The sequence below is a fragment of the Streptomyces sp. NBC_01445 genome (genome assembly GCF_035918235.1).
Lineage (GTDB): Bacteria > Actinomycetota > Actinomycetes > Streptomycetales > Streptomycetaceae > Streptomyces.
Map to the genome: position 1 here is coordinate 6250343 of NZ_CP109485.1, position 56452 is coordinate 6306794.

Genomic DNA, 56452 nt, shown 5'->3' on the forward strand with positions numbered 1-56452 from the left:
CGCCACCCCACCCTCCTGCGCTACCGCCACCACGCGGACGCCGAGGGCAAGCTCGTCAAGGTCGAGGCGCAGATCCTCCTCGACGCGGGCGCGTACGCGGACACGTCTTCGGAGGCGCTCGCCGCCGCCGTCTCCTTCGCCTGCGGCCCCTACGTCGTCCCGCACGCCTTCATCGAGGGCTGGGCGGTCCGCACGAACAACCCGCCCTCCGGCCACGTACGCGGAGAAGGCGCCCTCCAGGTTTGTGCCGCGTACGAGGCGCAGATGGACAAGCTGGCGAAGAAGCTCGGCATCGACCCGGCGGAGCTGCGCCTGCGCAACGCCATGGCCACGGGTGACGTACTCCCGACCGGGCAGACGGTGACGTGCCCGGCGCCGGTCGCCGAACTGCTGGGCGCGGTACGGGACTTCCCGCTCCCGGAGCTTCCCAGGGACACCCCCGAGGACGAGTGGCTGCTGCCCGGCGGCCCCGAGGGCGCGGGCGAACCGGGCGCGGTGCGCCGTGGCGTCGGCTACGGCCTCGGCATGGTGCACATGCTCGGCGCGGAAGGCACCGACGAGGTGTCGACGGCGACGGTGAAGGTCCACGACGGCGTGGCGACGGTCATCTGCGCTGCCGTGGAAACCGGCCAGGGTTTTACTACTTTGGCGAGGCAGATCGTCCAGGACACCCTCGGTATCGACGAGGTCCAGGTCGCCCCGGTCGACACGGACCAGCCGCCGGCCGGCCCCGGCTGCCGCGGCCGCCACACGTGGGTCTCCGGCGGTGCGGTCGAACGCGCCGCGAAAATGGTCCGCACCCAGCTTCTCCAGCCCCTGGCGCACAAGTTCGGCATGTCCACGGAGCTGCTCCAGATCGCCGACGGCAAGATCACGTCGTACGACGGAGTCCTCTCGACGACGGTCACCGAGGCGATGGACGGCAAGGAACTGTGGGCCACGGCCCAGTGCCGCCCGCACCCCACCGAACCCCTCGACGCGGAGGGTCAGGGCGATGCCTTCGTGGGCCTCGCGTTCTGCGCGATCCGCGCGGTGGTGGACGTGGACATCGAACTCGGCTCCGTACGAGTCGTGGAACTGGCGGTCGCCCAGGACGTGGGCCGGGTGTTGAACCCGGCCCAGCTGACGGCCCGTATCGAAGCGGGCGTCACGCAGGGCGTGGGCGCGGCCCTCACGGAGAACCTCCGCACCCCGCGCGGCCTGGTCCGCCACCCCGACTTCACGGGCTACGCGCTCCCGACAGCCCTGGACGCCCCCGACATCCGCATCGTCAAACTGGTCGAGGAACGGGACGTGGTGGCCCCCTTCGGAGCGAAGGCGGCAAGCGCGGTCCCGGTGGTCGCATCCCCGGCGGCAGTGGCCTCAGCGGTCCGGGCGGCCACGGGCCGTCCCGTCAACCGGCTGCCGATCCGGCCGCAGGCGGCGGTGGTGACGAACGCGTCCGCTCCGGCTATGGCGTCGACGGACTGATCCTCCTGATCCTCTCCGACCGGCCGGGAGGCGGCGGTGGCGACGACGTCAACGGCGCCTCCGACGATGGCGACATCAACGGAGTGAAGATCCAACTTCCGTCTGCCCGTTGCGAGTTGTGACACGTCGTGTCGTTGTGTGACGTGATGTCGATGGACTCTGCAACGGGCCGCGTGTGAACTGACAGTGCGCATGGCTAGAGTTGTTGTCGAGACTTCGCAGACGACGGCGGCCGATGACCTTCGGCGGGCACGGGGGAACGGGGAGGACGCGATGGCAGAGGACACGGGTGACGGCGGCGGGGGATCGCCATGGGCATCCTTCGGCATTCTCGGCGCGGTGGCGGCTGCGCAGGCGGCGGTGGGGGACATCGTCACCGAGCTGGAGTCGTTCACTAAGTTCCAGCAGCGGGTTGATCAGTTGATCAAGGACTTGAAGGGCTCCGACGCCGGCCCCCAGAAGATCGGCCAAGAGCCGCTCAGCCGCCACCAGTTCGGCGGAGGCGCAGCCGGCTGGGGCGCGGCGGACGGCCTGTTCACGTCGTACCAGACGGTGCTCACGGAGCTGGAGAAGCTGTCGAAGGTGCTCTCTGACTCCATAGAGGGAATGGGCATCGCGGTGCTCGCCTCGCACAAGGGGTACGCGAACATCGACGTCGACATCCGTGACCGGATGGCGGCGATCAGCGCGGAGACGAAGGACCACTACGGGGGCGACTACGACCCGGAGAAGTCCCGGCTGTGGCATCACGGTGAGGGGCCGAAGATGGATGAGATCGGCACGGAGGACACGAAGGGCAAGTCCGGTGATGCGGGCACCTCGTCGCCCAAGCCCGAGTCGACGCCCAGTGCTGGTAACAAGCATGGAGCTGCCTGATGCCACGAGACTTCACCGACCCGTTCGAGGGCATGAGCCACGAGGCGATGCTGGAGTGGCTCGATAAAGCGAACTCAGGATCGGTGCAGGCCGCTGCCGAAAAACTAAAGGCAGCCGCCAAGGAGATCCATTCGATTGCTGAAGACCTGAAGGTCCGCCCCCAGTGGGTGAAGTGGAAGGGCGAGGGCGCCGAGGCGTTCCGCACCTGGTCGGGAGACCTGGCCAATTCGACTTTGGCGCTGGGTGATTTCAGCCATGATTCGTCGACGTGGCTGACCCGTGCGTCGGAGGCGATCGGCACCGCCCAGGCATCCATCCCGCGTGACAAGGCTGGCGCCAAGGCGAACCTGGACGCGGCGACCGCAGCCCACAACGACCCGGACGCCGCGGCCGTCGCGAGCAAGTCGTCGAGCGAACTACAGGCGATCGCGGCGAACAAGGAGAAGGTCCGGCAGGAAGCCGCCGGTGAGATGCGGAAGCTGGGGCAGGCATATTCGCTGTCCTCTACGCAGATGGACAGCTTGCCCAGGCCGAAGTTTCCGCCGCCGCCTCAGGCGTTTGTGCCGGAGCACTTCGAGCGAGACTCGTCCACCGGGCATGGGTATGGAGGAGGGTCTGCTCAGGCGTCCTCCGGAACCGGTGACGTCGGCTCTGTGGCCGGAGCAACCGGACACGCGACTGGTTCCAGTACGGCCTCGGTACACCGGGGTTCGGTCACGCCGGAGCGCGCGGTCCCGAGCATTGACGATCCCCCCACGCAAATGGGCATCGACACCGTGGGGACACTGCCCGAGGTTTCACCGACCCACCCGACCACGACGGGCCCCGTACAGGCTGGACCGAATGTACCGGGCCCTTCCGGCACGCCTCCTGTCGTGGGGATGCCTCCGGCCTACGGCGGGGGACGAGGCCTCACCAACGGACGCGGCACCGGACCGAACTTCACCGCACGTGGCTCCGCGCCTCAGAGCTCCACTGGAGGAACGTCCCGGACCGGAACCCCGCCCGGGACGAGCGGCACGGGTCGCCCGACGCTCCCGGGTGCACGTGGGCCGATGATGCCGGGCCAGAGTGCTACAGCCACGGGGCGGGCAGGAACCCCCGGCACTCCGGGTCGCCTGCCGACCAGCAACGGAGTGGCGGGTGGTCGCCCCCAGCCCACAACGGGCAAGCCCACAACGGGAATTCCTCGTGGCAGAGTGATGGGCGGCACGGAAGGCACGACGGGTGGTCGGGGCACCCCGGGGCAGGGACCGATGGGTGCCAAGCCTACGGTCGCGGGCACCAATGGGGGTTCCCGCGGTGGGTCCCACGGCCGCCGAGTGTCGGGAGCGACGGGCGAAAACGGTGGCATCGTCGGTGGCCGCCCGCAACAGCAGGGCCGTGCCAACACCCGTTCCTTCAGTTCAGGCGGCTCAGGGCTGGTACGAGGCCAGGGCGCCGCCGCGGCCGGGACCCCGTCGGAGGAGAGTCGCGGCGCGAGCCAGGCCGGCCGCAACGGCATGACACCTCATGGAGCCCATCCCAATGGGCGCCACGATGAAGACAGGGGCGAGCGCCCCGACTACCTCGTGGAGGACGAAGAGACCTGGCAGCCGGACGACCGCGGCACTGTGCCTCCGGTCATCGACAACGCTCCGAAGAACAGCGAGAGGTAGGCACATGCCCACCAGCAGAAGTCGGTACGGCCGCCGAGCCGTCTCCTCGGCAGCCCTCGGTTTGCTGTTGGTGGGTGGCGCAACGGCGCCTGCCTTCGCGGACTCGACTCGCGACGAGCAGTGGTACCTCACCGTCATGAAGGCGGAGAGTATGTGGCGTACCAGTAAGGGCGAAGGCGTCACTGTTGCGGTAATCGACACAGGTGTGGACCCGAACAACGCCGATCTGCAGGGGCGAGTGTTGGACGGCCTAAACCTGGCTCCCAAAGAGGCGGGTGACGAGCACACAGACTTTGGAGGCCATGGCACCGGCATGGCGGGGTTGATTGCCGCGACTGGAGCGCACGGCGGTGGCCAGGGCTCCTTCGGACTTGCACCGGGAGCCAAGATCCTTCCGATTCGTATGCCGGATGGCGCCAAGCTGGGAAACCAGTACCAATCCGCTGAAGTATTCAACCGGCTTGCTCCCAAGGCAATCCGGTACGCGGTGGACCATGGCGCCAAGGTCATCAACATCTCCCAGGGCGTCTTGTCGGGGTCGGACAAGCTCACGGGTGCAGTGGATTATGCGTTGAAGAAGGGTTCACTGATCTTCGCGTCCTCCGGTAATGACGGTAAGGGCGGAAACACGGTGGAATACCCGGCTGCCACTCCAGGGGTGGTGGGCGTGGGTGCCGTCGGTAAGGACCTTGGCGTGACGGCCGAATCCACTCACGGCGCGCAGGTGGACATGGCGGCTCCAGGGGATGAAATGGTCCACGCCTGCGGGAGTAAGTCGAGCGCGACAGGCCTCTGTAAAAGCCACGGCACAAGTGATGCCACCGCCCTTGCTTCCGCCAGCGCCGCCCTGATCTGGGCCAAGCACCCGAACTGGACCAACAACCAGGTCCTCCGGGTCATGCTCAACACCATCGGTGGCCCCACCAGCGGAGCGAAGCGCAGCGACTTCATCGGCTACGGAATCGTCCGCCCCCGCATCGCCCTGAAGACCCCGGGCGACCCGGGCCCGGCCGACAAGTACCCGCTCCCGGACTACCCCGTCGCAGCGTCCAAGTCGCCGTCGGCCAAGCCTTCCAAAGGTGCTCAGGCCCCGGGCGGCACCAACTCCGCCGCGCCGGCCGCCGTATCGAAGGGCGACGACAGCAACACCACGCTCTGGATTGGCATTGGCGTAGGCGCGCTTGTAGTCGCTGGTGCCGCGACCGCTGTTGCGGTCACCCGTAGTAGGCGCCGGGCGGCGGCCCAGCAGGCCTCGCCGCCGTACCCTCCGGCCCAGCCGCCGTACCAGGGACAGCCCTACGGGGCGCCGCAGTTCACCAACCAACAGCCGTATGCGACGCCTCCGTCGAACGGCAACCAGCACAGCCCTCATCAGGGGCCCTGACAGGGCCACCCGGGACGTCCTGCACTTCAGGTACCCGAGCGCGTCCCCGAGCATCAGCGGCGCATGGCCGGACTTGCGGGCATCGCGCTCGGCGTTGGCGTTGGCGTGGGTGTGGGTGTGGGTGTAGTTGCCACCCTGGAGGCAGGCGGTACTCGACGTCGGCTTTCGCCCCTCCGCCGGTCAGCAGGCACTGCCCAAGTGCCCAGCCCTGCATGGCGTCCTGACTATGGCCGGCGGAGGCGAACTTGTAGGCGTTCCTCTCCTGGAACTCCTCGCGGCGCTCAGGCATCAGTCCTTTCACGGCCGCGCCGGACAGCGACTTCTCACACACCTTCCCGGGTACCGCTACGGCGGGTTCCTCGTCGGGTCACAGCAGCCAAGCGCCGACCCCGGCCAGAACCAGGAGGACGCCCCCCCGAGACGGCCGAGACCTTCCAGGGGCGGCCGCGCGCCGGGCAGGAAGTCGTCGTCGCGGGGGCTGCGTCACCTCATGTTGATGCGTGGTGAAGGGCCATGACGGCCTTCACCATGTCGGTGCGCGCACGTCTCCCTGCGTGGGGTCGACGTGCACGCTGTCGCCGCAGACAGCCTGGTGCATAAGCGTGAGGTCGGGAGGGAGCCGACAATCTTATGCATAGTGTGCGCTCTCCTCCCTGGCTCAGCCTGGCGTCTACGCCAGTTGCTAACGTGCATGGTGCGAAGGCGTCTGTATGAACGACCAACGTACGGGGGAAGGTTCACGTCATGGCGTGGGACGAGTGGGAACAGCTCAAGACCAAAGCCGCGGAGAAGCAATCCGCGAAGTTGCAGCTCAACTCTGGAGGCCCGGGAGGCGGCCGGAGCGAGGACGGTGACCTGGTCGTCCACGATGACGAACTGGGCAAGCTTGGCAATATGGCACACGACCTGCGCGAACGGCTGAGGGTCGACGGCGACTACGCCCGCCCCAGCATCTTCGACGCCTCGATCGACCTCTTCAATGATGGCCTCGACATGGGTTCGGGCCTGCTCGAGTTGCACGACGCGTGGAACACTCAGCTGGCCACGCTCAAGGAAGCTTGCGCCCACATCTCGAACCATCTCGACTTCACGCGTGCCCAGCACGCGAAGGACGATGTTCACATCCAGATGGGCATGCGCGACGCCACGGGGCACCTTATGACTCCCTCGCGCATTCAGGACTATCTCAAGTGACGGGGGCGGGCATGCTGACAGCTGGGCAACTCACCAATTTGCGGCTTGGAACGCTCAAGACGGCGGTCACGGACTGGGAACATATGGTCCGCAAGCTACGGGATCTCGCAACGGGCGATGGCGGCAACGCAGGCGGCTCGGGTGTCACCGCGGCGCAGCTCAAGTCCCGCACTGAAGCCGCGAATTGGAACGGGGTCAACGCCACTGTCGGTAAAAGCTTCGTGACCAAGACGGCCTCGGAGTTCGACGACGTGGTCACAGAGGCCGAGAGTGTCCTCGCAATTTTGCGTGACGCGCACGCAGCGTTCACGAAGCATAAGGCGGACTTGAAAACCGCGATCGATGATGTGGCGAAGAGCAGCATTTATATCGACGAAAAGGGTGAAGCTCACTCCGCGGTCCCGTCAGGCGCCGCCGCCGGCAACGATGACAAGATCCACAAGCCTACGGATGCCGAACTGGACGCGGCCCAGGCCAGGGTCAAGCGCATCCTCTGGGAGGCGCACGAGGACGACCGCATTGCCGCGCGTGCGCTGCGGGGCTTCGCCAAGCACGGATACGACTTCTCCGATCAGGGCGTGAGCGGTCTGAAGGACGCCGACCGCAAGCAGGGCGAGGTGGATGCGAAGTACTGGGCCAAGAAGATCCGCGAGGGGGACGTAAAGGACTGGAGTGACGCGGAGCTGAGGCGTTACAACGACTCCCTCAGGGACCAGCGTGACAACCCTGGCTTCACCGAAACGCTGGCCACCGATCTGGGGGCAAAGGGCACGCTCCAGTTCTGGCGCGACCTTGCTGCCCCGCCTGGTGGTGCAGTAGATGGAGATCGGGCCAAGCTGCTGGCGCATGTCCAGGACAATCTCAGCATGACCCTCGCCAACGCTTCCCACGGCAACAGCCAGGCGATGCAGGACTGGAAGCATGATGTGATCGCTGCAGGAAGCAAGCCCTTCCCCATCCAGGGTCTCCCTATGGGGCCGTATGGCTTCCAGGTCGCGAGCAGCTTGATGCGCAAAGGCAAGTTCGATTCCGACTTTATGCATGACTACGGGCAGGGGCTCCTTAAGTTCGAACGCGGATTCCATGGCGATCCTGACGTCATGTGGCGCGACACCACGAACCTGAATTACCCGCCTACGGGGGCCGCGAACGATCCTGTTGCTGGCTATATGGAGGGAATGAGCCACAACCCAGAGGCCGCGCTCGACTTCTTTGGTGAATCCACCTCTGAGGACGGAAAAAAGGTCAGCAACTGGGATTATCTTGTGGGCCACGGCGACGACGCTCGTAAGTGGCCGATGGGTGATGATGGGAAGCCGACCGGCTTCAAATACCTCGGTCACGCACTCGAATCGGCAACCTTGGGTTATGACTACGACGACAAGGATCCTCACATCCCGCCCATGAAGACCGAGGAGCAGATCGCGGCGCGCGAAGCGCGTACCGAACTCGTCTCAAGAGTCGTGAGTAACTATAATTCGGCAGAGACCATAGACAAGCAGCCGGGGATACGTGACAGCCTTGCGAACATCGCGGCTGGGAATATCGACAGTATCAACTATTCGGAAGCTGATTTCGGGGGTAGTTCCGGAGATAATGGTCGCAACAGTCGCTTCGGCAATGCCGAGCATCATCTCCAGGACTTCGGTTCGCAGAACGCAACGAACTTCCTTCGGGCTCTAGGAAGCGATGAAGGGTCCTACAACACTGTCTCTGCGGCGCAGCAGGCATACGGGACCAGCCTGATGGTCGCCCAGGGAGACGATGAAGGGGACGTGAAGCGTGTAGCCATGCACAGCATCATGATGCATGGCCTGCTTGACCAAGCGCGTTTCGAGAGCATTGGCAACGAATATGGCGAAGCGAAGGATGCGGCCAATAGAGAGCTGGAGAAACAGGGGGCATGGCGTGATTTCTTCACCGGTGCTGTAGTGGGCACGACTGTGGGTGTCGCCTCAGAAGTGATCATTCCTACTCATGCCGCAGCAGCGATCGCCGTCCCGTTGGCCTTCGAGGTTGTCGGAGGGGCTGCGGAAACTCAGGCGGGGAACGAGACGCTCGATTGGCTCAAGGCGAACGAGTTCGACAACAAGCAGGACGCGATTGAGAGCATTGATAAGGCCAAGAACACCGGTCAACATAATGCTATGACGCCACTTCTGAATTATGCGCAAGCGCACGGAAAGAAAGACGATGACGTCTGGGATCTATCGGTGGAAGCCGAAAACGCTTACAACAGGGGTGCGGCGCGCAGCGATACCGATGATGCTCGAGGATTCTAAGCATGAAAAAACCCGTTCACATGCTTTTCCCGATAATGATGGCTCTCGTGATGACCGCTTGTACTGATGGAGGCAAAGAGGCAGGGTCTCCGAAGAGCGCTTGCGGAGAGGCGCTCGGAACGTCCGGCGTGGCGTGGTTCGAACGGAAAGCAGGTAAGCTCGAAGTTGATGCAGATAATTCCGGTACGGACCTGAAGGAGGCGCGCTCGGAATATTACAAGCAAATGAAGCCATATGATCCTGATGCCCAGAATTGGGCAGCGGAGATCTGTGATGTCAGACGCTATGTTTCGGGCAGGGAGAAGGTGTTCACCCTCGTGTACGGACCTTCGTCTGTGCCGTTCAACTCCGATTCCGGCGAAGAGGACGGGACCATGACGTCTTTGAACTCCGATGTGAAACTTCATCAACGGCAGGGCGTCCACGGTAAGGCCGAGTACGGGGTGTATGTCAGGTGCAAGATTTCGGGTACACCGCCTCAGCAGCTGGACGAGACGCCGCTGGCCGGGGTGATGACAGATACCCTCACTGGTGATACGTCAGCCCGAGAGCACATGAAGCACCTCTTGCATTCAACGCAAGTGATGGCGCGGGCCCTGGGGTGTCAGAACAAGCCGGCCATTCCTTCGGAACCGCCCTCCTCGGTCGGGTGACGGTGGAGTTCAGGTCCTCGATGAAGCTCAGTGGCGGGCCCCGGGGTCAGACAGGTGAGTGAACTGAACCGGATTCCTTGTCGGCCCCGGCGAGGGCGAGGAGAATTCCCATCACGACGGCGGTGACCTTCCAGGGGCAGCCTCTCGCCGGGCGAGGAGTCGTCGTAGCAGGGGCTGCGTCCGTCACGTCCTCATTCTTTGGAGGCCGTCAGCCCTGAGGGCAGAAAGTCCCCGTTCCCGGCCTACCCCGTCGCAGCCGCCAAGTCATCGTCCACCGCCCCTTCCGGGGCCCCGGACTCGGCAAGCCCGCCTCGCCGGCGCGGCGTCCAGGGATGGCGACAGCAACACCCCTTGTGGATGGGCATGGGCGGCGCCGCACTTATTGATGCGGCATCGCAGTCCCGGCAGCGCACGCCGCGAACGCCGGAGCATGCAGCCCCCTGCGCCGCCCTATGCAGCGGTTCAGCACAATCCGAACGCGCCCTACGGTGGTAAGCGGGCCGTGATCTCACAACGGCGCGTGAGCACCCGGCGTGAGGAGTGAGCGGATGGTCAGGGGTAGCGGGGGAGTGTGTCCGTGGGGATTGTCCAGTCGGCGACGGTGACAGTCTCGCCGTACACGAAGTCCTTGCGGGTGCCCTCAGGCGTGGGGTGGATGTCTGTCATGACGGCGCCGGTGCCCGTTCGAGGATCGAAGATCACGTAGGCGGAGATGCCCAGGAGCGGGTAGTCCCTCATCTTGCCTACCCAGTCGTTGTCCGGGTTGGAGTGTGAGACGACCTCGATGGCAGCCAGCAGGGTGCGTGGATCGAATGCGCCCTCGCCCTCCATGTCGGCCTCGGCGATCACCATGATGTCCGGGCGGCGCAGGATCTGGTTGGGCTCGTCCTCCACGTCGGGCATTCCGGTGTAGGCCACCAGGCCATTTGGAATTGCCTGCTCCAGGAGTCTCCTGATGCGGAGCACTGTCAGCTCGTGGGGGGGGCATTGGGCGTCGTTGCGTCGCAGGTGATTCCCTCCCAGGTGATCTCCAGCCTGCCGGGAAGCGTGCCGTCCAGCCTGTGGAGCAGCTCCCGCATTGCCAAGTAGCGGTGGATATTGCGGTGTTCGGGAGCCATTTCGGTCACGCGGCCTCTGGCAAGCAGGCGCGGCATGTGGCGCATTTGCCTGGTTCTGGGGAGCGGAATGCGCGGTCGCAGCCGCCGCAGTTCTGGAGTGGGGCCGGGCGGGGTGGGGTCGGGGCCGTTGGTGGGCGTGCGGGCAGGGGTGGTGGGAGGAGTTCCGTCAGGCGGTGGGACAGGAGGGCTGCTGGGCTGCGGAGGGGTTCCGATGGGAGGCCGGCTGTGAGGGTTCGGCGGATTGCCTCCGGCGTGATGCCGCGGTCCATCCATGTGGTCACCGCGGGCGCCAGGCGGTGTACGTCGCGGGTTGCGAGCAGGAGGCGGGGGTCGTCGCGGCGTAGGTCTGCGAGGAGTGACACTGCCGGGTCGGAGGAGGTGGAGCGCGTTGAGTGCTTGAGGGTCGCGACCGGTGGTGTTGACGGGGTGAGTGGCAGATTTGGGCGCGGGGCAGTCGCCGGAGTGTGGGGTTTCCGCGAGGACTTTGGCCCTGAACTGCCGATCATCGCCGGTGGGTTGTTGTACGACGTCGTGCGTGTGATCACTTGGCCTGATGCCAGGCGTTCGCGGGTTCGCGTCAGGTAGCCGTGTGCTTCCAGTTCGCGTAACGCCGCCGCGATGCGGACCTCGCCCTCCGGGAAGCGGGCCGCCAGAGTCTTGATCGTGGCGCTGGCTCCGCGTGGGAGCGACTGGATGTGCGCCGCCAATCCGATGGCCGTCAGGGAGAGTTGGCGGTGTTGGACCAGGTGGTTGCCGACGATCGTGTAGCGGTCGGGGTGGCGGCGGTTGATGTGGTGGATTCCGCCGGCGGGGGTTGTCCCTGAGGGAACATCCGGCTCGGCGCACGGGGGCGCGTTAAGCTGCTGAACAGCCATCGGGAAGGTTCTGCTTCCTGGGTGGTTAGGCCCTCGCCTCGGGATGCCAGTCCCGGCGGGGGCCGAAGTGTTTGGTTGCGTCCAGGGAAGTGGTGTACGGGTTCGACCTGATCCGGGGGTTTGCTCCGGCATCGGAATGAGATCCGCATAGACGAACGGCCACCGGCTGATCTTCGAAGTGACGAAGCCTCGAAGGAGATCAGCACGATGACCGCACCAGACAGTCTGCCCCTGCACGCCCTCGCGGAAGACAACCTCGCCGCGGCGAGTCCCGATCTGCTGCGCGCGATGGTCAAAACGTTCGCCGACGCACTCATGTCCGCCGAGGCTGACACCCTCTGCAACGCCGAATACGGGCAGGTCAGCGACGAACGCGTCAACCACCGCAACGGCTACCGCCCACGCGAGTGGGACACCCGCGCCGGGACTGTCGAACTAGCCGTCCCCAAGCTGCGTCAGGGCAGTTACTTTCCGCACTGGCTTCTCGAACGGCGCCGACGGGCCGAACAGGCCCTCATCTCGGTCGTCGCCACCGCCTACCTGCTGGGCGTCTCCACCCGCAGGGTCGAGAAGCTCGCCGAGTCGCTGGGCGTCACCCAGCTGTCGAAGTCCCAGGTCAGTTCGATGGCCAAGCACCTGGACGAACAGGTCGCCGCGTTCCGCAACCGACCACTCGACGCCGGGCCGTATGCGTTCATCTGGGTCGACGCGCTGACCCAGAAGGTCCGCGAGGGCGGCCGCATCATCAACGTCCACGCGCTGATCGCGGTCGGCGTCAACGCGGACGGACACCGCGAGATCCTCGGTATCGACGTCGCCACGGCCGAGGACGGCGCCGGCTGGCTCGCCTTCCTGCGCTCCCTGACCGCTCGCGGCCTGTCCGGCGTCCAGCTGGTCGTCTCCGACGCCCACACCGGCCTCGTCGCCGCGATCGGCGCGGTCCTGCCCGGAGCTTCGTGGCAACGATGCCGCACGCATTACGCCCGCAACCTGCTCAGCCAGGTTCCGAAATCGGCCCAGCCCTGGGTGGCCACCTTGCTGCGGACGGTGTTCGAGCAGCCCGACAGCGACGCCGTCCAGGCCCAGATGCGGCACGTTCTGGACGCGCTGGAGGCCAAGTTCCCCAAGGCAGCAACCCACTTGGACACCGCCCAGCACGATCTCCTGGCGTTCACCGCGTTCCCGCGTGAGATCTGGCGGCAGATCTGGTCGAACAATCCCCAGGAGCGGCTGAACAAGGAAATCCGGCGCCGCACCGACGTGGTCGGCATCTTCCCCGACCGCGCCGCCGTGATCCGCCTGGTCGGCGCGGTCCTGGCCGAGCAGAACGACGAATGGACCGAGGCCCGCCGCTACATGGGACTCGACCTCCTCGCCAAGACCCGCCTCCACCCGATCGAGTCAGAAACCGACGAGACCGTCTTGCCCACCGAACTCACCGCCTAGCCTCAAAACGAGATCACCGAGTGGCCGTCGATACACCACTCCCGCGGACGTGACCAAGTGTTTGTGGGGTTGTTTCGCTGAGACTGGTGCGTGAAGCAGCTTGTGCGCAAGCCGAGTTGAGCGTGATCACTCTTGTGGGTGAGGGCGAGGCGGGGAGGCCTCGAGGCGGGGGTTTGGGGGAGGTTGGGGAAGGTCCTCTCCCGGGATTCTTGGCTTTTGATCGCGGGGCGGTCCGGGGATCGGGCCACCGCGTCGTGAGTTCCTCGATGCGGACAGAGTCACTTCGATACGTCTAATTCTGCCCAGACCGATTTGGTGGGCATCGGGCCGAGGGTTGTGCCCCAGTGGTCTGCCAGGGCCTCGATGAGGACCAGCCCTCGGCCTGACTCGGCGTCCAGGGGCGGGTGGTGGGGGAGTGGCAGTGGCGTGGAGTCACCCCGTGTGTCTGTCACCTCGATACGTAGCGTGTTCCTCGGTGTGAGTTTGAGCGTCAGGCGGAAGTCCCGGCCTGGTACGCGGCCGTGGGTGATCGCGTTGTTGGCCAGTTCGGCCACCAGTCGCTCCGCCGTCTCGAACGGGCAGGTCCAGTCAATGAGTTGCTGGACTGTCAGTCGGCGGGCGAGGCGTGCGCCTCTGGGCGTAGCCGACAGGCGGATCGTGAAGGTGGGTTCGTCGTCGTTCATGTCACCCAGCGCGGCCAGACGTGCATAGGCTGAACAGTGATGACGCCGGTACGTTCAGTGACTGTCCAGGCTTTGTACAGGGCTGTACCGGGTGTACCCGTGACCGGTGGGGGAGGGGGCGCGTATGAGCGCGGAGCGGGCGGGACACGCGGAACGTAGGGAACACACGGGCGAGTCGGGGTGGGACGTTGATCCCGATGACGACGCGGGGGTGGCCGTCGTAGAGGCTGTGGGGAGGCAGCTCAAGTTGTGGCGCGAGACTGCGGGGATGCGGCCCGCAGAGTTCGCGGCGGCGGTGGGGTACGGCGAGAATCTCGTCTACAAGATCGAGCGTGGGGCGAGGATCCCGCGGCCCGAGTTCCTTGACCGGGCCGACCAAGTCCTGGGCGCGGGCGGGAAGATCTCGGCGATGAAGCGAGATGTTGCCAGGTCCCGGTATCCGAAGCGGGTGCGGGAGCTCGCCAAGCTGGAGGCGCAAGCCGTCGAGATCGCGGCGTATGGCTGCCACAACCTGCATGGCTTGTTGCAGACCGAGGAATACGCGCGGGCACTGTTCGAGCGGCGGAGGCCCTCGTACTCGCAGGAAGAGGTCGAGCGGCTGGTGAGCGCGCGGGTGGACCGGCATTCGATCTTTGATAGAGTGCCTGCCCCTTCGCTCAGTTTCGTCCAGGAAGAGGTGACTCTGCGGCGGCCGATCGGGGGCAAGATGGTTCTGCGCCGTCAGCTCGAACACCTGTTGAGGCTGGGACAGTTGCGCAACGTCGAGATCCAGGTGATGCCGACGGACCGCGACGATCACGCTGGGATGGGTGGCGAGATGGAGGTGATGAAGTTCGGGGACGGTTCGGCTGTCGGGCGCTGCGAAGGAGAGTTCGGCAATCGTCCGCTCGCGGAGCCGAAGCATCTCCGGGTCATCGAACTCCGGTGTGGCATCATCCGGGCCCAGGCGTTCACCCCGCGGGAGACTCTGGCCTTCATCGAGCAAGTTCTGGGAGAGACATGATCTGCAAGTCCTCTGTCGGGGACAGCTCCGAACTGGTCTGGTTCAAGAGCAGCTACAGCGACAGCGGCAACAGCAACGAGTGTGTCGAGGTCGCCACCACTCCCTTGAGCATCCTCGTTCGCGATTCCAAGGCCCCCCAGAAGTGCCGCCTTGCCGTTTCCGCTGCGGCCTGGTCCGCCTTCGTCGCTGCGTGGTGACTTCGAAGCCACGGGTCGAAGACTCAGGTCGAGTGCGTATCGCTGTGAGGTCCGGGCCACCCGGTTGAGGCGGGCAGCCCGGGGTGCGGACGCGTGGAGTAGCGCGGTCGGTCAGGAGTGGACGTAGTACTCGGTCGAGCAGGCGCGTACGTAGTGGTTTTCCAGGCAGGCCTTCAGGCCGTAGCCGTGGTTCTCGGGGAGGTTTCCTCCCTGGCAGTCCGAGCCCGGTGACGGCTTGCCGTTCGTGCTGGCCGTGCGGCCGGTGGTGAGGGTGCCCTTGACGTAATAGCCGTCCGACCGGTCGTCGACGGCGCACAGGTAGTCGCCCTTAGGGCTGCCCTCGTAGGGGTCGGCCACCCAGTTGACTCGGCCGGCCTGTTTGCCGTCGGCGTAGATGATGATGGTGCTGATCTTGCCCGGGTACATCTTGAACGTGATGTCGGTGTAGTCAGCGTGGGCGTTCACGGCGCTGGTGGTCAACAGGGCCGCGGCGCCCAAGAGGCCGGTCGCGGTCATGGCGATCTTCCTGCGGATGGTGCGCATGGCTGGCTTGTGCCCTCTCTGCGGTGTGGGGCGGCCTGGGACCGGAGCTCCGGGCCACGCTGTCGCGGGTGCAGGTGCCGTAGAGATCACCACCGGTGCGAGGTGGCTCCGGTGAGAGGGAGAGGTGCCGCTGTCGTGGCTGCACGGCGCGGTGAGGTCTTTGGCGCGGCCGTGGCGCCACCACTGCCGCGCGACGTTGGCCGGCGCAGCAGTGGTGACGATATCCCCCGATATCCCCCGTTGTGTGAGCCGGTTCGGCCTCGACTCACGTCCCCCGTACACCCATGCGCCACGCGCTAATGCTCCTTGCCGCGCATTAAGGTGTGGCCACGCTATCCGGAGCCGGTCGGCCGCGCAAAGCGAATTCGGTGAGAATCGCCCTGACCGCACGTGAAGATCTGGTGACCGTCGGATCGCTGTCCGGTGGGGGTCCGGCTTGGGGTCTGCCCGGCGGCTCGGCGTTTGCCTTGGTGCCGCGGCGTCTAGATTGGCGTCGATGACTGAGCGACCACAGCACGGCTCCGCCCGTCCCGGCGGACGTACGGCCCGCACCCGCGCGGCCGTCCTCGCGGCCGCGCTGCACGAACTCGACGAGACCGGGTTCGGCGCGCTCACCCTCGACAAGCTCGCGGCGCGTTCGGGTGTGCACGTCTCGACGATCAGGCGCCGCTGGCGCAGCGTCGAGGGGGTCGTCGTCGATCTGATGGCCCAGCACAGCAAGACGATCGCCACACCGGACTCCGGTGAGTTCCGTCAGGACCTGTACGAACTGGCCGAGGCCATCGCCGGGTTCCACGCCCTGCCGCGCAGTCGCAACCTCGTCGAGGCGATGGTGGCGGCCGCCGCGTACGACCCTCACATCGCGGATCTTGTCCGCGGCGCTTTCGTCGCGCGCACCGAGGTCGTGACGCAGTTGGTGCGTCGCGCCATCGATCGGGGCGAGGTCCCTCCGGATACCGATGCCTACGAAGTCATCGCGGCGCTGAGCGCGCCCTTCTACTACCGGTTGCTCATCATGCGCGGGGACATCGATGAGCGGCTCGTTGCTGCGAGCGCCGAGGCGGCATATCGGTCCGCTTGTGGTGGGGTGTTCGGTGGGGTGGATGGCGGGGAGGGGCCTGAGTAGGCCGGAGGTGTCGTTGCTGACGACCGAACGACTCCGGCCGAACCGGTGCGGCTTCGCGGTGCCGCCCGCACGGCTCATTCATGGCGATGACCAGCGCAGACGTGGTGTGACGGTCGCGCGCCGGGCGTGCAGATCGAGCAAACTTCGGCCATCTGACGGCCCGCTCCCTCTCCTGCGTACTTACTCTTGAGTACGAGGGCCGCCCGGCTTCCCCCGTGGCTGGGCGGCCCTCATTCCGTTTGCGGAAGCCCGGTGGTCATTCAGTGGCCGCACGATGGAATTGCAGTGGTCCAGGCCTATGGTGAGGCGGCACTGCCGCGTCACGGGGGTGGCAGGAGTGGTCGGTGGGGCCCCGTATCTGACACGGGGCCCTGTGCGGCCGACGTGATGTTCGCTCTTTGGACTCGATGACGGTGGGTGCTGCCCAGCCCCACAATTGCAACCGGCGTCATGGCTCCTGACTCGTGCGACCGGCGTCATGACCGCGTTCGCCTGCGAGTCGACCGTCGTCCAGGCCCTCGCCGAACGCCTTCCGCATGCCACGCACCTTCGCTTCGGCCTCTGTGCCCGTACCGGCTTGGGCGGGGTGGTCATTGCGGGCTCGTGTGGGGTCGTACTTTGGGGGAGCGAACTTTGCGGAGAGAGGACGGCAGCGGTGACGACGAGTGAGCCTTCGGGCCCGCATGAGCCTTCGGGTCCGCAGGATCCGGCGGATGGGCCCGAGCCGCGGACGTACGAGCCGGGTCCCTCCGCCGGGAAGCTGATGCTCTTCGTGGCGGTGTTTGTTGCGTTTGCGGTGATTGTTGTGGGCGGGGGCGTGATTCTTACCGCTGGGGGGTGACCCTCAGGGGTGGGTGCAGCCCACGGCTTTCATGGTGGCTGGCATGTAGGCGCGCATGAACTGCTCGATGTCGTTTCTCTGGTGAACGATCTTGTGATCGCGAGTGACTTTAAGGGCGAGGGTGAAATGCCATTTTCCTCGGCCCTTGCATCGAGTCGTGGCAATCGCTCCGTTGTCTCCGAGCGTGGCGGATTCGGCCAGGTGGCGCACGCGTCTCGGCTCCCACAGTCCGGTGACAGAATTGTCGAGTGACGAGTACTTCATAGGGTCGATGGTGTCGGTATGCCAGGCAAACCTGAGTCGCAGCGCTTCGGACTTGTCGACAGAAATGATGCACACCGACGTCTCCTTCCCGCCCCAGCCGGCGGTGTGCCACTCGCTCACTCCCCCTGTGGGTTTGAGTAGGGGCGCGGTGAGTTTTTGCTCGGCGGGTGTGTCGCAAATCGACCTTGGAATGCTGATGTCCTGCGCGCTACAGGCGGGCACACAGAGCAGAGTGAAGGTCGCCAGCGCAGATGCTCCGCCCACCTTGTTGCGAAGGCTCATTGGGTGGGCTCCCCTGATACGCCTTGGGCGCGCAAGGATCCAGCGTCAGCGGCTTGGTCAACTACGTCCTGCGGATCGTACGGTGAGTTGCGAGTGTGATGGGCCTTGCGCCACTCCTCCGCCAGAGCCATAAGTTGGTCGTTTCTGTTGCTGTAGTTGGCGATATTGGCGTCTGCCGCTTTGTCGTCGAGCTTTCGCTGTTCATCGGCCAGCCACTTCTCTGTCACGTAGTCAACTCCTGACTGCACTTCATCGCTGCCGACGGGGAGGTACCCAATGGCCTGATCGACGACCCACTTGTGCTCGAACTCGGCGGTCTTGGGGTCGCCCGCAGCGGCTACCCTTGCCTGTTCGAGGAACCCCACCGTTCGTCCCGCGCGCGTCAGTGAATCCAATGGGCGCTTCTGATCTGAGTCGTGAATGTCGCTCACAATTGCGTGATTGATCCCGCTGTTGAGAGCGGCGTACGAGGCTTGGTCCTTGGATACCTGTTTCACGACTTCGTACAGCTTGTCCTGCTCGATGGCAGACCTATTCATTTCGATTCGGCTAGCCGCCGCATGCACCGTATCCCCGTGATTGACCAGAATCTTCGCCATGGGCTCGCGTAGTGACGGCGGGAACTCGTCGCCTTCCTCTGCCAGGTACTTCAGCGACGACTTGAGCACCTTGTTGTTGTCCGCGGAGTGGTCCACGTACTTCGCGTTCGGGTCCGATGGGTCCAGGCCCGTCGCTCCCGCCTGGAGCGCCGCTGCGAAGCCTGCGCGGGTGTCCGTGTCCAGGGACGGGGTGTAGACCGTCGCCTTCGGCGTCTCGTTCGTGTGCAACGCGATCTTCCAGTCGCGGTCGTGCATCAGGTACTTCATGCGGTCGTCGTCATTGAGGTAATGCGCGGCCGTGGCCGGCTCGTGGCTCATGATGCCGAGTACGCCGTCGACCGGGTCGTTGGCGAACCAGCCGTTCCGTTTTTTGCTGTACTCGCCCTTCAGGTCCCAGATTTCCGGGTTCTTCTTCTCGGCCTTGATCATGTCGTCGCCGAGGTCCTCGAGGAAGTCGCGCCCGTAGCCGTCGCCGTGCTGCATGAGCGTGACCAGCGACTGGTATCCGTGGACCTTGTCCAGCCTGGCTGCCTGGAAATCGGTCTCGTAGCGGGCGGCGCCCGCCTCCCGCATTTCCGCTCGCCAGTTCTTGTACCACTTGGAGTGAGGGTTCTTGGTGGCTGTCGCGAGGGAGTTGGCGAGGCCGGTTTCCAGGGAGTTGTAGTCGGCGGCGTGCCGGGGGTCGGTGACGTGGGCGAGGTCGCCCAGGTTGTTGGTCAGGCGGATCGTGCCACTCGGGCCCAGGCTGTCCAGGACGGTGCGGCTGAATCCCGGATCGCGACTGTTGTCGCGGAACGAGCGTTGGAGTTCGGCGAGTTGGTGCGGCGTGAGTCGTTCGCCGTTGGCGAGTTTGCGGGCGGATTCCTTTGCCACGTCCGCCTCGTATTGTTCGATGTCGCCCTTGGTGCGGGCGTTGAAGCCGTTTCCCGTACCGTCGGTGAGGTGGGAATCGAAGACGGCGGCGCCGAGCGCGATCTCGACGCCCGTGTCCGCGTCTCCGACCGCACGCACCGCCTTGTCGATGCGTCCCTGCCAGGACGCGACCGCCCTGTGAACCTCCCCCCTGCTTCCGGGGTCGTGCATCGCAGAGCCCGACTCGCTCGCCGCAGCGCGCTCCTCGTCGTACGCCACCACACCGCGATCCGAGACCCTTATCCCGGCTTTGACGGCCGCCTCACGCTCGGACGTGAGTTGGCCGCGCAAGGTGGTGAACTGCGCGTGAGCGTCACGGAGGAGTGAAGCGATCGCCTTGGCCTCTGTCTGGGCGTTCTGGAATTCATGGAGCGTTACGTCGAAGCGCTTGCCGGCCGCGTCGGCACTCAGGCCGGTCCAGGTCGAGGGGGACGGCGGGCCGGGCGTGATGCCGTGCACGTCCCGCTTGTAGTCCGTCTCCCGCTTTCCGAATTCCTTCGCCATGCCGTCCCAGCGGTCGGCCGCCGTGGTCAGCGTGGCGAGGTCGGTGGTCATGATCTCGTGGTATGTGGGCATGGGTCGGTCCTCGTGCGTCGGTCGTGGTCTGGCCGTACGGCGGTCAGTAGCGGTCGAGCGATGACGTCGTCCGGACCTGCGCCCCTACGCCGAAGTCCGTGCCCTGGAGGAGTGCTGTGGTGGCGCGCAATGAGACCTTCTCCGAACTCAGCCTGTTCATAAGGGACTTCACCTGATCCCCCCAGGCTTTGTGTGCCTTCTTCAATGACGACGACGTGACCCAGCCGTGCCCGTCCTTCGCGTCGAACGCCCGGACGGCGGCACCCGTGTCCTCGTCCGCCCACTCGCCCGAGTGGCGCGTGTCGGGCTCGATGTGGTTCTCGATCGCCCGTGCCGCGGCGCGCTTCCGTGCCGGCGACGAAGCGAGGTTCTGCTGCCTCTGGGCAGGTCCGATGACCATGATGTTGATGTCCTCCCCGTGTGTCCGTGCTTGCATCCCGCGTATCGCCCAACTGCCTTGCGGCGAGGCGGGATTCTGGGAAACGACGGACCGGACGCGCGGGTCACCCCACGTCCGGGTGATCAGTGCCGCAGGCCAGTGGCGGGCGGGGTGGAGGGGCGTCCGCCTCGGGTGACGTACGCCGTCCGCCTTGACGGGTACGTCTCGTCGCTGAGTGCAACCAGCCAGCGAGAACGGTGGGCAGAGCGCGATCCAGCCCCGATGGTGATGCGCGACTGCAATGCCGACATCAGGACAGCTACGGTCAGGTCATCCGGCAGTAGGCGGCAGGGAAGGTCTCATGCAAGACATTGCTTCAGAGCCTGGGCGTAGAAGCTGGCGCAAGGGTGTTGTTGTTCCTGTTGCGTTGATCGTGGCACTGCTGGCTGGGTTCGGCGTCTGGAAGTTCTGGCTGTCCGACGACCCGCTCGTTGCGGTGCCCGACCGCGTGTGTTCGCGGTCTCTTCCTGGTGATTCGCTCCGGCCACTGCTGCCGGAGCGAGGGGAAGCCTTCGACGAGCACGCGTCCGATTTCTCGCCGCGCGGATCGCTGTCAGCGCCGGGCAAATGTGTTCTCTCGGGTGGCGGAAAGTCGGTTCACATTGGCTACTACATGGTCTTCTGGCCCGACGGTTACAGGAAAGAAGATGTCGACCGGGACGCCAACAAGCCGGGGAATCTTCCCGTCACCCTGGGGAAGGCCAAGGGGTATGTGGAGGGCCGCGCCGTCAAGCTCTTTGTGAACTGCCCCCGCGTCAACGGGCACGACGGCCTGCTTCAGGTAACTGCCAGTCTGGGCGGCGAGAGCGGGAAGCTGAAGGATCGGCCCACCATGGGGAGAGTCGCGGCACTGGCAGCGGACAGCGCGCGAGCCCTGGGGCAGCGGGTGGAAGGCTGTGACGGCGCGACTCGCCTCCCCGATGGGGTGCCGAGCATCGGCTGACGCGGCGTAGCGGGCGGGCCGTCGCCCGGCGTCGCCGGAACGCCTTAGGGGTGGCCCACCAATGGTGGGCCACCCCTAAGGCTGCAGCTCAGCGTCGTTGAGCTGTCGAGGCCGTGACCGGAATCGAACCGGTGTGCTTCGCTTTGCAGGCGAATCCCTAAACCACTCGGGCACACGGCCGAACTGAGTTCGGAACAAGCTCCGTTGAACTCGATGTCTTGACCGTATGGCCCCCGGGCCGCCGCGCCAAGAGGGGCGCGTGGGTCGCAATGCGACTGCCATACGCCGTTCATGGTCGTACGACCAAGGGACCAGGCGAAGGGCGACTCCCGACAGGGGTCAGTGGCCCTTGCGCCCCTTACTCTGGGCCGTATGACCGCCCTGGAACCGCGTGACGACGCCGATGTCGTCGCCACCTCGACCCCGCCCCCGACCGCTCCGACCACCCCGACCGCTCCGACCGCCGCGCCCGGCGTCGGCGTCCTCAGCCGTTCCTACCGGTCCCTCAGCGTCGGCATCGTCTCCGTCGTCCTGCTGATCGCCTTCGAGGCCACCGCTGTCGGGACGGCGATGCCCGTCGCCGCGCGTGAGCTGGACGGGGTGTCGCTGTACGCGTTCGCGTTCTCCGGGTACTTCACGACGAGTCTGTTCGGGATGGTGTTCTCGGGGCAGTGGGCGGACCGGCGCGGTCCGCTCGGGCCGCTGGGGGCGGGGATCGCGGCGTTCGCGGTGGGGCTGCTGCTCGCCGGGACCGCGGGGTCGATGTGGATGTTCATCGCCGGGCGGGCCGTGCAGGGGCTCGGGGGCGGGCTCGTCATCGTGGCGCTGTACGTCGTCGTCAGCCGCGCCTACCCGGAGCGGTTGCGGCCCGCGATCATGGCGGCGTTCGCGGCGAGCTGGGTCGTCCCGTCCGTGGTCGGGCCGCTCGCGTCGGGGGCCGTGACCGAGCATCTCGGGTGGCGGTGGGTGTTCATCGGGATCCCGGTGCTCGTCGTGTTCCCGCTGGCGCTCGCGCTGCCGCAGATCCGGCGGCGCGCGTCGGGGCCCGCGGAGGGCGCGGCGCGCGGAGCAGCCGACGGCCGTCGCATCCGGCTCGCCCTCGGGATCTCGCTCGGGGCAGGTCTGCTCCAGTACGCCGCCCAGGACCTGCGGTGGATCTCGCTCCTGCCCGGTGCGGTGGGCGTGGCCCTGCTCGTGCCGGCCGTGCTCGGGCTGCTGCCCCGCGGGACGTACCGGGCCGCCCGCGGGCTGCCCGCCGTGGTTCTCCTGCGCGGTGTCGCCGCCGGGTCCTTCATCGCGGCCGAGTCGTTCGTGCCGCTGATGCTCGTCACGCAGCGCGGGCTCTCGCCGATGATGGCCGGGCTCTCGCTGGCGGCGGGCGGGGCCACGTGGGCGTTCGGGTCGTTCCTGCAGTCGCGGTCGCGCTTCGAGCCGTATCGGGAGCGGCTGATGGCGGGCGGGATGGTGCTGGTGGCGGCGGCCGTCGCCACGGCGCCGAGCGTGCTCATCGAGGCCGTGCCGGTGTGGATCGTCGCCGTGGCGTGGGGCTTCGGGTGCCTCGGGATGGGGCTGGTCATCTCGTCGACGAGCGTGCTGCTGCTGGAGCTGTCGGCGCCCGAGGAGGCGGGGGCCAACTCGGCCGCCCTCCAGATCTCGGACGGGCTGTCCAACGTGGTGCTGCTGGCCGTGGGAGGAGCGGCGTTCGCCGCGCTCGGGGGCGGTGCGGTGGGCTCCGCCCATGAGGTGGCCTCGGCCGGTGGCGGCGGATCCCATCCGGCCGCCTTCGTCGCGGTGTTCCTGCCGATGGCGGCGGTCGCCCTGGTGGGGGCCTGGGTGGCTACGCGCGTGAGGTCCGCGTCCCGGCCTCCGGCCCCCGGCCTGCTGAAGTAAACGGGTGCCTGAAGCCGGGTGCCTGAAGCCGGGTGATGAAGCTGGGCGCTGAAGTCGGGTGCCTGAAGCCGGGTGCCTGACACCCGGCCCTGAATCCAGTCGCCCGAAACCGGCCCCGAAACCCGTCGGACGCCCGGCCGGACGCGCTCCGTACGGCCCTTGGACGTGCCCCGCGCAGCCCCCGGACATGCGCCCCGCGTCGCTCCCGGACGTGCTCCGTACGGCCCCCGGACGTGCCCCACGCGCCCCCCGGACGTGCCCCCCGCATCGCTCCCGGACGCGCTCCGTACGGCACGCGAACGCGCTCCGTAAGACCGACTGTGAAACGGGTCGCATCGCGTGGCGCCCCGGTGCTGTTCCCCCGCTGGCCTGACCACCCCACCGGTAGGGTGGCCCGGTTGTCGTACGTACCCCGAGCGTCAAAGTGCGTACTCCCAGCGTCAGAAGCCCGCGTCAGCACCCCGCAGCCTGCGTCAGTACTTCGCAGCCGCACCCGCGCCCGTACCTGCGTCAAAACCGGAGACCGTGACTACCACCGCCGCCGCCACCGCCTCTTCCGCCTCCTCCCACCACCTCTCACCCGCCTTCCCGGGCCGCGCCCCCTGGGGCACCGCGGGCAAGCTGCGTGCCTGGCAGCAAGGGGCCATGGAGAGGTACCTCCAGGAGCAGCCGCGAGACTTCCTCGCCGTCGCCACCCCGGGCGCCGGCAAGACGACGTTCGCGCTCACCCTCGCGTCCTGGCTGCTGCACCACCATGTCGTGCAGCAGGTGACCGTGGTCGCGCCGACCGAGCACCTGAAGAAGCAGTGGGCCGAAGCCGCCGCGCGCATAGGGATCAAGCTGGACCCGGAGTACAGCGCGGGGCCGCTCAGCAAGGAGTACCAGGGCGTCGCCGTCACGTACGCGGGTGTGGGCGTGCGGCCGATGTTGCACCGCAACCGCTCCGAGCAGCGCAAGACCCTCGTCATCCTCGACGAGATCCACCACGCCGGTGACAGCAAGTCGTGGGGTGAGGCGTGCCTGGAGGCCTTCGAGCCGGCCACCCGCCGCCTCGCCCTCACCGGTACGCCGTTCCGCTCCGACACCAACCCCATCCCCTTCGTCCAGTACGAAGAGGGCAAGGACGGCATCCGGCGCTCCTCCGCCGACTACACGTACGGATACGGCAGTGCGCTCGGCGACGGCGTCGTGCGGCCCGTCATCTTCCTCTCCTACAGCGGCAACATGCGGTGGCGCACGAAGGCCGGCGACGAGATCGCCGCCCGGCTCGGCGAACCCATGACCAAGGACGCCATCAGCCAGGCCTGGCGTACGGCCCTCGACCCGCGCGGCGAGTGGATGCCGAGCGTGCTGCGCGCCGCCGACCAGCGGCTCACCGAGGTCCGCAAGGGCATCCCGGACGCCGGCGGTCTCGTCATCGCCGCCGACCAGGACTCCGCCCGCGCCTACGCCAAGCTGATCCGGGAGATCACCGGCACGAAGCCCACCACCGTCCTCTCCGACGACACCGGCGCGTCGAACCGGATCGACGACTTCTCGGGGAGCAACGACCGCTGGATGGTCGCCGTCCGCATGGTGTCCGAGGGCGTCGACGTGCCCCGGCTCGCCGTGGGTGTCTACGCGACGACCATCTCGACCCCGCTCTTCTTCGCGCAGGCCGTGGGCCGCTTCGTGCGTTCGCGGCGGCGCGGCGAGACCGCGTCCGTCTTCCTGCCCACCGTCCCCGACCTCCTCGGCTTCGCCAACGAGATGGAGGTCGAGCGCGACCACGTGCTCGACAAGCCGAAGAAGGACGGGGAGGAGGACCCCTACGCCGAGTCCGAGAAGGAGATGGACGAGGCGAACAAGCAGGAGGACGAGGACACGGGGGAGCAGGAGCAGTTCTCCTTCGAGGCGCTCGAGTCCGAGGCGACGTTCGACCGGGTCCTCTACGACGGTGCCGAGTTCGGCATGCAGGCGCACCCGGGCAGCGAGGAGGAGCAGGACTACCTCGGCATTCCCGGGCTCCTCGAACCCGACCAGGTGCAGATGCTGCTCCAGAAGCGGCAGGCCCGGCAGATCGCGCACAGCAAGAAGAGGCCCGACAGCGAGGCCGATCTCCTCGAGATGCCGGCCGAGCGGCGGCCCGTCGTCTCGCACAAGGAGCTCCTCGAACTCCGCAAGTCGCTCAACACGATGGTCGGCGCGTACGTGCATCAGAGCGGGAAGCCGCACGGCGTCATCCACACCGAGCTGCGGCGGGTGTGCGGGGGGCCGCCGAGCGCGGAGGCCACGGCCGGGCAGTTGAGGCAGCGCATCGCGAAGGTCCAGGAGTGGGCCACCCGCATGAAGTGACGTCTTCTTCAGAGGCTTTGTGCGGGACCGGGGAACCGTGTGCGCTACGTGCAGAGGTGGTGCACGCTCTGTTGATCGTGCCCCGCGTAACGGGGCAATCGTTACAGGTCAGGATAGTTACTGCCCGGATTCTGGACGGAGTCTTCCGCTGAGCGGGACGACCTCGCTACATTCCCGGCAACGCACACGCCCCGTGGCAGAGCCGCCGCGGAGCGCAGCCGGTGCGCCATGCGCCTCCGCCCGGGACCATCCGAACCGGGTCGATTGCCGACCGGCGGCCTCTGACGCGCGTCGCCCACGGGACCGGCGTCGCAACCGCCGCGGAGGGGGCCGCCGCCTTCACCACTAAGGAGTGGGCGTCGTGACCGCGGAGACCTCCCAGACGCTCGACCGGGGACTGCGTGTCCTCAAGCTGCTCGCCGACACCGACCACGGGCTGACGGTCACCGAGCTGTCCAACAAGCTCGGCGTGAACCGCACCGTCGTGTACCGCCTGCTCGCCACGCTCGAACAGCACGCCCTGGTCCGCCGTGACCTCGGCGGCCGGGCGCGGGTGGGGCTCGGCGTGCTGCGCCTGGGCCGCCAGGTGCATCCGCTGGTACGGGAGGCTGCGCTGCCGGCGCTGCGATCCCTTGCCGAGGACATCGGGGCCACCGCGCATCTGACGCTGGTCGATGGCTCGGAGGCGCTCGCCGTGGCCGTCGTCGAGCCGACCTGGACGGACTATCACGTGGCGTACCGGGCCGGTTTCCGGCATCCGCTCGACCGGGGGGCCGCGGGCCGCGCCATACTCGCTGCGCGGCAGGGGCTGGTGCCTGAGCCTGGTTACACGCTGACCCATGGGGAGCTCGAGGCCGGTGCCTGTGGCGCTGCGGCGCCGTTGGTGGGGGTGAGCGGGCTTGAGGGGAGTGTGGGGGTTGTGATGCTTTCGGACTCCGTCCCTGAGCGGGTGGGGCCGCGGGTTCTTGATGCGGCGCGGGAGGTTGCCGACGCGCTGCGCTAGGCGCGCTGCGTGCCGGTTATTTGTGCGGGGTATCAGTGCCGGGGGTTTTGCGCAGTTCCCCGCGCCCCTTGTCGGCGGTCCGTTGTCTTCTGCGGGTTCGTCTCGGCTGGGTGCGCAGTTCCCCGCGCCCCTGAGTGAAGCGGTCTGTTGTTGGCTGCGGGCCGGGTGTGGCTGGGTGCGCGGTTCCCCGCGCCCCTATGGGGCGCCCTCGTCCCGCCTGGCCCTCGCGTTAGATTGGGCCCGTGCTTCTCTCTCGGATTTCTCGGACCAGGGCCCTTGCCGTTTGTGCATTGCCTGTGGTGGCTCTGCTTGCCGTAGCGGGGTTTGCGCCGTTGCCGTTCGCCATCGCTCAGCCCGGGCCGACCACCGATGTGCTCGGGGATTCGAAGGGGAAGCCCGTCATCGAGATCTCCGGGGCGCCCACGCGTGACACGTCGGGGAAGCTGCGGATGGTGACGATCGTGGCTACGGGGCCCGACGCGGAGGTGAGTCTGGGTGACGTCGTCGACAGCTGGTTCCGTACGGACCGTGCCGTCATGCCCCGCGACGCCGTATACCCCTCGGGCGACTCCACCAAGGAGATCGAGCAGCACAACCTCGGCGAGATGAAGAAGTCGCAGGACTCCGCGACCGAGGCCGCGCTCGGCTTTCTGGGCAAGTCCCCGAACGAGGTGAAGGTGGACCTCCAGCTCGCTGACGTCGGCGGGCCGAGCGCGGGGCTCTTCTTCTCCCTCGGCATCGTCGACAAGCTGGACGGCAACGGCAGCGGGGGCGATCTCACGGGCGGCCGTTCCATCGCCGGTACGGGCACCATCACCTCCGGCGGGAAGGTCGGCGCCGTCGGCGGGGTGTCGCTCAAGACGCAGGCCGCCTGGCGCGACGGCGCCAAGGTGTTCCTGGTGCCGAGGGCGGAGTGCGGCGACGCCAAGGCCGAGTCGCCCAAGGGCATGCGGCTGATCCCCGTGACGACGCTCCAGGGCGCGGTCTCGGCGCTGACGGCCCTGGACAAGGGTGACGGGAGCAAGGTCCCCAGCTGTTAGACCCAGGGCCGGCTCACTCCGTCACGAACCCCTCCTTCACCAGCCAGTCCTTCGCCACGCTGTGCGGGTCCTGGCCGTCGACGTCGACCCTCGCGTTCAGCTCCTGCGCGACCGTGTTGTTGAGCTTCTTCGTGATCGGCTCGATGACCTTCGCCATCGCCGGATACTTCTTCAGGGACTTGGTGTTCATCTCCGGGGCCGCGTTGTAGTTCGGGAAGAAGTGCTTGTCGTCCGCCATCACCCTGAGCTTCATCGCCCTGATGCGGCCGTCGGTCGTGAAGACCTCGCCGAAGGTGCAGGTGCCCTTCGCGGCCTGCGTGTAGATGATCCCGGTGTCCATCTGCGTGACGTTCGCGGTCGGGATCTTCATGCCGTACGCCTTCTCCATGCCATGCAGCCCGTCCGCACGGTTGGCGAACTCGCTCTCCACGCACAGCGTTACGGCCTTGGGGTTCTTCTTGGCGAGGGCGGCCACGTCCGAGAGGGTCTTCGTGCCGTACTTCTTGAAGTTGGCCTCGTTCATGGCCAGCGCGTACGTGTTGTTGAGCGCGGACGGCGGCAGCCAAGTGATGCCGTTCTTGAGGTCGGCGTCGTGCACGGCCTGCCACTGCTTCTGTGGGTCGGGGATGGGGTGGGAGTTGCCCAGGTAGGTGATCCAGGCCGTGCCCGTGTACTCGTACATCCCGTCCGCGTCACCGCTCTTGATGGCCTCGCGGGCGCCGATGGAGCCCTGGATGCCGGTGCGGTCGAGGACGTCGGCGCCGGCCGCCTTGAAGGCGATGCCCATCATGGCGCCGAGGATCAGCTGTTCGGTGAACTCCTTGGACGTGACGGTGATGTTGGCGCCCTTGAGCGGCTCGCCCTTGCCGATCGAGCCCGGTTTCACGTCGTCGACCAGCGGGCTGCCGCTGGTCAGCCCGCAGCCTGCGAGCAGTGACGCGACGAGGCCCGCTGCCGCCGCCGCACGGTACGTACGCCTCATGTCCGCACCTCCAGTCCGCGTGGCCGCAAAAGGAGTTCGGCGAGCGACGCCAGCCAGTCCACGAGCAGGGCCAGCGCGACGGTCAGGATCGAGCCGAGCACCAGGACCGGCATGCGCTGATTGGTGATGCCGGTGGTGATCAGGACGCCGAGTCCGCCACCGCCGCCGAACGTGGCGAGGGTCGCCGTGCCGACGTTCAGGACGAGCGCCGTGCGCACGCCCGCGAGGATCAACGGTACGGCCAGCGGGAGTTCGACCTTGGTGAGGACGCCGAACGGTGACATGCCGATACCGCGCGCCGATTCGAGGAGTGTGGGGTCGTTCGCCTTCAGGCCCGCGATGGTGTTGGAGAGCACGGGCAGGATCGCGTAGATGATGATGCCGATCAGGGCCGACCGCCGGCCGATGCCCAGCCAGATCACCAGCAGGGCGAGCAGGCCGATCGCGGGGGTGGCCTGGCCCATGTTGGCGAAGGCGAGGGCGACCGGGGTCGCCTTGCGGAACATCTTGCGGGTCAGCAGGATGCCCAGCGGGATCGCGATGATCAGCACGAAGAACGTGGAGACCACCGTCAGGTAGATGTGCTGCTTGACGAGCTTCCACACCTGACCGCCCGAGATGGCGTTCTCGGTGATCGTGTCCAGGGTGGCCTGCTGGAACCAGAGCCAGGTGGCCAGCAGCACGGCTGCGATCACCACCGGCAGGAACGTGAGCTTCTGCCAGGAGATCCGGCGCTTCTCGCGGACCGGCGGCGGTGGTGGCGCCTCCTGCTCGGCCTCGCCCTCGTCGCGGAACGCGACGCCCTTTACCTCGTGCTCGCCCTCCGGACGCTTGTCCGGAGGCGACTTGGGGGTGTTCACGCCTTCAGTCCCCCCTCGCCTTCCTGCTCCTGATGGGTCTGCTGGGCCCGCAGCTCCTCCAGTTCGTGCTGGTGCTCCACGGCCTCGAGCCGGTCGGCGTCCAGGAGTTCGTGCACGGAGTTCATCAGCGTCTCCATGTCGACGACGCCCTCGTACTCGCCGCGCCGCCCGGTGACCGCGACGCGTCCGGCGTTGTCGGTCAGGACCGCTTCGAGCGCGTCGCGCAGGGTCGCGTCCCGGGTCACCGTGTCGTGCACGAGGGTGCCCGCGCGGGCCAGTGACCCCTTGGCGCGCATCAGGTCGCCGCGCCGCAGCCACTTGTAGGGGCGGCGCCGCTTGTCGAGCAGGAGCAGTTCGTTGGTGCCCGCGTCGCGCAGCTTGTCGAAGATGGTCTGGAGGGGGTCGTCGACCTGGACCGTCGGGTAGTCGGTGACCTCCACGTCCCGTACGCGGGTGAGGTTGAGGCGCTTGAGGGCGGCGCCCGCGCCGACGAAGCCGGACACGAAGTCGTCGACGGGGTTGGTGAGGATGGCCTCGGGGGTGTCGAACTGGGCGATGTGCGAGCGCTCGCGCAGGACCACGATGCGGTCGCCGATCTTGATCGCCTCGTCGAAGTCGTGGGTGACGAAGACGATCGTCTTGTGCAGCTCGCGCTGGAGGCGGATCAGCTCGTCCTGGAGGTGGTCGCGGGTGATCGGGTCGACCGCGCCGAACGGCTCGTCCATCAGGAGTACGGGCGGGTCGGCCGCCAACGCCCGCGCCACGCCCACGCGCTGCTGCTGACCTCCGGAGAGCTGGCGTGGATACCGGCCGCGGAACTCGGCAGGATCGAGACCGACCAGGTCCAGCATCTCCTCGACGCGCGCCTTGATCCTCGACTTGGACCAGCCGACCATCTTCGGCACCAGGGCGATGTTCTGCGCGACCGTCATGTGCGGGAAGAGGCCCGAGGACTGGATCGCGTAGCCGACCTTGCGCCGGAGCTTCACCGGGTCCATGTCCGTGACGTCCTCGCCACCGATCCTGATACGGCCGCTGGTCGGCTCGATGAGCCGGTTGATCATCTTGAGGAGGGTGGTCTTACCGCCACCCGAGGGTCCTACGAAGATGACGGTCTCGCCCGCCTTGATCTCCAGGCTGACGTTGTCCACGGCGGGCGCGGCGGATCCGGGGTAGCGCTTGGTGAGGTTCTCCAGCTCGATCGTCGCCCCCGTCGTGGAGCCGGGCTCCCCGGCGCCGCCGTCGGCGGTGGCGGTCGCCGTGGGGGTCTCGGGCAAGGAATCAGACACGGATCCCCCTCGGGATGGTCAGGCGTCCGATGAGGACGTACGCGGCGTCGAAGAGGAGCGCGAGGATGATGATGCCGACCGTGCCCGCGAGCACCTGGTTCAAGGCGTTCTTGCTGCCCAGGGACGCGATGCCGCGGAAGATCTCGTTGCCGAGCCCGGGTCCGGACGCGTAGGCCGCGATGGCGGCGATGCCCATCAGCATCTGGGTGGAGACCCGGATCCCGGTGAGGATCGGCGGCCAGGCCAGTGGCAGCTCCACCTTGGCGAGCCGGGCCATGCGGGACATGCCGATACCCTGCGCCGCGTCGATCAGGGAGGGGTCCACGCCCCGCAGGCCCACGATCGAGTTCCGCACGATGGGCAGCAGCCCGTACAGGGTGAGCGAGATGACCGTCGGCGGGACGCCGAGGCCGACGATCGGGATGAGGAGACCGATCATGGCGAGCGAGGGGATCGTCAGGATGGTCGAGGTCGTCGTGGTGGCGAGGTTGCCCGCCCACTCGCTGCGGTAGGTGACCACACCGATCACCACGCCGATGACGGTCGCGACGACCATGCACTGGAAGACCACGCTGGCGTGCTGGTAGGCGTCCGCCAGCAGCTGCTGATGGGCTGCGCTGATGTAGTCCCAGAAGTTCACGGGCCTCACCTCCTTGCGCCGGGCTGTCGTCCGGCCGGCTTCAGCCGGTGGTCCGGGGCTGTCCCCGGGAAGACGCAGCGCCGGCACTCACCTCGTCCGGGCGGACGCCGCGAGCGGCAAGGAGGTGCGCGTCAGGAATCCGACGAGGCCTGCTCCACGAGCGGGATGATCCGCAGCGGAACGGGGTTCTCCATGACGATCGCGGTGGAAGCCCGGACGATGCCATCAAAACCCACGACCCGGTCGATCACCCGCTGGAGATCGGCGTTCGAGCGGGCCACGAGACGGCACAGCATGTCGCCGGTGCCGGTCGTCGTGTGGAGTTCGAGGACCTCGGGGACGGTCGTCAAGTGCGCCCTGACGTCGGGGCCTTGGCCCTGCCGGATCTGCAGCGTGGCGAACGCCGTGACCGGATAGCCGAGTGCCGCCGGGTCCACCTGAGGTCCGAAGCCGCGGATGACTCCGTTCGACTGAAGCCGGTCGAGGCGCGCCTGAACGGTGCCGCGCGCGACCCCCAGGCGCCGGGACGCCTCAAGCACCCCGATACGGGGCTCGCGCGCGAGCAGCAGGATCAGCTGCCCGTCCAGATGATCGATCGCCATGTCGGCCTCCGGGGTGGTCATCCTGTACAGATCGCCTGCCCATATTGACGATCCGCTGAGCAGATTGACCACCAGAATCTCAAACTATTGCGCACCTTGTGGTTCGGGGGGAGCCTCGGGCCATGGCAGCTACTTCTGCGAACATCCAGACCACCCCCGACACCGCGCGCGAGGCCGACCCCTTCCCGGTGAAGGGAATGGACGCGGTCGTCTTCGCCGTGGGCAACGCCAAACAGGCCGCCCACTACTACTCGACCGCGTTCGGCATGAAGCTCGTGGCCTACTCGGGCCCGGAGAACGGCAGCCGCGAGACGGCCTCCTACGCGCTCACGAACGGCTCCGCCCGCTTCGTGTTCACCTCCGTCATCAAGGTCTCCACCGACTGGGGCCAGTTCCTCGCCGACCATGTGGCCGAGCACGGCGACGGCGTCGTCGACCTCGCCATCGAGGTCCCGGACGCCCGCGCCGCGTACGCGTACGCCGTCGAGCACGGCGCCCGCGGCATCACGGAGCCGTACGAGTCCAAGGACGAGCACGGCACCGTCGTGCGCGCCGCGATCGCCACGTACGGCAAGACCCGCCACACGCTCGTCGAGCGCACCGGATACGACGGCCCGTACCTGCCCGGCTTCACGGCGGCCGAGCCGGTCGTCGCGCCGCCGGCCAAGCGGACCTTCCAGGCCATCGACCACTGCGTCGGCAACGTCGAGCTCGGCCGGATGAACGAGTGGGTGGCGTTCTACAACAAGGTCATGGGCTTCACGAACATGAAGGAGTTCGTGGGCGATGACATCGCGACCGAGTACAGCGCCCTGATGTCGAAGGTCGTCGCGGACGGCACGCTCAAGGTCAAGTTCCCGATCAACGAGCCGGCCATCGCCAAGAAGAAGTCCCAGATCGACGAGTATCTGGAGTTCTACGGCGGCGCCGGCGTCCAGCACATCGCGCTCGCCACGAACGACATCGTCGAATCCGTACGCACCATGCGCGCCGCGGGCGTCCAGTTCCTCGACACCCCCGACTCGTACTACGACACCCTCGGCGAGTGGGCCGGCGAGACGCGTGTGCCCGTCGAGACCCTGCGCGAGCAGAAGATCCTCGTCGACCGCGACGAGGACGGCTACCTGCTGCAGATCTTCACCAAGCCGGTCCAGGACAAGCCGACCGTCTTCTTCGAGATGATCGAGCGGCACGGCTCGATGGGCTTCGGAAAGGGCAACTTCAAGGCGCTCTTCGAGGCGATCGAGCGCGAGCAGGACAAGCGCGGCAATCTGTAGGGACCTGCGGATCTCTGGGGGCACTCCGCAGGCACACGTCCTAGGCTGGTCTCATGGCCAGGATCAATGACGTGGGCGGCATGACAGGGTTCGGCGCCATCGACACCAGCGACGACGCCGAGCCCTTTCACGCGGACTGGGAGGCGCGCGTCTTCGCCCTCCAGCGCGCGCTCCTCGTCAAAGGGGTCTTCAACCTCGACGAGTTCAGGGACGCCATCGAGACGATGCCGCCGGGCGAGTACCTCGCGGCCTCGTACTACGAGCGGTGGTTCCACGCGATCCGCACGCTCCTCGAACGCAAGGGCGTCATCGAGGAAGGGGCGCTGCGCGATGACTGACCGGTTCGCGGCCGGCGCCCATGTCCGCACGTACCCGCACGACCCGCCGCACCACACGCGCCTGCCGCGGTACGCCCGCGGCAAGCGCGGCGTCGTGGTCGAGCCGGAGGGCCGGGCGCCGCTCGCCGACGTGCGCGCGCAGGGGCGGGACGACGCCCCCGTCGAGATGATCTACGCGGTCCGGTTCGCGGCGCGCGAGCTGTGGGGCGAGGGCGACCACCACGTCGTGCTCGACCTGTCGGAGAGCTATCTGAGGGAGGCCGAGTGATGTCCGGCACGCACGAGGACGCGGTGATCTCCCGTCAGGTTCGGCGACTGGAAAGCCTGTTGGAGACACGGGGCATCGTCGGGGGCGACACCGTCGACGAGGTCATCGACGGGTTCCTGGCGGGCGCCTCACCCGTGAACGGCGCCAAGGTCGTGGCCCGCGCGTGGACCGACCCGGCCTACCGCGAGCGGCTCCTCGCCGACGGCACAGCGGCGGTGGGTGAACTGGGCTTCGCTGCCGGGGGAGTTCAGAAGCAGCGGCTGCGCGTCGTCGAGAACACCGCCGACACCCACAACGTCATCGTCTGCACGCTGTGCTCCTGCTATCCCCTGCGCCTGCTCGGGCCCTCACCCGGCTGGTACAAGAGCGAGGCGTACCGCTCCCGCGTCGTGCGGGACCCGCGCGGCGTCCTCGCCGAGTTCGGCGTGACACTCCCGGAGACCGTGGACATCACGGTCTGGGACTCCAGCGCGGAGACGCGGTACATGGTCCTGCCGAGGCGCCCCGCGGGAACGGACCGCCTGAGCGAGGCGGAACTGGCGTCCCTGATCACGCGGAACGGGCTCATCGGGACGGGCGTGATCTAGGGCCTCTCGTTCGGATCATGCCGGGCTCGCGGGGTCTGATCCAGACGAAAGGCCCAAGCCGGGTGTGCTTCAGGGGGTCGTCGTTACGCCCGAGGAGCCTGCTGGGGCGACGGCTCGGCCGGGGCCGGGGCTGCCGGAGGCGTGGCCGGCGGGGCCGCGGACCTGGGCGGCGTGACGGGGGCGGCCGGGCGCGTCGCGGGGCTTTTGCTCGCCGGGCGCCGGGATCCGGGGCGCTCGGGGGCCGAGCTCCGGGGCGCCGCGTGGGGGCCCGGAGCCTGTGCCGCGTTCGCCTCCGTCTCCCGCACCTTCTCGGGCCCGCCGGCCGACGGGTCGCCCAGCGCGGCCAGCGCCTTCTTCGCGAGCGGGGCCAGGAGCGGCGAGAACGCCGGGTTGATGCGCAGGGCCTCGCCGATGTGCCGGCGGGCGGGCCCGTCCAGCTCCAGCTCCCTTTCCACTTCTCCCCGGTGGTAGGCGATCAGCGCACTGCGTACGGTGCCCCCGTGCTCCGGGTCCGTCGCGCGCTTCGCGTACTTCAGCGCCTCCTTGTCGTCGCCCGCCTTGTGCAGCGCCCAGCCCAGCGCGTCCGCGGTCTGCACGCTCGGCGCCCGCTCCCAGTCGGCCCGCAGCCGGGTCACGGCCGACCGCGGGTCCTCGTGGTCCGCCTCGAACCGGCCGAGGAGGAGCGAGTCGTCGACCCCGTTCGCCCCGTCCACGTCCACCCGCTTCCGCAGCAGGTCGTACTGTGCCTTCGCCGCGTCGCCGAACCCGATCGACTCGTACAACTCGCCCAGTTCCAGGGCGTATTCGGGCCGCGGGCGCTTGGTGAGCACGCTCCGGTAAGCCTGGATCGCCTCCGTCGTACGGCCCAGCGACGTCAGGGCGCGGCCCTTCCCGGCGAGCGACGCGTCGTGGTCGGGGTCGGCCGCGAGGGCCTGGGTGAAGTAGGTCAGCGCCTCCGCGGGCTCGCCCCGCTCCCACGCGAGCTCACCCACCCGGTGCAGACACGCGGCCTGCTCGGACGGCGTCGAGGCGAGCGCCGCCGCGTCGGTCAGCGACGCGAGCGCGTCGTCACGCCAGCCGCGGTCCCGGTAGACCTGCCCCTTGCGTGCCATCACGGCCGCGCCCGAGCCCAGCTCCGTCAGCTTCGCCAGGGCCCGGTCCACGGCTTTGTAGTCCCCGAGCTGCCCGTAGGCGTCGATCAGCAGCAGATACGTCGTCCACCGCTTCGGCGCCAGCTTCAAAGACGCCTCGCCCCACTTCTTCGCGGCGCGGTAGTCGTGCCGCGCGTTGGCGAGCGCGGCGAGCCCGTTCAGGGCGTCCACGTTCCCGGCGGGCCGCGTCTTCAGCGAGGTCCGCAGGGCGCGCTCCGCCTTCGGGTAGTACGCCGAGTCGGCCGTCCGCAGCCCCCGCTCCACGTAGGCGGCCCCGAGCACCGCCCACGACCGGTCGTCACGCGGATGAGCCCGCAGATACGACTTGCGCCCCCTGATGAGAGCCGTCAGATCGGGCAGCGACGCGGCGGCCCCCTCGGCCGCCGCGATCACGGCGTGTCCGGCGGACCCCGGCGCGGGCGGCGTGGCGCTCTCCGGCGAGGAGGGCAGCACCAGCAGGACGCCGCCGAGCACCACGGACCCCGCGACGGTGCTGATCAGCACGCGCTTCACCAGCGGGGACAGTCGGCGCCCCGGCTCGGGACCAGTGGCCGAAGCCGGCCGTTCCGCTTCGGTCTCCTCGTTGTCCTCGGTCTTCATGGCGCACACTGTGCGTGAATACGAAGAGCACATCACGGCAACATCCCGGCACGTGAAGGCCGTCTCAGACGGGTTCACACCGATGGCCCCGAGTGCGACGCTGTGATCATGAGCCGCACACTCACCGAACGACTTCAGGAAGGCCTCCCGTCCGGGGCGGTCCTCACCGACCCCGACGTCACGGCCTCGTACGCCAACGACATGGCCAGCTTCTGCGACGCGGGCGCGCCCGCCGTCGTGGTGCTGCCCCGCACCGTCGAGCAGGTCCAGCACGTGATGCGCACGGCGACCGAGCTCCGCGTCCCGGTCGTCCCGCAGGGCGCCCGCACGGGCCTGTCCGGCGCGGCCAACGCGTCCGAGGGCTGCATCGTGCTGTCCCTGGTCAAGATGGACCGCATCCTGGAGATCAGCACCGTCGACAGGATCGCGGTCGTCGAGCCGGGCGTCATCAACGCCGCGCTCTCCCGCGCCGTCAACGAAAAGGGTCTCTACTACCCGCCGGACCCGTCCAGCTGGGAAATGTGCACCATCGGCGGGAACATCGGCACGGCATCGGGCGGCCTGTGCTGCGTGAAGTACGGGGTGACGGCGGAGTACGTCCTCGGGCTCGACGTGGTCCTCGCCGACGGCCGGCTCCTGTCCACCGGACGCCGCACCGCCAAGGGCGTCGCGGGCTACGACCTCACGCGTCTGTTCGTCGGCTCCGAGGGCAGCCTCGGCATCGTCGTGCGGGCCACGCTCGCGCTCAGGCCCGAGCCGCCGCAGCAGCTGGTCCTGGCCGCCGAATTCGCCTCCACGGACGCCGCCTGCGACGCGGTCTGCAAGATTATGGAGGGCGGTCACGTCCCGTCACTGCTCGAACTCATGGACCGTACGACCGTGAAGGCCGTCAACGCGATGGCGAACATGGGGCTGCCCGAGACCACGGAGGCGCTGCTCCTCGCGGCCTTCGACACCCTCGACCCGGCCGCCGACCTCGCCGCCGTCGGCGCCCTGTGCGAAGCCGCGGGCGCGACCCAGGTCGTCCCCGCCGAGGACGCAGCGGAGTCCGAACTCCTGCTCCAGGCCCGGCGCCTCTCACTCACCGCGCTCGAAGCGGTCAAGGGCACGACGATGATCGACGACGTGTGCGTGCCGCGCTCGAGGCTCGCCGAGATGCTCAGTGGCGTCGAACGTATCGCCGAGAAGTACGACCTGACGATCGGCGTCTGCTGCCACGCGGGCGACGGCAACACGCACCCCACCGTCTGCTTCGACGCCCAGGACGCCGACGAGGGCCGGCGGGCCCGCGAGTCCTTCGACGAGATCATGGCGCTCGGTCTCGAACTCGGCGGGACCATCACCGGCGAACACGGCGTCGGCGTCCTCAAGAAGGAGTGGCTGGCGCGCGAGCTCGGCCCGGTCGGCATCGAGATGCAGCGCGCCGTCAAGACGGCCTTCGACCCGCTCGGCCTGCTCAACCCGGGCAAGCTCTTCTGACGCCCGCCACTCCTGGTTCGTTCCTCTGCTCGCATCCACCCCCGTGGGACGCGCGCTCACTCACCGTCCTTCGACTCGTCCGAGGGCCACGGGTCGCGCAGCCACAGCTCGTCGGCGCGGCCCGGGGTGGGGGCGAGCAGCTCGGCGAGGCCGTCGTCGATGCCGAGCCGCTCGGACTCAGAGCCCGGAGGGACCACCCGCAGCGTCCGCTCCAGCCACGAGGACACGGCGGCGGCGGGCGCCTCCAGGAGCGCGTCGCCGTCCGGTGAACTCAGCGCCATGAGCACGACGCTGCGGCGGTCGACCTTCGTCGGCCACACGCGCACGTCCCCGTGCCCGCACGGCCGGAACACCCCCTCCACCAGCAGCTCGCGCGCGAACGTCCAGTCGACCGGGTTCTCGGAGCCGATGTGAAAGGCGATGTGGACGGCGTACGGGTCGTCGGTCCGGTAGGTGAGCCGGGCAGGGACGGGGATGCTGCGCTCGGGCGACAGGACGAGCCTCAGCTCGAGTTCACGTTCCACCACGGTGTGCATGTCGTGCGTTTCCTCTCCTCGTAGGGGTCGTGCGGGGGCCCGCGAGAGCGGGCCGTGCAAGGAGAGAGGGCGAAGGGCGCGGAGCATTACGCGAGTTCCGGAAAGTTTTTCCGGCGTCCCCGGAAAGTGGTCCGTACGGGCGGACCCGCCCGGGGGTGGGCGGTGGTCTGATAGATGTGGACCCCCAACAAAACCCCCGAGCAGATACGGGACGACGGACATGAGCGCCCCAACTCCGGCCCCCGGCGACGACAGGCCCCGCGACGGGTACTACCCCGACCCGTCCATTCCCGGATATGTCCGGTACTGGAACGGTGCCGCGTGGGTGCCCGGCACGAGCCGCCCGGCCCCGTCCGACGGCGAACCCCTCGCCGCCCCCGCCGGGGTGACCCCGGCCCCCGCCCCTTCGCCTTCGCCCTCTCCTTCTCCTTCGCCTTTGCCCGTCGAGGAGACCGGCCCGGTTTTCCTCGACGAGGAGCCGGAGCGGTACTCGGACGAGCCGGTCGCACCCGAACCCGCCACGGCATGGCAGGCGGACGCGTCCCACCAGACCGGCTTCGGCGGCGAGCAGGACCGCCGCGTGTCCTGGGGCGCCGACCCGCGCGTGCCTGCTCCGCCGCAGGAGGAGCGCACGGACGGCGCGCTCACGGCCCGCCCCGCACAGCCGGAGCCCCCGACGCCGCCCACGGACGGGACCGTCACGTTCCGCCGCCCCACCCCGTCCGTGGACCGTCCCGAGGGCACGATGACGATGCGAGCGCTGTCAGCTCCGCAGGTGCCGGGTCAGCAGCTGCCTGCGGCGCAAGGGCCTGTGGTGCAGGGGCAGGGGCCGGCATCCCAGGAGGCGGCCGGTCGGCACGCGCAGGGCCACCAGGGCCACCAGGGTCAGCAAGTTGAGGGCCACCAGGCCCAGCAGCCCGCGCCCCAACAGGCCGACTCCCAGCCTCAGCCCCTGCCCCATCAGGGCTTCGCCCCGCAGGGGCCGGCTCGGCAACCCCCGGCCCATCAGGCGCAGGCTCCACAAGCCGCCCCGCTCCAGCCCCACGCGCCCCAGGCCGGTCGCCCGGGTGCGGTCCCGCCGCAGGCCGCTGCCGCCTCCCCCACCCCCATGACCTCCGGTCCCGGCGGGGGTTCGCCGTCCTGGGCGCAGCAGGTGCACCAGCTCGCCCGACCCGGTCAGTCCGGGCAGCCCGGCCAGTCCGCTCGGCCCGCCGCAGGCGAACCCGCGGAGCCGGAAGGCCCCGTCACGCCGTGGAAGCCCGTGGCCAACGACCCGTTCCTGGCGGCAGCCCAGGCGCAGGCGTCGGCGCGGCCCGCCGGGCCCGGCAAGCGTCTCGCGGCGCGGCTCATCGACACGGTGGTGCTCGGCGCGGTCACCGCGGTGGCGGCCGTTCCGCTCGGCACCAAGGCCGTCGACCACATCGACGGGAAGATCGACGCGGCGAAGGCGTCGGGCCGCCAGGCCACGGTCTGGCTGCTGGACGGCACGACCGGCGCCTACCTCGGCATCGTCCTCGCCGTCCTCCTCGTCGCCGGTGTCCTCTACGAGGCACTGCCGACCGCCAAGTGGGGCCGCACCCTGGGCAAGAAGGTGTGCGGGCTCCAGGTGCGGGACATCGAGGAGCACGCGGCGCCGACGTTCGGCGCCGCGCTGCGGCGCTGGCTGGTGTACAGCGTGACGGGCCTGCTGGCCATCGGGGTCGTCGGCGTGCTGTGGTGCCTGTTCGACCGGCCCTGGCGCCAGTGCTGGCACGACAAGGCGGCCCGTACGTTCGTCGCGGGCTGACCCCGGCCGTCCCGCCCGGCCCCCGCACGGGCGAGCCGTCGTACCCCGGACGGCGGCTCGCCGGATGCGGAATCGGGGGGTTCGCGGTCGACTCGGGCCATGAGCACCGAACCGCCGCCCCCCGGCTCAGGCCAGCCCCCGGAAGACGACCCGTTCAGGAAGCCGCCGCCGTCCCAGAGCGGCGGTGGCTCACCGTACGACGGCCCGGGGAACGGCCCGGGGAACCCGTACGACTCCGCGCCGCCCCCGCCCGGCGGCACCCCGCCGCCCCCGTACGGCGGCGGTGGTGGTGGAGAAGGAGGCCCCTACGGGGGTGATCCCTACGGGAGTGACCCGCTGGCCGGGATGCCGCCCCTGGCGGACAGCGGCAAGCGCGTGCTCGCGCGGATCATCGACATCATCCTGGTCAGCATCGTCGTGGGGCTGCTGTCCTGGGCGTTCGGGATCGCCGAGTACCAGACGAACCCCGACAAGATCGAGTACGGCAAGCAGTTCGGCCAGTCCGTCCTCGCCGCGATCCTCTACATCGGCTACGACACGTTCATGACCGCGAGGACCGGCCAGACCCTGGGCAAGCGGCTGCTCAAGCTGCGCGTGGCGAACCTCAACGACGGGGCCACGCCCAGCGTCCAGACCAACCTGGTGCGCGCCGCGGTCCTGTGGCTGCCGGCGGTGTTCTGCTGCGCCTGCATCTGGACCGCGATCTGCGGCGGCTGGAGCTTCTTCGACAAGCCCTACAAGCAGGGCCTGCACGACAAGGCCGCGAAGACGGTGGTGGTCAGCACCGGCTGAGCAGACGCGGGGCGGTGTTTCCGGCGGGTCCGTGGATCACGGGCCCGCCGGTCCGCGTGTGCCGGACGGCGCGACCTCGTACACGGACTCGGGGGCGGCCTGCTGGGCGGCCGCGGGCACGGTGGCCCGCTGCACCGACACCCGCTCCTCCGTGACGACCCCGGCGTCGGCGGTCCCGGGTGCCGGCGCGGCGGCGGGCCGCGACTTCGGCAGGGGGACCGTCAGCGCCACGAGGAGACCGAGGCCGAGTGCGGCCAGGGCGATGACCGCGACGCCGAGGCCCGAACTCGTCTGCGACAACAGCAGCATGGCGAGTGTCGAGAAGATCACGGTCGCGGAACCGTAGGCGAGCTGTGCGGCAGTCGGACGCGGCATGGCGTTATCCGTCCTCGGGACAGCGGATGCTTGCTTCACTGGCGTATAGCAGGAGCCATTGGCAGCTGCATATGTAAGGGGTGCGGAGCCGGGTCGACTTGGCTGTGGCGCGCCGTCAAATGACTCTAATCCGACGCATGCCCGAGGAGAACGGGCGGTAAGCGTGACCTAACCCACGGTGCCGGTGCACGGGGGGCGCACGGAGTCACCGAGTCCACGGAGTGGACGGTTCGGCGCGCCCGTTGGGGGGAAGTCCGCGTCCGGATACCGGTGCCGCGCCACTGCATAGTGCACTTGGGTCGCCCCAGTCAAGGTCTGTTATTTCTCCTTCACCTCCGGTCAAATAGCGTCACTTGTGATACGTGGCTGATAGGCCACGGAGGAGGGGAACCATCAAGTGACCACCAAGAGACGGGCGTTGAGATCCGCCGCCGTGCTCGTGACGCTGGCCGCGACCGCGGCTGCCGGATCGGTCCTCGCGACGGGCGCCCAGGCCGACACCCCGGCCGTAGGAAGCTCCACGTCGCACGGCAAGACGTACGGGGGCAAGGGGCACGTCATCGGCGGCCCCTTCAGCCAGCAGATGGAGCAGCAGCGCAAGACGGCGCTGGAGCAGGTGCTCTCCGGGAAGTCCAAGGTCGTCAAGCGCGACGGCTCGCAGGTCGTGCAGCTCGGCAAGGACAAGTACGTCGAGCTGGGCCGGGAGCGGACCGACAAGATCTTCACGATCCTGACGGAGTTCGGCGACAAGGTCGACAACACGACGCTGGTCGACCGCGCCGACGACGACACGCCTGACCTGAAGCCCAAGTACGGGGGCACGCCGGGCCCGCTGCACAACCAGATAGCGGAGCCGGACCGTGCCAAGAACAACAGCACGGCCTGGCAGAAGGACTACAGCAGCAAGCACTTCCAGGACCTGTACTTCGGTTCGGGCAAGGGAGTCGACTCGCTGAAGACCTACTACGAGAAGACGTCGTCGGGCCGCTACTCGGTCGACGGTGAGGTCTCGGACTGGGTCAAGGTGCCTTACAACGAGGCCCGTTACGGCTCCAACTACTGCGGTGCCGACAACTGCCCGAACGTCGAGGACCTGGTCCGCGACGGCGTGACCGCGTGGGTCGAGGAGCAGAAGGCGGCCGGCAAGTCCGACGCCGACATCAAGACGGACCTCGCCCAGTACGACCAGTGGGACCGCACGGACCACGACAACGACGGCAACTTCAACGAGCCCGACGGCTACATCGACCACTTCCAGATCGTCCACGCGGGCGAGGACGGGTCGGCCGGCGGCGGCGCACAGGGCGGCGACTCCCTGTGGGCGCACCGCGGTTACGCCTACGGCCGCGACGACGGCGACACCGGCCCGACCGGCTTCAAGGCGGGCGGCACCCCGGTCGGCGACACCGGCATCTGGGTCGGCGACTACACGATGCAGCCGGAGAACGGCGGCCTCGGCGTCTTCGCCCACGAGTACGGCCACGACCTCGGCCTGCCCGACCTGTACGACACCACGTACAGCGGCGAGAACTCGGTCGGCTTCTGGTCTCTGATGTCGGCGGGCTCCTGGCTCGGCACCGGCAAGGACTCCATCGGCGACATGCCGGGCGACATGACCGCCTGGGACAAGCTGCAGCTCGGCTGGCTCAACTACGACAAGGCCAAGGCGGCGACCAAGTCGACGCACACGCTGGGTGTTTCGGAGTACAACACCAAGCGCAAGCAGGCCCTCGTCGTCGAGCTGCCCGAGAAGAAGAACGTCACCACCGAGATCGTGAAGCCCACCGAGGGCGCGAAGCAGTGGTGGTCGGACTACGGTGACGACCTCTCCAACACCCTTACGCGCCCGGTCGATCTGACCGGCAAGTCGAAGGCGGCCCTCGAACTCGACGGCTGGTACGACATCGAGAAGGACTACGACTACCTGTACACGCAGGTGTCCACGGACGACGGCGCCAGCTGGAAGACGATCGACGGCACCGCCGACGGCGTCACCATCCCGCGCGACGGCGGCGACAAGCCGGCCCTGACCGGCGTCTCCGGCAAGTTCCAGCACCTGGTGTTCCCGCTGGACGCCTACGCGGGCCAGAAGATCAGCGTCCGCTTCCGCTACAAGACGGACGGCGGCGCCGGCGGCATGGGCTTCACCGCCGACAACCTCACCGTCAAGGCGGACGGCCAGGCGCTGTTCACCGACAACGCCGAGGGCGACGACAACGGCTGGACCGCGCGCGGCTTCTCGCGCGTCGGCGCCTCCGTGACGGGCGACTTCCCGCAGTTCTACCTCGCGGAGAACCGCCAGTACGTCTCCTACGACAAGACCCTCAAGGTCGGCCCGTACAACTTCGGTTGGCGTGACGGCGGTGCGAAGAACGACTGGGTCGAGCACCTCGCGTACCGCCCCGGCCTGATGATCTGGCAGTGGGACACCTCGCAGCGCAACAACAACGTCGGCCAGCACCCCGGCAAGGGCCTGATCCTGCCGGTCGACTCCCACGCCAAGCCGCTCAAGTGGGCCGACGGCAAATACATCACCAACAAGCTCCAGCCGTACGACGCCGCGTTCAGCTGGTTCCCGAACCGGGGCTTCTCGCTGCACAAGCTCGGCGTCGAGACCAAGATCCCGGCACAGCTGGGCGTCCCGGTCTTCGACGACCACAAGGGCACGTACTGGTACAAGGAGAACGCCACCGGCAGTGTCCAGACAACTGACACCAACACCCGGATCTCGATCGTCGGGCAGCCGCTCGACGGCTCGTCGATCACGGTGAAGGTGGGCCCCTCGGCGAAGTAGTCCACATCGCCGCAGGTCAGAGCATGATCGGCCGTCGCCCTCTAGCGGGCGGCGGCCGATCGTGTTTAGGTGCGTCCTGTGGGTTTCTTATTGACACTACGTCTCACGGGGGTGTGACAGTCATGTCCGCAGGAGGGTTCTGCAAGCTGCCGAACGGCACCGTGGTGGTGGCGCTGACCGTGCCCAGCCCTGCGCCGGACGACGGCGCGGTACGGGTCCTGGTACATGCGGCGAACCGCGCCCGCGCCCTGACCCGGCTGCGCAACCTGGGCCTGCGGGCGATCTACCTGAGGGGCAACGCGGAGCCCCCCACACCGGACGAGATCACGGCGGTCCTGCACCACCCCGACGGCCTTCTCTGGCGGGCCGCCCCCCACTGCACGGCAGGTGAGCTCTGGCACCCGATCAGAGCCCTCCTGAGACCGAGACAGCCCGGCCGGGCCGGCTACTCCAGCTCAGCCTCCACCCAGGCACCCAGCCCCTCCGGCGTTTGAGGAGCGAGGTCCGGGGCAGCTCCCCGGGCCATGCGGCGGAGCCGCATATTGATACGGCCGGGAAGGGCGGGCTGGGGAGAAAAAGCTCAGACGACAGGCTTACCGCTGAGTTCGACCCCGGCGCCCCGCATCTCATTCAGCGCCGCCGCAGTGGTCCCCGCAGCAACCCCCGCCGTCAGGTCAAGCAACACCTGAGCCCGAAACCCCTCCCGCACCGCATCCAGCGCGGTAGCGCGAACGCAGTGGTCCGTGGCGATTCCGACGATATCCACATCGGTGATCCCCCGCGCACGGAGCCAGTCCGCCAAGGACACCCCGTTCTCGTCGAGCCCTTCGAACCCGCTGTACGCGGCCGCGTACGCCCCCTTGTCGAAGACCGCGTCGATCGCGCCGGACGCGACGACGGGCGCGAAGTTCGGATGGAACCCGATCCCCTCCGTGCCCGCCACGCAGTGCGCGGGCCAGGAGTGGACGTAGTCCGGGGACTCGGAGAAGTGGTCACCGGGCGCGATGTGGTGGTCGCGGGTGGCCACGACGTGCCGGTACCCGGCGGGCGCCTGCCCGATCAGCTCGGTGACGGCCGCGGCCACGTCGGCCCCGCCCGCCACCGCGAGGCTGCCGCCCTCACAAAAGTCGTTCTGCACATCTGCGACGATCAAGGCGCGGCGCATAGCAGGTGCCCTTCGGCTGGGAGACTTCGAGCGTAGAGACTTGAAGTGCGTTGCGGGAGGGGGCGTTTGAGTGTTATGCGGGCGCGTCCACCAGATACTCCGTAGGAATCACGGCTTCCCCGCGCGAGAGCTGCGTCGCCGAGAGCGGCAGCCCGCCGAGCGCCTCGATGTGCCGCTCGCGTACCGCGTCCAGCGGCTCGCGCGCGACGACCGTGCCGCCCTTGACCAGCTCGACCAGGAGCTGCCGGTCGACGAGCTCGGCCGGGACGGGACCCGTGCCGATCACCTCGGCCTCGGCGGCACCCTGGTCGTCGCGCCGCCGTGCGGCCCACTTGCGCCCGCCCACGGACGTCTTCGCGCCCATGGACTTCTTTGCCACGGGCAGCAGCGGCGCCTTCGGGTCGGCGGACTCGGCGCGCGCGACGAGCTTGTAGACCATGGAGCACGTCGGGTGCCCCGAGCCGGTGACCAGCTGCGTTCCCACGCCGTACGCGTCGACGGGCGCGGCCGCGAGCGAGGCGATGGCGTACTCGTCGAGGTCCGACGTGACGACGATCTTCGTCTCGGTGGCGCCGAGTTCGTCGAGCTGTCCGCGCACGCGGTGCGCGACGAGCAGCAGGTCCCCGGAGTCGATGCGCACGGCGCCGAGCCCGGGCCCGGCGATCTCCACGGCGAGGCGCACGGCCTCCGTGACGTCGTACGTGTCCACGAGCAGGGTCGTGCCCTCGCCGAGGGAGTCGACCTGGGCGCGGAACGCGTCGCGCTCGGTGTCGTGCAGCAGCGTGAAGGCGTGCGCGGACGTGCCGACCGTCGGGATCCCGTACCGGAAGCCGGCCGCGAGGTCCGAGGTGGTGGCGAAGCCGCCCACGTACGCGGCGCGGGACGCGGCGACGGCGGCCAGCTCGTGCGTGCGGCGCGCGCCCATCTCGATCAGCGGCCGACCGGCCGCGGCGGAGGCCATGCGGGAGGCGGCGGCGGCGATCGCCGAGTCGTGGTTGAGGATGGAGAGGATCACCGTCTCAAGGAGGACGCAGTCCGCGAAGGAGCCCTCGACCCGCAGGATGGGGGAGCCGGGGAAGTACACCTCGCCCTCGGGGTAGCCCCAGATGTCGCCGCTGAAGCGGTAGGCGGCCAGCCGTTCGAGGGTCGGCTCGTCGATGATGCCGCGCTCGCGCAGGAAGCCCAGTTCGCGGGCGTCGAACCGGAAGTTCTCGACGGCGTCCAGCACCCGGCCGGTGCCTGCCACGACGCCGTAGCGGCGGCCCTCGGGCAGCCTGCGCGTGAAGACCTCGAAGACCGAGCGCCGGTCGGCCGTGCCCGCCTTGAGCGCGGCCTGGAGCATCGTGAGCTCGTAGTGATCGGTAAAGAGCGCTGTCGACGGAACATCCACCGGCAGGCCAAGGTCCGCTGTGTTCATAGCCGGGATGCTACCCCCAATTAGCGTCAGTGTGACGATTTCCGTGGCCCATTTGTGCGGTCGCCGCCCCCTAGTGGCAGCATGGGCTGTGTGACGGCTCCTGCACCCCTAGAGATCGAACGAACCGAGTCGGCGGAGGAGACCTTCGCCGTGCCCGAGCCGGACGTTCCCTGGATCACGCTCGTACACAACGACCCGGTCAACCTCATGAGTTACGTGACGTATGTCTTCCAGACGTACTTCGGGTACTCGAAGGACAAGGCCACCAAGCTGATGCTCGACGTGCATCAGAAGGGCCGTGCGGTCGTCTCCAGCGGGTCCCGCGAGGAGATGGAACGCGACGTTCAGGCCATGCACGGCTACGGTCTGTGGGCCACCCTTCAGCAGGACCGTAAGTAGCGCACGCAAGCAGCGACGGAGTAGCGACGCACCTGATGCCAGGACACTTCGAACCGATTCCCGGCGGCGGTGCTGCCGTCGCGCTCGACGAGGTCGAGATCTCGATCATCCGCTCCCTGGCGGTCCAGCTCCTGGAGCTGATCGGCCCCGGGCCCGGTGGGGACGCGTCCGGCGACCCGCTCGCCGAGCTCTTCGCGGAGGGCCCGAGCGAGCCGCCGTCCGACCCGGTGCTCCAGCGCCTCTTCCCCGACGCCTACGGCGGCCCGGGGGGCGAGGAGGCGACGGTGGACAAGGCGGACGAACAGCGCGCGCACTCCGCCGAGTTCAGGCGCTTCACCGAGAACGACCTGCGGGCCGGCAAGCGCGAAGACGCGCTCGCGGTGGTCCGCTCGCTGGACGCGCTGGCGTCCCCTGGTGAGGGGGGAGCGGTCCTCAAGCTCTCGCCCGAGGAGTCCGTGCGCTGGATGCGCGCGCTCAACGATCTGCGCCTCGCGATCGGCACCCGCCTCGACATCACCGACGAGGAGGACTCGGATCTCCTCTACCGGCTCCCCGACGAGGACCCGCGCAAGCCGATGGTGATGGCCTACCTGTGGCTGGGTGGCCTCCAGGAGACTCTGGTCGAAACCCTTATGCCCTGATCTGTCGGGACATATCGAGCGGAGTCCAAGAGTCCGTATGTAAGCGCGTTCGCTCAGCGGTTGCTCAATTCCGGATAACGATCCTGTCACTTGAGCGGTCGCGTATGCCATACGAGGGGCTTTTTGTCCGGTTTTTCCAGTGGTGTGTGCCACACGTGGCTTTCTCGATCAGTGTTGCCGCCGTGATAAATCTTCACGACCGCCCGACGGACGCCACCCCTGTCCCGTCGGGTGCGCCCCGACCGGCAGACCGCCGGTAGGCACAGCTCCATCCATCCAGGGGCCCAGAACCCCGAGGATCGTCACAGTCGATCCGAGCCGCAGCGGCACGGATCGGCATGGAGAAAGGCGCAACACCATGACCTCAGTGCAGGTCGGCAAGCAACACGACGGCAATGAGGCCGTGCAGGCCCCCGGCGAGTCCGGTGAGGGCGAGGGTTACCAGCGCGGTCTCGGTGCCCGGCAGATCCAGATGATCGCCATCGGCGGCGCCATCGGGACAGGCCTCTTCCTCGGCGCGGGCAAGGGCATCTCGAAGGCGGGCCCCAGCCTGATCCTCGCGTACGCCATCGCGGGCCTCGTCATCTTCTTCATCATGCGGGCGCTCGGCGAGCTCCTCATGTACCGACCCGTCTCGGGCTCCTTCTCGGAGTACGCGCGTGAGTTCATCGGCCCGTTCGCGGGCTTCGTGACCGGCTGGACGTACTGGCTCTTCTGGGTCGTCACCGGCATCACCGAGGTCACCGCGGCCGCCCAGTACATGAAGTACTGGACCCACGACAGCGTCCCGCAATGGCTCACCGCGCTCGTCTTCACCCTCATCCTCTACGCCGTGAACCTGATCTCCGTGAAGCTCTTCGGTGAGCTGGAGTTCTGGTTCTCGATGGTGAAGGTCACCGCGATCGTCGGCATGATCCTCATCTGCGCCGGCATCCTCACGATCGGCTTCTCCGACGCGGGCGACACCGCCTCCGTCACGCACCTGTGGTCCGACGGCGGCTTCTTCCCGAACGGCATCGGCTCCACCCTCATGACCCTCCAGATGGTCATGTTCGCCTTCCTGGCCGTCGAGCTCGTCGGCGTCACCGCGGGCGAGTCCAAGGACCCGAAGACCGTCCTGCCCAAGGCCATCAACACCGTGCCGTGGCGCATCGCCGTCTTCTACGTCGGCGCACTGATCATGATCCTCTCGGTCGTGCCGTGGACGAGCTTCCAGCCGGGCGTCTCCCCGTTCGTCGCCGCCTTCGAGAAGATGGGCCTCGGCGTCGGCGCCGCGATCGTCAACTTCGTCGTCCTGACCGCGGCCCTGTCGTCCTGCAACTCCGGCATGTACTCCACCGGCCGCATGCTGCGTGACCTCGCGCTCAACGGCCAGGGCCCGAAGCTCTTCACCAAGCTCACCAAGAGCGGCACGCCCCTCATCGGCACGACGGTCTCCGCCGCGATGATGCTGGTCGGCGTCTGGATCAACTACCAGTGGCCCGGCGAGGCGTTCAACTACGTCGTCTCCTTCGCCACCATCTCCGGCATGTGGGCCTGGATCGTCATCCTGATCTGCCAGATCCGCTACCGCATCAAGGCCGACCGCGGCGAGCTGCCCCAGTCCTCCTTCAAGGCTCCCGGCGGCATCATCCCCAGCATCCTGGCGCTCGCCTTCATCGCCATGGTGATCGTGTTCATGGGCATCGACAAGGACGCCCGCGTCTCGCTCTACTGCGCGCCGCTGTGGGCCGTCATCCTCGGCATCTCGTACGTCGTCCTGCGCAGCCGCAACCCGCAGAGCGCGGCGTTCGCGAAGCGCAAGCAGCCGGAGCAGTCCAAGCAGTCCAAGTAGTTCAAGCAGTCCAGTAGTCCGGGGCGACCCCCCGCGTCTCAGCATCCGGGCCCTCCCGTACCGCACTCCGGTACGGGTGGGCCCGTCTGCTTATCCTGAGCCCCATGCTGACCCTGACCCAGGCCCTCCACGACCAGATCGTCGCCCACGCGCGCGCCGACCACCCCGACGAGGCGTGCGGCGTCGTCGCGGGACCGGTGGGCACCGGCCGGCCCGAGCGCTTCATCCCGATGCTCAATGCCGCCCGCTCGCCCACGTTCTACGAGTTCGACTCGGGCGACCTGCTGAAGCTGTACCGCGAGATGGACGACCGGGACGAGGAGCCCGTGATCATCTACCACTCGCACACCGCGACCGAGGCCCACCCCTCCCGCACCGACATCACGTACGCGAACGAGCCGGGCGCCCACTACGTCCTCGTCTCCACCGCGGACACCGACGACGCGGGACCCTTCCAGTTCCGCTCGTTCCGTATCGTCGAGGGCGTCGTGACCGAGGAAGAGGTCGAGGTCACCCCGTAGCCCGGCCTCCCCAATCCCGTACCTGCCCCAGCCGCGTATCAGCCATCGGACGGATATCGACCACATGGTGAGATCACACTCCGGGATCCCGGGCGGGAATCGATACGATGACCCCATGGTTCTTCACGACGTGAGCGACAAGACGCCGGGCATGCTGCTCGTGGCGCGCCTTCACGTCGACCTGTGCCGCCTCGCCAGCGCCATCTGTCCCAACCCCTGACGCGTCCCCCGCACTGCTTCGCAGGCTCCCGGACCGCTGCGGCGGGCTCCGTCCGCCGGTCCGACGTGTCGTGGGCACCGCTGTTCAGCGCACGCCAAAGCCCTTCCGTACCCTCCCCTGTTACTGGAGTCCAGCCATGGCCATCGAGGTCCGCATCCCGACCATCCTCCGCACCTACACCGACGGCCAGAAGGCCGTCGAGGGCAGCGGGGACACGCTCGCCGAGCTCTTCGCCGACCTCGAGACCCGCCACACGGGCATCCAGGCGCGCATCGTCGACGGCGAGCAGCTGCGCCGCTTCGTGAACGTCTACCTGAACGACGAGGACGTCCGCTTCCTGGACGGCATCACCACCAAGCTCGCCGACGGCGACAACGTCACGATCCTGCCGGCCGTGGCCGGCGGCATGGCCTGATCGGGATGCGGTACGACTCCCCGCTCGCCGCGGTCGGCAACACGCCTCTTGTGCGGCTGCCGCGGCTCTCGCCGTCCGAGGACGTACGGATCTGGGCGAAGCTCGAGGACCGCAACCCGACCGGCTCGGTCAAGGACCGCCCCGCGCTCCACATGATCGAGCAGGCCGAGAAGGACGGCCGGCTCACCCCCGGCTGCACCATCCTCGAGCCGACCTCGGGCAACACCGGCATCTCCCTCGCCATGGCGGCCCGCCTCAAGGGCTATCGCATGGTGTGCGTCATGCCGGAGAACACCTCGCAGGAGCGCAGGGACCTGCTCGCGATGTGGGGCGCCGAGATCATCCCGTCGCCCGCGGCGGGCGGCTCCAACACGGCCGTCCGTATGGCCAAGGAACTGAGCGCGCAGCACCCGGACTGGGTGATGCTCTACCAGTACGGCAACCCGGACAACGCGGGCGCCCACTACACGACGACCGGCCCCGAGATCCTCGCCGACCTGCCGTCCGTCACCCACTTCGTCGCGGGTCTCGGCACGACGGGCACCCTCATGGGCGTCGGCCGCTACCTGCGCGAACACAAGCCGGACGTCAAGATCGTCGCCGCGGAGCCGCGCTACGACGACCTGGTCTACGGGCTGCGCAACCTCGACGAGGGCTTCGTACCCGAGCTGTACGACGCCTCCGTCCTGACCACCCGCTTCTCGGTGGGCTCCGCGGACGCGGTGACCCGCACCCGTGAACTCCTCCAGCAGGAGGGCATCTTCGCGGGCGTCTCCACCGGAGCGGCCCTGCACGCGGCGATCGGCGTCGGCCGCAAGGCGGTCGCGGCCGGGGAGTCCGCCGACATCGTCTTCGTGGTCGCCGACGGCGGCTGGAAGTACCTGTCGACCGGCGTCTACACGGCGGCCACGACGGAAGAAGCGATCGAGACGCTGCACGGCCAGCTCTGGGCGTGAGCGCGAATCGTCGAAGCGGGGGCCGGGCCGGCAGCAATGCGGCCCGGCCCCCGCTCTCACGTCAGCCCGCGTTCACGTAAGCCGGCCGCCGTCACCGCGCCAGATACCGGACCTGATCCCACACCACCGGATCCAGCACCCCGGCCCTGCGCCGGAAGTCCCCCTCGGGAACCTCGCGGAGCTCGTCCGTCTCCAGGAAGCTCGGTCTGCCCTGCGCGTCACCGACCGACCCGGGCGGCAGCGCGATCACCCCGGCCCGCTCGTCGTGATACTTGCTGGTGATCTTCGCGACGCGTACCCGCCGCCGGTGCACGGCCAGCACGAGGCACGGCCTGTCCTTGCCGCCCGGCCCGTCCTCGTACGGCACCTGCGCCCACCAGATCTCGCCCGGCTGCGGCCGCGTGCCGCGAGCGCGCGGTCCCCGCGGCGGGCGGGTCCGGCCGCCGGGCCGGCGACGGTGCCCGCGCCCCCACCCGTCGACGAGCGTCGCGACGAGCGCGAGCAGCAGCACCGCGGCGAGCGCGAGCCACCATGACGTGTCCATACGGACGACGGTACCGGTGGCACCCGCGCGACGCCGCACCCGACGCACGCCCCCCGAACCGGTGACAGCACAGGTGAGTTCTCCCACAACAGCCCACGACTGAGGAGCGACCGGCCCTTTTGCGCCTTACGCTCGACGGACCGCTCGACCCCTCTTCCTTCTGTTCCCATCCCGCTCTCTGACTGCCAGCGCGGAGGTTCCGGCTCTTATGAAGCTCACCGTCGTCGGCTGCTCGGGGTCGTTCCCGTCCGCGGATTCGGCCTGCTCGAGCTACCTCGTCGAGGCCGACGGCTTCCGGCTGCTACTCGACATGGGCAACGGCGCCCTGGGCGAGTTGCAGCGCCACTGCGGTCTCTACGACCTCGACGCGATCTTCCTCAGCCATCTGCATGCCGACCACTGCATCGACATGTGCGGCTACTTCGTGGCGCGCTACTACCGCCACGACGGCGGCCGCTGTGCCCCGATACCGGTCTACGGCCCCGAGGGCACGGAACAGCGCCTGACCACGGCGTACGCGGACACGCCCTCCGCCTCCTCGATGAGCGAGGTCTTCGACTTCCACACCGTGAAGCCGGGCTGGCACGAGATCGGCCCGTTCACCGTGCGCACGGAGAAGGTGTGCCACCCCGTCGAGGCGTACGGCATCCGCGTCGAGCACGGCGGCAGGTCGCTCACGTACTCCGGCGACACGGGCGCGTGCGCCGCGCTCGAGGAACTCGCCGCGGACAGCGACCTGTTCCTGTGCGAGGCGGCGTTCACGCACGGCAAGGAAAACATCCCCGACCTCCACCTCAACGGCCGCGAGGCGGGCGAGTCCGCGACCCGGGCCGGTGCCCGCCGCCTCGTCCTCACCCACATTCCGCCGTGGACGGACCCGCAGGTCAACCTCGCGGACGCCCGCGCCGTGTACACCGGACCGGCTGAACTGGCCGCGCCCGGGCGGGTGTACGAGATCTGAGCCCGCATGACGAAGGCCCCCGGAACCGATTCGGTTCCGGGGGCCTTCGCCGTAGTGCTGAGGGCTACTTGCTCTCGGCCTTGAGGATCTCGGCCAGTTCCTCGTCGGACTCACGGCCCGGCGTAGGAATGTTGAACTTGGTGATCGCGAACCGGAAGATCACGTAGTAGACCACCGCGAAGCAGAGGCCGACCAGCGCGAGACCCCACGGGTTGGTCGCGATGCCGAGGTTGAGGAAGTAGTCGACCGCGCCGGCGGAGAAGCCGAAGCCGTCCTTCATGCCGAGCCCCCAGGTCAGCGCCATCGAGACACCGGTGAGCACCGCGTGGATCGCGTAGAGGGCCGGGGCGATGAACATGAACGTGAACTCGATCGGCTCGGTCACACCGGTGACGAACGCGGTGGCGGCGAGCGAGAACATCATGCCGCCGACGACCTTGCGGCGCTCGGGGCGGGCGCAGTGGACGATCGCGAGGCAGGCCGCCGGGAGGGCGAACATCATGATCGGGAAGAAGCCGGTCATGAACTGCCCGGCGCTCGGGTCACCCTGGAGGAAGCGCGCGATGTCGCCGCTCTTGCCCTCGTACGTACCGGCCTGGAACCACGGGAACGAGTTGAGGAGGTGGTGCATGCCGATCGGGATCAGCGCACGGTTGGCGACACCGAAGATGCCGGCGCCGATCGCGCCCGAGCCGACCAGCCACTCACCGAAGTTGTGCAGACCGGCGCCGAGCACGGGCCAGATGAGACCGAAGACGATGCCGATGACCAGGCCCGCGAAGGCGGAGAGGATCGGGACGAGGCGGCGGCCGCCGAAGAAGCCCGCCCAGTCGGGCAGCTTGGTCCGGTAGAACTTCTGGTAGAGCAGGGCCACGACGACGCCCATGACCACACCGCCGAGCACACCGGCGTTGACCGGCGCCTCGTTCATGACGATCTTGCCGTCGACGACGGCGGCGACCTTCGGCAGGTTGCTGTCCGTGAAGGTGGCGAGCACCTTCTGGAAGACCAGGTAGCCGGTGACGGCCGCGAGCGCGGTGGAGCCGTCGGACTTCTTGGCGAAGCCGATGGCGATGCCGACGCAGAACAGCAGCGGCATATTGTCGAGCAGCGCACCGCCGCCGGCCGACATGTACGACGCCAGCTTGGTGATGAAGGTGGGGAACGAGTCCTTGCCGAGCATGTCGGGCTGCCCGAACCGGACCAGGAGCGCGGCGGCGGGCAGCACCGCGACCGGCAGCATGAGGCTGCGGCCGATGCGCTGCATGACAGCCATCGCGCCCGCGCCCTTCTTCTTGGCGGCCGCGGGGGCGGCACTGGCCGTGGTCACAACATCCTCCAGTAGGCAAGGCGCCGCCCGGGGGACAGGTGGGGACGGCGGCGTCTCGGAAACCCGGCCCTGCGGCCGCGTGGTCTACACCACTCAGTGGTGTAGACCTGTTGTAGCACGGTGAAGGTCGTATAAGGAACCCGCTCCTTTCCGGGATCCTTGTGTGCTCAGTCATATGCGGCAGCGCGGAACAAAACCCCCGGACCAGGAGGTCCGGGGGTCTTGGGGTGTGGAGGGGGAGCGGGAGGTCAGGCCTTCGTGACGTCCTCGACCTGGTCCTCGGGCTCGCGGCCCGGCGTCTTCAGGTTGAACTTGGTGATCGCGAACCTGAAGATCGCGTAGTAGACCACCCCGAAGGCCAGTCCGATCGGGATGATCAGCCATGGCTTGGTCGCCAGGCTCCAGTTGATGACGTAGTCGATCAGCCCCGCCGAGAAACTGAAGCCGTCGTGCACACCGAGCGCCCACGTCACCGCCATCGATACGCCGGTGAGGACCGCGTGGATCGCGTAGAGCACCGGCGCCACGAAGAGGAACGAGTACTCGATCGGCTCGGTGATGCCCGTGACGAACGAGGTCAGGGCGACCGACAGCATCAGGCCGCCGACCACCTTGCGGCGCTCCGGGCGCGCGCAGTGCGTCATCGCCAGGCACGCGGCCGGCAGCGCGAACATCATGATGGGGAAGAAGCCCGAGGTGAACTGGCCCGCGTTCGGGTCGCCCGCCAGGAACATGTTGATGTCACCGTGCACCTCGGTGCCGTCCGGCTTCGTGTACGTGCCGAACTGGAACCAGATGGGCACGTTCAGGAACTGGTGCAGGCCGATCACCAGCAGCGCGCGGTTGGCGACACCGAAGATGCCCGCGCCGAGCCAGTCCAGACCCACGAGCCAGTCGCTGAAGCTCTCCAGGGCGTCACCGATCGGCGGCCAGATCCACAGGCAGATCGCGGCGACGGCGATGGCGACGAAGGCCATGATGATCGGGACGAGACGGCGGCCGTTGAAGAAGCCGAGCCAGTCGACCAGCTTGGTGCGGTGGAAGCGCTGCCAGAAGAAGGCGGCGAGCAGGCCCATGACGATGCCGCCGAAGACGCCCGGGTTCTGGTAACCGAACGCCACTACCGTGCCGTCCGGCCCCGCGCAGCCGGTGACGACCGCCTTCGCGCCGGGCCCGCAGTCCACGGGGAACTGGTGCAGCACGTTGTAGTAGACGAGGAAGCCGACGACCGCCGCGAGCGCCGTCGAACCGTCCGACTTCTTGGCCATGCCGATCGCCACACCGATGCAGAACAGCAGCGGAAGGCCGAGCGCGCCGTCGAGCAGGGCGCCACCGGCGCCGACCATCACCTTGGAGACATCGGTCCACCCCAGGCCCTCGTCGCCGAAGACGTCCGGCTGACCGAGCCGGTTGAGGATGCCTGCCGCGGGCAGCACGGCGATGGGGAGCTGGAGGCTGCGACCCATCTTCTGCAGACCCTGGAAGAGGTTGCTCCACGGGCTCGGTTTGTAGACGGCCGCGCTGTCGGCGCTCATGGGCGTCCTCCCGGAACAAGCCGCTGTGGCAGTACGTTTGGCGGTCGTGGGAAACTGGTGTAGACCAGTTGCGGGACGGGTCGGCCGGCGCCGGCCCGTGAGGGAATGACGCCGTGATCGCCATCATTCGTCACGGGCTGCATGACCGCTCGTGAAGATGGTCCAACCGTGGGTTACCGTGACAAAGCGGGCCCATGGCGGGCCAAGAGAAAAGTCAGGGAGAACCACATGGCCACCAAGGCTGAGAAGATCGTCGCCGGGCTCGGCGGGCTCGACAACATCGAAGAGGTCGAGGGCTGCATCACCCGCCTGCGCACCGAGGTCATCGACCCCAGCAAGGTCGACGAAGCCGCCCTGAAGGCCGCCGGCGCGCACGGAGTCGTCAAGATGGGCACCGCCATCCAGGTCGTCATCGGCACCGACGCCGACCCCATCGCCGCCGACATCGAAGACATGATGTGAGAGCCCGGCAACCCGCCTAGGCACCACGACGAAAGCCCCGCACCGGACACCCGGAACGGGGCCTT

At 68.2% G+C, this 56452-nt stretch carries 51 protein-coding genes, 1 tRNA gene and 1 pseudogene (1 of these 53 only partly in view); 33 read left to right on the forward strand and 20 right to left on the reverse strand.

Annotated elements, in window-relative coordinates; genetic code table 11:
- The 6 genes from OG574_RS28455 to OG574_RS28480 all read left to right on the forward strand — a co-directional run.
- On the forward strand, positions 1-1470 hold the 3' portion of the coding sequence (locus OG574_RS28455; RefSeq protein WP_326775517.1) for a xanthine dehydrogenase family protein molybdopterin-binding subunit. Its footprint begins 858 nt before the window's first position; 1470 of the gene's 2328 nt are visible here — the last part of the coding sequence; its start codon lies off the left edge, out of view; it ends in the stop codon at positions 1468-1470.
- Positions 1471-1743: 273 nt separating this feature from the next.
- A complete protein-coding gene (locus OG574_RS28460; RefSeq protein WP_326775518.1) occupies positions 1744-2346 on the forward strand; it encodes a hypothetical protein in 603 nt (200 codons plus the stop codon).
- A 1662-nt stretch (positions 2347-4008) separates the two neighbouring features.
- The gene (mycP, locus tag OG574_RS28465) at positions 4009-5388 is read left to right on the forward strand and encodes a type VII secretion-associated serine protease mycosin (RefSeq protein WP_326775519.1); all 1380 of its coding nucleotides are present in this window, start codon (positions 4009-4011) and stop codon (positions 5386-5388) included.
- Positions 5389-6132: 744 nt separating this feature from the next.
- Complete coding sequence (locus OG574_RS28470; RefSeq protein WP_326775520.1) at positions 6133-6582, forward strand: hypothetical protein; 450 nt, start codon at positions 6133-6135, stop codon at positions 6580-6582.
- A gap of 11 nt (positions 6583-6593) precedes the next feature.
- A complete protein-coding gene (locus OG574_RS28475; RefSeq protein WP_326775521.1) occupies positions 6594-8864 on the forward strand; it encodes a DUF6571 family protein in 2271 nt (756 codons plus the stop codon).
- 2 nt (positions 8865-8866) lie between these two features.
- On the forward strand, positions 8867-9517 hold the full coding sequence (locus OG574_RS28480; RefSeq protein ID WP_326775522.1) for a hypothetical protein: 651 nt from the start codon (positions 8867-8869) through the stop codon (positions 9515-9517).
- Positions 9518-10069: 552 nt separating this feature from the next.
- On the opposite strand, the pseudogene OG574_RS28485 reads toward OG574_RS28480, so the two are convergent.
- Positions 10070-10635 (reverse strand): annotated as a pseudogene (locus OG574_RS28485) (Uma2 family endonuclease).
- A gap of 1082 nt (positions 10636-11717) precedes the next feature.
- On the opposite strand from OG574_RS28485, the gene OG574_RS28490 reads away from it, so the two are divergent.
- Positions 11718-12956, forward strand: a complete 1239-nt coding sequence (locus OG574_RS28490; protein ID WP_326775523.1) for an IS256 family transposase — start codon at positions 11718-11720, stop codon at positions 12954-12956.
- Between the two features lie 278 nt (positions 12957-13234).
- Here the strand turns inward: OG574_RS28490 and OG574_RS28495 are convergent, their stop codons facing one another.
- Positions 13235-13639: an ATP-binding protein gene (locus OG574_RS28495; RefSeq protein WP_326775524.1), complete on the reverse strand. Its 405-nt coding sequence runs from the start codon at positions 13637-13639 to the stop codon at positions 13235-13237.
- A 124-nt stretch (positions 13640-13763) separates the two neighbouring features.
- Between OG574_RS28495 and OG574_RS28500 the strand changes: the two genes are divergently transcribed.
- Both OG574_RS28500 and OG574_RS28505 read left to right on the forward strand, forming a co-directional pair.
- A complete protein-coding gene (locus tag OG574_RS28500; RefSeq protein ID WP_326775525.1) occupies positions 13764-14642 on the forward strand; it encodes a helix-turn-helix domain-containing protein in 879 nt (292 codons plus the stop codon).
- Positions 14639-14839, forward strand: coding sequence for a DUF397 domain-containing protein (locus OG574_RS28505; protein ID WP_326775526.1), 201 nt, complete (start codon positions 14639-14641; stop codon positions 14837-14839). Before OG574_RS28500 ends, OG574_RS28505 begins: the two co-directional genes overlap by 4 nt.
- 111 nt (positions 14840-14950) lie before the next feature.
- Here OG574_RS28505 and OG574_RS28510 read toward each other — a convergent pair whose 3' ends face one another.
- A complete protein-coding gene (locus OG574_RS28510) occupies positions 14951-15382 on the reverse strand; it encodes a hypothetical protein (RefSeq protein WP_326775527.1) in 432 nt (143 codons plus the stop codon).
- A 496-nt stretch (positions 15383-15878) separates the two neighbouring features.
- On the opposite strand from OG574_RS28510, the gene OG574_RS28515 reads away from it, so the two are divergent.
- Positions 15879-16508: a TetR/AcrR family transcriptional regulator C-terminal ligand-binding domain-containing protein gene (locus OG574_RS28515; RefSeq protein WP_326775528.1), complete on the forward strand. Its 630-nt coding sequence runs from the start codon at positions 15879-15881 to the stop codon at positions 16506-16508.
- A gap of 844 nt (positions 16509-17352) precedes the next feature.
- On the opposite strand, the gene OG574_RS28520 is transcribed toward OG574_RS28515, so the two are convergent.
- The 3 genes from OG574_RS28520 to OG574_RS28530 all read right to left on the reverse strand — a co-directional run bounded on the left by OG574_RS28520 (position 17353) and on the right by OG574_RS28530 (position 20382).
- Positions 17353-17895: a hypothetical protein gene (locus tag OG574_RS28520; RefSeq protein ID WP_326775529.1), complete on the reverse strand. Its 543-nt coding sequence runs from the start codon at positions 17893-17895 to the stop codon at positions 17353-17355.
- On the reverse strand, positions 17892-19961 hold the full coding sequence (locus OG574_RS28525; RefSeq protein WP_326775530.1) for a hypothetical protein: 2070 nt from the start codon (positions 19959-19961) through the stop codon (positions 17892-17894). The genes OG574_RS28520 and OG574_RS28525 overlap by 4 nt, the downstream gene beginning before the upstream one ends.
- Before the next feature lie 64 nt (positions 19962-20025).
- The gene (locus tag OG574_RS28530) at positions 20026-20382 is read right to left on the reverse strand and encodes a hypothetical protein (RefSeq protein ID WP_326775531.1); all 357 of its coding nucleotides are present in this window, start codon (positions 20380-20382) and stop codon (positions 20026-20028) included.
- A 340-nt stretch (positions 20383-20722) separates the two neighbouring features.
- Between OG574_RS28530 and OG574_RS28535 the strand changes: the two genes are divergently transcribed.
- A complete protein-coding gene (locus tag OG574_RS28535) occupies positions 20723-21364 on the forward strand; it encodes a hypothetical protein (RefSeq protein ID WP_326775532.1) in 642 nt (213 codons plus the stop codon).
- Positions 21365-21472: 108 nt separating this feature from the next.
- On the opposite strand, the gene OG574_RS28540 is transcribed toward OG574_RS28535, so the two are convergent.
- Positions 21473-21544: transfer RNA gene (locus OG574_RS28540), tRNA-Cys, on the reverse strand.
- A 192-nt stretch (positions 21545-21736) separates the two neighbouring features.
- Here OG574_RS28540 and OG574_RS28545 point away from each other — a divergent pair.
- The 4 genes from OG574_RS28545 (at position 21737) to OG574_RS28560 (ending at position 27631) form a co-directional block, all read left to right on the forward strand.
- Positions 21737-23254 carry an MFS transporter gene (locus OG574_RS28545; RefSeq protein WP_326775533.1) on the forward strand — a complete coding sequence of 506 codons (1518 nt, stop codon included), beginning with the start codon at positions 21737-21739 and terminating at the stop codon, positions 23252-23254.
- 525 nt (positions 23255-23779) lie between these two features.
- The gene (locus OG574_RS28550; RefSeq protein WP_326775534.1) at positions 23780-25588 is read left to right on the forward strand and encodes a DEAD/DEAH box helicase; all 1809 of its coding nucleotides are present in this window, start codon (positions 23780-23782) and stop codon (positions 25586-25588) included.
- A 361-nt stretch (positions 25589-25949) separates the two neighbouring features.
- Positions 25950-26591, forward strand: coding sequence for an IclR family transcriptional regulator (locus OG574_RS28555; RefSeq protein ID WP_100593951.1), 642 nt, complete (start codon positions 25950-25952; stop codon positions 26589-26591).
- Between the two features lie 242 nt (positions 26592-26833).
- Positions 26834-27631, forward strand: coding sequence for a S16 family serine protease (locus OG574_RS28560; RefSeq protein ID WP_326775535.1), 798 nt, complete (start codon positions 26834-26836; stop codon positions 27629-27631).
- Positions 27632-27644: 13 nt separating this feature from the next.
- Here the strand turns inward: OG574_RS28560 and OG574_RS28565 are convergent, their stop codons facing one another.
- The 5 genes from OG574_RS28565 to OG574_RS28585 all read right to left on the reverse strand — a co-directional run bounded on the left by OG574_RS28565 (position 27645) and on the right by OG574_RS28585 (position 32004).
- Positions 27645-28613 (reverse strand): glycine betaine ABC transporter substrate-binding protein, encoded by a 969-nt coding sequence (locus OG574_RS28565; RefSeq protein WP_326775536.1) that lies wholly within the window; start codon positions 28611-28613, stop codon positions 27645-27647.
- On the reverse strand, positions 28610-29473 hold the full coding sequence (locus tag OG574_RS28570) for an ABC transporter permease (RefSeq protein ID WP_326775537.1): 864 nt from the start codon (positions 29471-29473) through the stop codon (positions 28610-28612). The genes OG574_RS28565 and OG574_RS28570 overlap by 4 nt, the downstream gene beginning before the upstream one ends.
- Positions 29470-30750 (reverse strand): betaine/proline/choline family ABC transporter ATP-binding protein, encoded by a 1281-nt coding sequence (locus OG574_RS28575; RefSeq protein WP_398377056.1) that lies wholly within the window; start codon positions 30748-30750, stop codon positions 29470-29472. Before OG574_RS28575 ends, OG574_RS28570 begins: the two co-directional genes overlap by 4 nt.
- A gap of 4 nt (positions 30751-30754) precedes the next feature.
- Positions 30755-31402, reverse strand: a complete 648-nt coding sequence (locus tag OG574_RS28580; protein ID WP_326775538.1) for an ABC transporter permease — start codon at positions 31400-31402, stop codon at positions 30755-30757.
- A 131-nt stretch (positions 31403-31533) separates the two neighbouring features.
- Positions 31534-32004 carry an Lrp/AsnC family transcriptional regulator gene (locus OG574_RS28585; protein WP_100594293.1) on the reverse strand — a complete coding sequence of 157 codons (471 nt, stop codon included), beginning with the start codon at positions 32002-32004 and terminating at the stop codon, positions 31534-31536.
- A gap of 122 nt (positions 32005-32126) precedes the next feature.
- Between OG574_RS28585 and hppD the strand changes: the two genes are divergently transcribed.
- The 4 genes from hppD to nthA are packed head-to-tail and all read left to right on the forward strand — an operon-like array spanning position 32127 to position 34474.
- Positions 32127-33281: a 4-hydroxyphenylpyruvate dioxygenase gene (hppD, locus tag OG574_RS28590; RefSeq protein ID WP_326775539.1), complete on the forward strand. Its 1155-nt coding sequence runs from the start codon at positions 32127-32129 to the stop codon at positions 33279-33281.
- A gap of 53 nt (positions 33282-33334) precedes the next feature.
- Positions 33335-33619 (forward strand): SH3-like domain-containing protein, encoded by a 285-nt coding sequence (locus OG574_RS28595; RefSeq protein ID WP_100593958.1) that lies wholly within the window; start codon positions 33335-33337, stop codon positions 33617-33619.
- Positions 33612-33887, forward strand: a complete 276-nt coding sequence (locus OG574_RS28600; RefSeq protein WP_100593959.1) for an SH3-like domain-containing protein — start codon at positions 33612-33614, stop codon at positions 33885-33887. The genes OG574_RS28595 and OG574_RS28600 overlap by 8 nt, the downstream gene beginning before the upstream one ends.
- Positions 33887-34474, forward strand: coding sequence for a nitrile hydratase subunit alpha (gene nthA, locus OG574_RS28605; RefSeq protein WP_326775540.1), 588 nt, complete (start codon positions 33887-33889; stop codon positions 34472-34474). Before OG574_RS28600 ends, nthA begins: the two co-directional genes overlap by 1 nt.
- An 83-nt stretch (positions 34475-34557) precedes the next feature.
- Here the strand turns inward: nthA and OG574_RS28610 are convergent, their stop codons facing one another.
- Positions 34558-36225 carry a tetratricopeptide repeat protein gene (locus OG574_RS28610; RefSeq protein WP_326775541.1) on the reverse strand — a complete coding sequence of 556 codons (1668 nt, stop codon included), beginning with the start codon at positions 36223-36225 and terminating at the stop codon, positions 34558-34560.
- 108 nt (positions 36226-36333) lie between these two features.
- Between OG574_RS28610 and OG574_RS28615 the strand changes: the two genes are divergently transcribed.
- Positions 36334-37704, forward strand: a complete 1371-nt coding sequence (locus OG574_RS28615; protein ID WP_326775542.1) for an FAD-binding oxidoreductase — start codon at positions 36334-36336, stop codon at positions 37702-37704.
- A 56-nt stretch (positions 37705-37760) separates the two neighbouring features.
- Here OG574_RS28615 and OG574_RS28620 read toward each other — a convergent pair whose 3' ends face one another.
- On the reverse strand, positions 37761-38240 hold the full coding sequence (locus OG574_RS28620) for an SsgA family sporulation/cell division regulator (RefSeq protein WP_100593962.1): 480 nt from the start codon (positions 38238-38240) through the stop codon (positions 37761-37763).
- A gap of 220 nt (positions 38241-38460) precedes the next feature.
- On the opposite strand from OG574_RS28620, the gene OG574_RS28625 reads away from it, so the two are divergent.
- Both OG574_RS28625 and OG574_RS28630 read left to right on the forward strand, forming a co-directional pair.
- On the forward strand, positions 38461-40026 hold the full coding sequence (locus OG574_RS28625) for an RDD family protein (protein WP_326775543.1): 1566 nt from the start codon (positions 38461-38463) through the stop codon (positions 40024-40026).
- A 99-nt stretch (positions 40027-40125) separates the two neighbouring features.
- A complete protein-coding gene (locus tag OG574_RS28630) occupies positions 40126-40818 on the forward strand; it encodes an RDD family protein (protein WP_326775544.1) in 693 nt (230 codons plus the stop codon).
- Between the two features lie 36 nt (positions 40819-40854).
- Here OG574_RS28630 and OG574_RS28635 read toward each other — a convergent pair whose 3' ends face one another.
- A complete protein-coding gene (locus tag OG574_RS28635; RefSeq protein ID WP_326775545.1) occupies positions 40855-41193 on the reverse strand; it encodes a hypothetical protein in 339 nt (112 codons plus the stop codon).
- Positions 41194-41590: 397 nt separating this feature from the next.
- Here OG574_RS28635 and OG574_RS28640 point away from each other — a divergent pair, with 397 nt between their 5' ends.
- Together OG574_RS28640 and OG574_RS28645 are read left to right on the forward strand one after the other, a co-directional pair.
- Positions 41591-43987: an immune inhibitor A domain-containing protein gene (locus OG574_RS28640; protein ID WP_326775546.1), complete on the forward strand. Its 2397-nt coding sequence runs from the start codon at positions 41591-41593 to the stop codon at positions 43985-43987.
- Between the two features lie 122 nt (positions 43988-44109).
- A complete protein-coding gene (locus OG574_RS28645) occupies positions 44110-44481 on the forward strand; it encodes a hypothetical protein (RefSeq protein ID WP_326775547.1) in 372 nt (123 codons plus the stop codon).
- An 86-nt stretch (positions 44482-44567) separates the two neighbouring features.
- Here OG574_RS28645 and OG574_RS28650 read toward each other — a convergent pair whose 3' ends face one another.
- Positions 44568-45152, reverse strand: coding sequence for an isochorismatase family protein (locus OG574_RS28650; protein ID WP_326775548.1), 585 nt, complete (start codon positions 45150-45152; stop codon positions 44568-44570).
- 73 nt (positions 45153-45225) lie between these two features.
- The gene (locus OG574_RS28655; protein WP_326775549.1) at positions 45226-46569 is read right to left on the reverse strand and encodes a nicotinate phosphoribosyltransferase; all 1344 of its coding nucleotides are present in this window, start codon (positions 46567-46569) and stop codon (positions 45226-45228) included.
- An 81-nt stretch (positions 46570-46650) separates the two neighbouring features.
- On the opposite strand from OG574_RS28655, the gene clpS reads away from it, so the two are divergent.
- From clpS to OG574_RS28690, 7 genes are all read left to right on the forward strand, one after another.
- On the forward strand, positions 46651-46968 hold the full coding sequence (clpS, locus tag OG574_RS28660) for an ATP-dependent Clp protease adapter ClpS (RefSeq protein ID WP_100593970.1): 318 nt from the start codon (positions 46651-46653) through the stop codon (positions 46966-46968).
- A 35-nt stretch (positions 46969-47003) separates the two neighbouring features.
- Positions 47004-47609, forward strand: coding sequence for a DUF2017 domain-containing protein (locus OG574_RS28665; protein ID WP_100593971.1), 606 nt, complete (start codon positions 47004-47006; stop codon positions 47607-47609).
- 358 nt (positions 47610-47967) lie between these two features.
- A complete protein-coding gene (locus tag OG574_RS28670; protein ID WP_326775550.1) occupies positions 47968-49443 on the forward strand; it encodes an amino acid permease in 1476 nt (491 codons plus the stop codon).
- Between the two features lie 104 nt (positions 49444-49547).
- Positions 49548-49964: a M67 family metallopeptidase gene (locus OG574_RS28675; RefSeq protein ID WP_326775551.1), complete on the forward strand. Its 417-nt coding sequence runs from the start codon at positions 49548-49550 to the stop codon at positions 49962-49964.
- Positions 49965-50079: 115 nt separating this feature from the next.
- Positions 50080-50184: a putative leader peptide gene (locus OG574_RS28680; protein WP_324903250.1), complete on the forward strand. Its 105-nt coding sequence runs from the start codon at positions 50080-50082 to the stop codon at positions 50182-50184.
- 136 nt (positions 50185-50320) lie between these two features.
- Positions 50321-50599 carry a MoaD/ThiS family protein gene (locus OG574_RS28685; RefSeq protein WP_100593974.1) on the forward strand — a complete coding sequence of 93 codons (279 nt, stop codon included), beginning with the start codon at positions 50321-50323 and terminating at the stop codon, positions 50597-50599.
- A gap of 5 nt (positions 50600-50604) precedes the next feature.
- Positions 50605-51555 (forward strand): PLP-dependent cysteine synthase family protein, encoded by a 951-nt coding sequence (locus OG574_RS28690; protein WP_326775552.1) that lies wholly within the window; start codon positions 50605-50607, stop codon positions 51553-51555.
- A gap of 91 nt (positions 51556-51646) precedes the next feature.
- Here the strand turns inward: OG574_RS28690 and OG574_RS28695 are convergent, their stop codons facing one another.
- Positions 51647-52099, reverse strand: coding sequence for a type II toxin-antitoxin system PemK/MazF family toxin (locus tag OG574_RS28695; protein WP_100593976.1), 453 nt, complete (start codon positions 52097-52099; stop codon positions 51647-51649).
- A 208-nt stretch (positions 52100-52307) separates the two neighbouring features.
- Between OG574_RS28695 and OG574_RS28700 the strand changes: the two genes are divergently transcribed.
- On the forward strand, positions 52308-53060 hold the full coding sequence (locus OG574_RS28700) for an MBL fold metallo-hydrolase (protein ID WP_326775553.1): 753 nt from the start codon (positions 52308-52310) through the stop codon (positions 53058-53060).
- 64 nt (positions 53061-53124) lie between these two features.
- Here OG574_RS28700 and OG574_RS28705 read toward each other — a convergent pair whose 3' ends face one another.
- Both OG574_RS28705 and OG574_RS28710 read right to left on the reverse strand, forming a co-directional pair.
- Entirely contained in the window at positions 53125-54390 is a 1266-nt protein-coding gene (locus tag OG574_RS28705; protein ID WP_326775554.1) for a PTS transporter subunit EIIC, read from the reverse strand.
- Between the two features lie 248 nt (positions 54391-54638).
- Positions 54639-55925, reverse strand: a complete 1287-nt coding sequence (locus OG574_RS28710) for a PTS transporter subunit EIIC (RefSeq protein WP_326775555.1) — start codon at positions 55923-55925, stop codon at positions 54639-54641.
- Positions 55926-56066: 141 nt separating this feature from the next.
- Between OG574_RS28710 and OG574_RS28715 the strand changes: the two genes are divergently transcribed.
- Entirely contained in the window at positions 56067-56387 is a 321-nt protein-coding gene (locus OG574_RS28715; protein ID WP_326775556.1) for a PTS glucose/sucrose transporter subunit IIB, read from the forward strand.
- Positions 56388-56452: the final 65 nt, after the last annotated feature.

Coding starts and splice junctions, on each gene's coding strand:
- OG574_RS28615 (WP_326775542.1), top strand. CDS start 36,334: ATGAGCCGCACACTCACCGAACGACTTCAGGAAGGCCTCCCGTCCGGG.
- OG574_RS28525 (WP_326775530.1), bottom strand. CDS start 19,961: ATGACCACCGACCTCGCCACGCTGACCACGGCGGCCGACCGCTGGGAC.
- OG574_RS28505 (WP_326775526.1), top strand. CDS start 14,639: ATGATCTGCAAGTCCTCTGTCGGGGACAGCTCCGAACTGGTCTGGTTC.
- OG574_RS28625 (WP_326775543.1), top strand. CDS start 38,461: ATGAGCGCCCCAACTCCGGCCCCCGGCGACGACAGGCCCCGCGACGGG.
- OG574_RS28635 (WP_326775545.1), bottom strand. CDS start 41,193: ATGCCGCGTCCGACTGCCGCACAGCTCGCCTACGGTTCCGCGACCGTG.
- OG574_RS28700 (WP_326775553.1), top strand. CDS start 52,308: ATGAAGCTCACCGTCGTCGGCTGCTCGGGGTCGTTCCCGTCCGCGGAT.
- OG574_RS28620 (WP_100593962.1), bottom strand. CDS start 38,240: ATGCACACCGTGGTGGAACGTGAACTCGAGCTGAGGCTCGTCCTGTCG.
- OG574_RS28535 (WP_326775532.1), top strand. CDS start 20,723: ATGCAAGACATTGCTTCAGAGCCTGGGCGTAGAAGCTGGCGCAAGGGT.
- OG574_RS28715 (WP_326775556.1), top strand. CDS start 56,067: ATGACCGCTCGTGAAGATGGTCCAACCGTGGGTTACCGTGACAAAGCG.
- nthA (WP_326775540.1), top strand. CDS start 33,887: ATGTCCGGCACGCACGAGGACGCGGTGATCTCCCGTCAGGTTCGGCGA.
- OG574_RS28675 (WP_326775551.1), top strand. CDS start 49,548: ATGCTGACCCTGACCCAGGCCCTCCACGACCAGATCGTCGCCCACGCG.
- OG574_RS28685 (WP_100593974.1), top strand. CDS start 50,321: ATGGCCATCGAGGTCCGCATCCCGACCATCCTCCGCACCTACACCGAC.
- OG574_RS28695 (WP_100593976.1), bottom strand. CDS start 52,099: ATGGACACGTCATGGTGGCTCGCGCTCGCCGCGGTGCTGCTGCTCGCG.
- OG574_RS28655 (WP_326775549.1), bottom strand. CDS start 46,569: ATGAACACAGCGGACCTTGGCCTGCCGGTGGATGTTCCGTCGACAGCG.
- hppD (WP_326775539.1), top strand. CDS start 32,127: ATGGCAGCTACTTCTGCGAACATCCAGACCACCCCCGACACCGCGCGC.
- OG574_RS28470 (WP_326775520.1), top strand. CDS start 6,133: ATGGCGTGGGACGAGTGGGAACAGCTCAAGACCAAAGCCGCGGAGAAG.
- OG574_RS28710 (WP_326775555.1), bottom strand. CDS start 55,925: ATGAGCGCCGACAGCGCGGCCGTCTACAAACCGAGCCCGTGGAGCAAC.
- OG574_RS28665 (WP_100593971.1), top strand. CDS start 47,004: ATGCCAGGACACTTCGAACCGATTCCCGGCGGCGGTGCTGCCGTCGCG.
- OG574_RS28520 (WP_326775529.1), bottom strand. CDS start 17,895: ATGAGCCTTCGCAACAAGGTGGGCGGAGCATCTGCGCTGGCGACCTTC.
- mycP (WP_326775519.1), top strand. CDS start 4,009: ATGCCCACCAGCAGAAGTCGGTACGGCCGCCGAGCCGTCTCCTCGGCA.
- OG574_RS28670 (WP_326775550.1), top strand. CDS start 47,968: ATGACCTCAGTGCAGGTCGGCAAGCAACACGACGGCAATGAGGCCGTG.
- OG574_RS28490 (WP_326775523.1), top strand. CDS start 11,718: ATGACCGCACCAGACAGTCTGCCCCTGCACGCCCTCGCGGAAGACAAC.
- OG574_RS28530 (WP_326775531.1), bottom strand. CDS start 20,382: ATGGTCATCGGACCTGCCCAGAGGCAGCAGAACCTCGCTTCGTCGCCG.
- OG574_RS28545 (WP_326775533.1), top strand. CDS start 21,737: ATGACCGCCCTGGAACCGCGTGACGACGCCGATGTCGTCGCCACCTCG.
- OG574_RS28565 (WP_326775536.1), bottom strand. CDS start 28,613: ATGAGGCGTACGTACCGTGCGGCGGCGGCAGCGGGCCTCGTCGCGTCA.
- OG574_RS28495 (WP_326775524.1), bottom strand. CDS start 13,639: ATGAACGACGACGAACCCACCTTCACGATCCGCCTGTCGGCTACGCCC.
- OG574_RS28460 (WP_326775518.1), top strand. CDS start 1,744: ATGGCAGAGGACACGGGTGACGGCGGCGGGGGATCGCCATGGGCATCC.
- clpS (WP_100593970.1), top strand. CDS start 46,651: ATGGGCTGTGTGACGGCTCCTGCACCCCTAGAGATCGAACGAACCGAG.
- OG574_RS28475 (WP_326775521.1), top strand. CDS start 6,594: ATGCTGACAGCTGGGCAACTCACCAATTTGCGGCTTGGAACGCTCAAG.
- OG574_RS28600 (WP_100593959.1), top strand. CDS start 33,612: ATGACTGACCGGTTCGCGGCCGGCGCCCATGTCCGCACGTACCCGCAC.
- OG574_RS28500 (WP_326775525.1), top strand. CDS start 13,764: ATGAGCGCGGAGCGGGCGGGACACGCGGAACGTAGGGAACACACGGGC.
- OG574_RS28510 (WP_326775527.1), bottom strand. CDS start 15,382: ATGCGCACCATCCGCAGGAAGATCGCCATGACCGCGACCGGCCTCTTG.
- OG574_RS28645 (WP_326775547.1), top strand. CDS start 44,110: ATGTCCGCAGGAGGGTTCTGCAAGCTGCCGAACGGCACCGTGGTGGTG.
- OG574_RS28585 (WP_100594293.1), bottom strand. CDS start 32,004: ATGGCGATCGATCATCTGGACGGGCAGCTGATCCTGCTGCTCGCGCGC.
- OG574_RS28480 (WP_326775522.1), top strand. CDS start 8,867: ATGAAAAAACCCGTTCACATGCTTTTCCCGATAATGATGGCTCTCGTG.
- OG574_RS28680 (WP_324903250.1), top strand. CDS start 50,080: ATGGTTCTTCACGACGTGAGCGACAAGACGCCGGGCATGCTGCTCGTG.
- OG574_RS28610 (WP_326775541.1), bottom strand. CDS start 36,225: ATGAAGACCGAGGACAACGAGGAGACCGAAGCGGAACGGCCGGCTTCG.
- OG574_RS28515 (WP_326775528.1), top strand. CDS start 15,879: ATGACTGAGCGACCACAGCACGGCTCCGCCCGTCCCGGCGGACGTACG.
- OG574_RS28650 (WP_326775548.1), bottom strand. CDS start 45,152: ATGCGCCGCGCCTTGATCGTCGCAGATGTGCAGAACGACTTTTGTGAG.
- OG574_RS28690 (WP_326775552.1), top strand. CDS start 50,605: ATGCGGTACGACTCCCCGCTCGCCGCGGTCGGCAACACGCCTCTTGTG.
- OG574_RS28630 (WP_326775544.1), top strand. CDS start 40,126: ATGAGCACCGAACCGCCGCCCCCCGGCTCAGGCCAGCCCCCGGAAGAC.
- OG574_RS28595 (WP_100593958.1), top strand. CDS start 33,335: ATGGCCAGGATCAATGACGTGGGCGGCATGACAGGGTTCGGCGCCATC.